Here is a 57,671-nt window from a genome sequence, read left to right on the forward strand (position 1 = left end):
ATCAATAAAACAATTGGTATCAACAAACTTGGCACACTATTGAGTTCTCAAACAACAGACACACCCGGCACCACCACAACACTTCACAGCCGTGGATCGCTCCGGAGCAACTTTTCAAACTTACCCGCTAGCTTCACCCTAGTCAAATCGGTGATCCTGACTCATTCTTGCCTGAGGCATCTGGGTCATCTTCACCGACCAACTCCGGGGAGCAGCGCGGGTATTAACGTTACCACCACTTTGCCCCGGAGACAAAACCCCTCAGCCTGGAGGGCCCGCCGACCAAAAGGAGCCCGGAATCCTCTCGATTCCGGGCTCCCACTGGTTGTCTCGGCAACTGTTCCAGCTCCCGCAGGCGTTCTTTACATCACGATGGCCGGCGGCAAACCTGGCAGGGTGTCGGTAGCCGGCTTGAAGTACGCAACTCCGAGCGGAGGCAGCGTCACTTTCAAGCTCGCGGGCTGCCCGTCGATCCCGGGGCCGGATGATTTCAGTGTGCCCTTGTTCTCCACCCCGGAACCGCCGTAGGCTACCGCGTCCGTGTTGAGAACTTCCTCCCAGACGCCTGCTGACGGAACCCCGAGCACAAAGTCCTGATGCGGGCCGCCGGAGAAGTTCACAGCGACCACCACAGGACTTCCCTTGGTATCCCAGCGGATGAAGGTCAGGACGTTCCGATCAGCGTCACCGCCGTTGATCCATTGGAAGCCGCCGGGTTCGTTGTCCCGTTCGTACAGGGCGGGCGTCGAGCTGTACAACTCGTTGAGGTCCTTAGTCAGGAGCTGAACTCCACGGTGGGCAGGAATGTCAGCAAGCCACCAGTCAAGGCCATGCTGTTCGGACCACTCAGCTTCCTGGCCGAATTCGGTGCCCATGAAAATGAGCTGCTTGCCCGGATGCGCCCACTGGAAACCGAGGAAGGCGCGGAGGTTAGCCAGCTGCTGCCATCGGTCACCGGGCATCTTGCGCAGCATCGACCCCTTGCCGTGTACGACTTCATCGTGGCTGATGGGCAGGAGGAAGTTCTCGGTGAAGGCATAGACAAGGGAGAACGTGACGGTGCCGTGGTGCCACTTACGGTTTACGGGGTTTTCGGAGATGTACTTGAGCGAATCGTGCATCCATCCCATGTTCCATTTCAGCCCGAAGCCCAGCCCGTTGTGGCTGGTGGGGGCGGTAACCCCGGGGAAGGCCGTGGATTCCTCTGCGATCATGACAGCACCGGGGTGGGTCTTGTAGACGGTGGCGTTGGCTTCCTGAAGGAAGGAGATGGCTTCAAGGTTTTCCCGGCCGCCGAACCTGTTGGGTTGCCACTGGCCGTCTTCCCGCGAGTAATCCAGGTAGAGCATTGATGCGACAGCATCCACCCGAAGTCCGTCAATGTGGAACTCATCAAGCCAGTAGAGGGCATTGGAAACCAGGAAGTTGCGCACTTCAGTCCGGCCGAAGTCGAAGATGAGTGTTCCCCAGTCAGGGTGCTCACCCAGGTTGGGGTCCGCGTGCTCGTAGAGTGGCTGACCGTCGAACTGCGCCAGCGCCCATGAATCCTTGGGGAAGTGGGCGGGGACCCAGTCCAGCAGCACACCGATGCCTGCCTGGTGGAGGGCATCGACGAGGTGGCGGAACTCATCGGGGTGCCCGAACCGTGATGTGGGGGCGAAATACGATGTGACCTGATAGCCCCAGGATCCGCCGAACGGGTGCTCGGCAACAGGCATGAACTCGACGTGCGTGAAGCCAAGCCATTTCACGTATTCCACAAGTTCCTTGGCCAATTGGCGGTAGTCCAGTCCTACACGCCAGGAGCCCAAGTGGACTTCGTAGACACTCATGGCCGAGTTGTGCGGATCCCGCTCCGCCCGGGCAGCCATCCATTCTGCGTCCTGGAAGTTGTAGCTGGAGTCAACGACGCGGGACGCCGTCAGCGGCGGGACCTCGGTGCCGAAGGCCAGCGGATCAGCCTTTTCGACCCAATGACCGGCCTTGGTCTTGATTTCGAATTTGTAGCACGCCCCTGCTGCCACGCCGGGGATGAAGAGTTCCCATACACCTGAGGAACCGAGGGAGCGCATCGAGTACTCCCGCCCGTCCCACGCGTTGAAATCACCCTTGACGCGTACAGCCTCTGCGTTCGGTGCCCAGACGGCGAAGGAGACGCCATGGATTTCTCCCAATGAGGAGGCATAGTTCTGAACGTGCGCTCCCAGCACTTCCCAGAGCTTCTCGTGGCGGCCTTCACCGATGAGGTGCAGGTCCACTTCCCCGACAGTTGGAAGGTAGCGGTAGGGATCGTCAGTGGCCTGCGGCAACCGGTCCTCGTAGGTGACCTCCAGGCGGTAGTCCGGAACATGGCCGGGATCAATAGGGTCAAGGACTGCGACCCATATGCCGTGTGCTTCGTGGGACATGGGGAAAGTCCCGGCAGCGGTGACAACGGAGACAGCCTCCGCCAGGTGCTTCACCGTCCTGATGGTGACGTGGCCGTGGTCATCCAGGTGTGCCCCCAGGACCGAGTGGGGAGCGTGGTACTCCCCCGCAGCGACTTTCCCCAGGACATCGGGATTCACGTGTAGAGGTGCCCCGGGCCGTTCGGTGCGTGCTGAGCCTGTCATGTTCTTGTTACCTTCCGCTGCCGCTCCGGCGGATGTGCCGGAGCCTGTACTGCTGAGGAGACGCTGGGATGCGTTCACTGGAATGGCCAGCCAACCCGGCCTGTTCCGCAATTCATAAACGACTTCGTAGAGTGCCTTATCCAGCCACAATGCCACGAACAAGGGTGATTCGCGGTCAATCGTTCCCGGTGTGACCTGCGCATAGCCGGCAAGGAACGCCTCGGCACAGTCATCCACCCAGGAAGCGGGCACTTCGGTTCCTGCTTTTTCCCGGACGGCTGCACCGGCAGCGTAGTCGAAGGACCGCAGCATGCCCACGACGTCCCTGAGAGGGACGTCTGGCTGGTTGCGTTCGGAAATGGGACGCAGCGGTTCACCCTCAAAATCCAAAATCGCCCAGCGGGCGGGATCTTCTCCCGTTCCGGGAACCTGCAGAATCTGCCCCAAGTGAAGGTCCCCGTGGATCCGCTGCAGCGGACCTGCCTCACAACCGTCCAGACGTTTGAGCAGGACTGCCAGTTCGTCGTCGTAAGGTCCGACGACGGTGCCGGCCTCCGCCCAGGACTGCCGCACGCGCTGGGCTACCCCGGGCGCGATGTCCTGGCCCGGGGAGGACTCAGCAGTGAGTCCCAGGGTCTCAGCGAGCCTTCGGTGCACGGTGGCTGTCGCCACGCCAAGATCATGCGCTTCCCTGGAGAAATCCTTACCGCTGGTGGCGGCATCCACCGCAAGGCGCCAGGCATCAAGCCCCCCGGCGAGAAACTCGTGGGCCACGGCCAGTTCGCCATGAACAGGCTCTCCCTGCCCAAAGCGAGTGGCTGCTGTCCCATCCGGTCCTGTCCCCGGCCCCGGAGCTTCCCATTGGCCGCTGACCCAGCCAAGGGTAGCCGGCACTTCGACGGTGCGGGCAGCGGTCAAGGCCGCTCCTACCTCAACCTCCGGGTTGCGTCCTGCCGTGAGGACACGGAAGAACTTGAGGATTGCTGCCGATTCGCCGTCGTCCACGATGACAGAACTGTTGGATTGCTCACCGGAGAGGACCCGGACCTTGCCCTCGGCCGTTGGCAGGCGGAAGCCCGAAGGCACAAGGTGGCCCTCGGCAGTTCCGCCCGGGGCCGTGCTCTCGGTCCGCATGAGGTCCAGCCAGGAAGAAACGAAGTCGCGGTCGTGCACGGCATCGTAAATCCAGCGGTGTCCCAGGTCCGAGAAAACACTTTCGCCTACTAGGGCTGATTCAGCGCCCGGCAAGGGTTGGTCGTGGTAGCTGAGGGGCACTTGAACCACATCCGTGCGGCTGGCACCGTCGGCAGTCGAGTAGGTGACGGCAACCATGAATACTTCGTGGCCACTGCCTTCCCTGCCTGCCAAGGTGAGTCCGCCGACGGGGGCAAGGGAAAAGTCTGAGCCCTTAACCGGGAACCACCGCTGGGACGGAAGCCAGGCCGTGAGGAGGTCGCTGAGGGGCGGGTTGAGTGTCGTTGTCCTCATGTCAGCCCTCGATGGAAAGGATTGGCATCGCCTGGGTGTAGGGGGACGATGGGTTGGACGCCGCCGAACGTACCCGCAGCCAGAAGAAGTCGTGGCTTCCCAGGGTGAGAGTAAGGTTTCCATCGTCGCCGATGGGCGGGAACGTCTGGCCGCCGAAGACGTCGCGGAGCCCGCGGCCGGCCAGATGCGGCACCCGGAGCGTGGTGGCTACGGGATGCTGCGAGAGGTTGAAGGCGCAAAGAATGGTTTCGCCGTCCTCCCCAGCCGAATTCCCCTCAGGGAGTTCACGCAGATACGCAAGTACGACGTCGTGATCCGCTTCAATGTGCCGGAATCCGCCGAGGCCGAAGGCCGGATGGTTCCGGCGGACGCTCAGAATTTGCCGGGTCCACCGCAGCAGCGAGCCCGAGTGTGCAGCCTCAGCCTCCACGTTGGCCATGGAGTAGTTATACACGAGGGACTGGATGACAGGCAGGTACAGCTTGCCCGGATCCGCATGGGAGAAGCCGGCGTTCCGGTCGGGGTTCCACTGCATCGGAGTGCGGACCGCGTCGCGGTCTTCGAGCCAGATGTTGTCCCCCATCCCGATCTCGTCCCCGTAGTACAGGAACGGGCTTCCAGGCAGGGAGAGCAGCAACGCGTTGATGAGCTCAATCTCAGACCGCGAATTGTCCAGGAGCGGGGCAAGCCTGCGCCGGATGCCGATATTCGCCCGCATCCGGGGATCCGGAGCGTACCAGCCCAGCATTGCCGCGCGTTCGTCCGCTGTGACCATCTCGAGGGTGAGTTCATCATGGTTCCGCAGGAATGTTCCCCATTGGGCGCCTTCGGGAATGTCCGGCGTATCCCTCATCGTCTCGATGATAGGTGCCGCCTTCTGGTCCCGAAGCGCGTAATAGAGCCGGGGCATGATGGGGAAATGGAAGGCCATGTGGCACTCCGGCTCTTCCTCCGTACCGAAGTATTCCACCACCTCATTGGGGGGCTGGTTGGCTTCGGCGATGATGACGCGACCCGGATAGTTCTCGTCCACCATTTTCCGGAGCCGGCGCAGGAACTCGTGGGTTGCCGGCAGGTTTTCGCAGTTGGTCCCCTCCTCTTCAAAGAGGTAGGGAATCGCATCGGCACGGAAACCGTCGATGCCCTGATCCAGCCAGAACCTCACCACATCGAACAGGGCGTCAATGACCCGGGGGTTCTCAAAGTTCAGGTCCGGCTGATGGCTGAAGAAGCGGTGCCAGAAAAACTGCCGGCGGATGGGATCGAAGGTCCAGTTGGACTCTTCGGTATCGACGAAGATGATGCGCGCGTCCTGATACTTCTCATCCGTGTCGCTCCAGACATAGAAATCTCCGAAGGGCCCGTCCGGATCCTTCCGCGACTCCTGGAACCACGGGTGCTGATCGGATGTGTGGTTCAGCGGAAGGTCGATGATCACACGGACTCCGCGGGCGTGTGCCTCTGCAACCAGTCGCTTGAAGTCGCTGATGGTGCCGAACTCGTCCAGGACGGAGTTGTAGTCCGAGATGTCGTACCCGCCGTCGCGCAACGGAGACTGGAAGAACGGCGGCAGCCAGAGGCAGTCCACACCAAGCCACTGCAGGTAGTCGAGCTTTTCGATCAGTCCGTGAAAGTCCCCCGAGCCGTCGCCGTTGCCGTCGGCAAACCCACGGACAAGTACCTCGTAGAACACGGCCTTCCGGTACCACATCGGATCATGGGGCAGTCCGGGCGCGTTCAGCTCGAAGCTGCTCTTGGGCGTGAAGTGATGGGTAGGGTTCTGCGGGCTGAAACTCACTAGGCTACCTCCGGATGCTGAAGATGTGGGCAGGTTCGATGTGCGCGTCAAGCCTTACGTAGTTGTACTCCCCCCATTCATAGCTCTCGCCGGAAAGCAGGTCATCCACCCGGAACCCGCCGCCAGGCGTCAGGTTTTCGGTATCGAGCTCCAGCGCGGCCAGGTCCAGCGCGACCGTACTCTCACGGGCGCTGTGCGGATCCACGTTGACCACAATGATCAGAGTGTCCTTGGTGCCGTCGGGGAGGGTTTTGTGCTTGGAGTACACGATGGTGGCTTCATCAGTGCTCTGGTGCAGGGTCAGGTTCTGCAGATCGCCGAGTGCAGGGTGGGTGTGCCTGATCTCGTTGAGCCGGGTGATGTACGGCGCCAGCGTCCGTCCCGAGGCGGCAGCGGCATCCCAGTCGCGGGCCTTGTACTCGAACTTCTCGTTGTCGATGTATTCCTCGGCTCCGGGGCGGGCCACATGCTCATACAGTTCGTAGCCGGCGTACATTCCCCAGATCGGGCTTGCCGTTGCCGCGAGGGTGGCCCTGATCTTGAAAGCGGCCGGACCGCCGTATTGCAGGTACTCCGTCAGGATGTCCGGTGTGTTGACGAAGAAGTTGGGCCGGAAATAGGCCGCGGACTCGTGACTGACTTCCTGGAAATACGTCTCCAGTTCGGTCTTGGTATTTCGCCAGGTGAAGTACGTGTAGGACTGCTGGAAACCTGCGCGCCCCAGCGCGTGCATCATGGCAGGCCGGGTGAAAGCCTCGGCCAGGAAAACAACCTCGGGGTGTTTTTTGTTGACCTTGCGGATCAGCCATTCCCAGAACCAGACCGGCTTGGTGTGCGGGTTATCAACACGGAAAATCTTGACCCCGTGGCTTACCCACAACAGCACAATGCGAAGAATCTCGTTCGACAGCCCTGAGGGGTCATTGTCGAAGTTCAGGGGAAATATGTCCTGGTACTTCTTTGGCGGGTTCTCGGCGTAGGCAATACTGCCGTCCACCCGTGTTGTGAACCATTCCGGATGGGACTGCACCCAGGGGTGGTCCGGGGCTGCCTGCAACGCCAGGTCCAGCGCAACTTCAAGGCCCAGTTCGCCTGCCCGTGCCACAAAAGAGTCGAAATCCTCGAACGTGCCGAGGTCCGGGTGGATGGCGTCATGGCCTCCTTCCTTCGCCCCGATTGCCCAAGGCGAACCGGGGTCGTTGGGCCCGGCGATCAGCGTGTTGTTGGGCCCCTTGCGGTGCTGCACACCAATGGGGTGGATCGGCGGCATGTAGATGATGTCGAATCCCATGGCGGCCACGGCTTCAAGGCGCTTTGCGGCGGTCTGGAAATTGCCCGAGATCCACTCGCCGGTTTCGTGGTTCCGGACCGCACCTTCGGAGCGGGGGAAGAATTCGTACCAGGCGCCGCGGCCTGCGAGGTCACGCTCGACGAGGAGGGGGAACTGCTCTGAGGTAGTAACCATATCCCTGATGGGCTGGCGTTCGACGACGGCGGTTACTTCTGCGCTGAAGCCGCCACCCAGGCGCTCTTCAGGGGACAGCGACGTGTCGGACAGCACCACGACAGCGGTTCGGAGTGTGCGCCGATCGGCAGAGTTCCGGCTGGAGTCCTCGGCAGCTTCGGCAAGGAGTGCAGCACCTTCGGCGAGCATGAGCTCCACGTCAATGCCTGCCTCAACCTTGACTTCGGCGTTGTGGTGCCATGTTCCGTAGCGGTCGTTCCAGGCCTCGATCACAAAAGACCAGTTGCCGGTGGACGTGGGGGTCAGGATGCCTTCCCATAGGTCTGTGCCCTTGCCCCGGTCACCGCGGGGTGGATAGAGCCGCACGCGCTGCCGCTCTTTGCCCTTGGGGTCCAGGAGCACTGCGCTAACGCCCAGCTGATCATGGCCCTCGCGGAAGGCCGTGGCTGCCACCACAAGATCTTCGCCGGGCAGGGCCTTGGCAGGGAACTTCCCGCCCTCGACGACGGGCTTCACATTTGTGATCGGGAAACGGCCGAATTGCAGGCCGTCCGTGATCAGAGCCTTGGGCTTTTGCTTGGATGAGGCACTGGTTCGGGAAGTAGTCACAGGCTCGACGTTATCGAGAAATCCGGTGAAATGCTAAGGAAGCGATCTTTTTTCGGCTCAGCGATTCGTCATTTATACAAATGAAACCTCTACATGTTCCGACGAGTCCGAGTTGTCCGTTAGTGTGGCGCAGGTGAAGGCAATCCGCAGATTTACCGTCCGAACCGTTCTTCCGGAGTCGATCCGGCCGCTTGCACGATTGGCGGGCAATTTGCGCTGGTCGTGGCACCGGCCCACGCGTGAGCTGTTTGAAGGATTGAACCCCAGGATCTGGCGCGAAAGCTCCAACGATCCGGTGACATTCCTTGGGCTGGTGAGCCGCGAGGAACTTCAGCGGCTGGCTGCTGACCAAGATGTTGTCCGCCGGGTCCAGGAGGCAGCTGAGGACCTGGACCGTTACCTCGAACAACCCCGCTGGTACCAGGGCCTTGGCGAAGATGCTCCGGCCTGCATCGCCTACTTCTCCCCCGAATTCGGCATCACCGAAGTGCTTCCGCAGTATTCGGGCGGTCTCGGAATCCTGGCCGGCGACCACCTCAAAGCTGCCTCCGACCTCGGAGTCCCACTGATCGGTGTGGGCCTGCTTTACCAGGCGGGCTACTTCAAGCAGTCCTTGTCCCGTGACGCCTGGCAGGAGGAAACCTACCCCGTCCTGGATCCAGATGGGTTGCCCTTGACGCTCCTTCGGGAAGCATCGCCCGAAGGCAACGGCAAGCCCCTGCAGATCTCGCTTCCGCTCCCCCACGGGCGGCGCCTTCTGGCGCATATCTGGCGTGCCGACGTCGGACGCGTTCCCCTTTTGCTGTTGGATTCAAATGTTCCCGGAAACGACGACGCCGCCCGCAGTATCACGGATCGCCTGTATGGCGGCGGCGGGGACCACAGGCTTCAGCAGGAGCTCCTGCTGGGTATGGGCGGAGTCAAGGCTCTGCGCGCCTACCAGCGGCTCACTGGCATGCCGGCCCCTGAGGTGTTCCACACGAATGAAGGCCACGCCGGATTCCTGGGAATCGAACGCATCCAGGAGCTGATGTCGGCAGACCAGCCGCTCAGCTGGGAGGAGGCCTTGGCAGCCGGGAGGGCGTCCACGGTTTTCACCACCCACACTCCCGTGCCCGCCGGAATCGACCGCTTCGAGGCTTCCCAGATCCAGCACTTCTTCGAAGCCGGCCTGGCCCCGAGCGTCCCCGTCTCGAAGATCCTGGACCTGGGCCGCGAAAACTTCGCCGGAGGCAACGCGTCCGTTTTCAATATGGCAGTCATGGGCCTGCGGCTGGCGCAGCGGGCCAACGGCGTGGCAAAACTCCACGGTGTGGTTTCACGTGGAATGTTCTCGGCTCTCTGGCCGGGCTTTGACCATTCAGAAATTCCCATCACGTCCGTCACCAACGGCGTCCATGTTCCTACCTGGGTTGACGGGCGGGTCTCCAAGCTTGCCAGAGAGCAATTTGGCGCTGAAGCAGAGGCCGCGGGCCGCTGGGATCTGGCCTACAACGTCAGTGACGAGGATGTCTGGGCACTTCGCCGTGAGATGAGGGTGTCCCTGGTGGAGGATGTGCGCCGCAGGCTCCGGGCGTCATGGAAGAAGCGCGGCGCGGCCGACGCTGAGCTCCGGTGGACCGATTCCGTGCTGGATCCGGACGTGTTGACCATCGGTTTTGCCCGGCGTGTTCCCACTTACAAGCGGCTTACTCTGATGCTGCGTGAACCTGACCGGTTGAAGGCGCTGCTGCTCCACAAGACCCATCCCATTCAGCTGGTTATCGCCGGCAAGTCCCATCCTGCCGACGATGCGGGCAAGAAGATGATCCAGGACCTGGTCCGCTTCACCGACGATCCCGAGGTGCGGCATCGGATCGCCTTCCTGCCGAACTACGACATCGCGATGGCCAGGACGCTTTTCCCTGGTTGCGACGTGTGGCTCAACAATCCGCTGCGCCCGCTGGAAGCCTGCGGAACGTCGGGAATGAAAGCTGCCATCAACGGCTCGCTGAACCTCTCGGTGCTGGATGGCTGGTGGGATGAAATGTACGACGGCGAGAACGGCTGGGCCATCCCGACGGCCAACAATGATGCTTCTCCTGAGGAGCGCGACGACATCGAGGCCGCTGCACTCTATGAGCTCCTCGAGACCCAGGTAGCGCCGCGGTTCTATGGCTCTACGGTGTCTGAAGGCGCAGGGGCGGCGGGACCTTCCCAGACCGCGCCCGAGAAAGTTCCAACGCACTGGGTATCGATGATCAAGCACACCATGGCCCACCTGGGGCCAGCCGTCTCGGCAGACCGTATGTTGCAGGACTACGTCAATACCTTGTACAGGCCTGCCGCCGTTGCCGGGCGGGCTGCCACGGCCCACTCGTTTTCACAGGCCAAGGCCCTCGCCGCCTGGACGTCCAAGATCCGGGCTGCTTGGCCCCAAATCCAGGTCGAGCACGTTGACTCCGTCGGTGTATCCGAGGACCCGCAGATCGGCGATACCCTGCAGGTCAACGCGTACGTGGCACTGCATGAGCTGACCCCCGACGACGTGTATGTTGAGGTAGCTTACGGCCGGGCGGAAGAGACGGACGAACTGGCGGACATCACGGTGGTGGAACTCGTTGCCAAGGAAGATCTGGGCAAGGGGCGGCATCTCTTCAGCGGCTCCCTGCTGATCGACCGCTCAGGCTCGTTCGGCTACACCGTTCGCGTACTTCCGAAGCATGAGGCTCTGGCTTCGAAGGCCGAGCTGGGCCTGATCGTCAACGCCTGAGGTGTTAGCTGGAGGGTCCTGAAGGTGAACGGTCCAGCCCGGGGCTACAGGCAGACAGTGATAACGGTCAGGTCCTTGCCTGCGTAACTTTCGGCGTCCTGGAGAGTTTCACAGATAATGCCGAAGAACCGGTCTGTACGGAAAGAGGCCGATACCTGCCAGATAACGGTGACCGGCTTGTTTCCGTTTTCCGCGACGGCGTCGGCGAAATCGTGGAGCGAGTCGTTCAGGTCATCGAGATCCAGGGCGTCGTACTCGGGAAGGTCCAGAGCCTCGCCGAACGTCGCCAGGACAGCTCGCTTGGTGTCAGCCGCAGGGATCACGAGGGAGCGCCGCCCGGCGTCGTCGGCCTGGGCCTTTAATTCATCAATGGTCCAGGTGTCAGCGGAATAGATTTTCACAAAATGCCCTTACGTACGATCAACCAAAGTTAAGCAACCAGGAAGCCCATCCGGCGTCCGGAGGGTCTTAGGTCCGGTAAATACTGATCGTATTCGCTTGGAGTACATCCCGCTCGCCGGAGGACACCATGGCACCTTGGCGGCGGTCGTGGAGTGAGGAAGTAGTGAGGCGCAGCTCGAAGGCGCGCTTTCCTGTGCCCTCCGCATTGAGGACCTCGGGCAGCTTGATCTTGAAGTCCTGATTGCTTCCGTTGATAACTACCAGGCCGTCCACCTGTCCGTCTTCGGAGCCCAACAGGAGCTGCACAACGCGGTGCCGGGGGTCGTTCCAGCGTTCCATGGACATTGGATCGCCGTTCTCGTCGAACCAATGCAGATACGCCTGCTTGTCCCGGGCAGGGTAGTCATGCGGCTGGCTGGCCAGAAATTCCTTACGCAGGCGGATCACACGCTTGGTGGTGCGGAGCATGGCGTGCTTTTCCGGTGTGTTGGTCCAGTCCAGCCAGGTAATGGGGTTGTCCTGGCAATAGGCATTGTTGTTGCCCTGCTGGGTCCGGCCGATTTCGTCGCCCGCAGTCAGCATGGGTACGCCCAACGAGATCATGAGCGTAGCCATGAGGTTCCGGCTGGTCTGGGCACGTTCTGCAAGGATCGCTTCATCCTCGGTGCGGCCTTCGACTCCGTGGTTATAGCTGCGGTTGTCTCCGTGGCCATCACGGTTCTGCTCGCCGTTTGCCTCGTTGTGCTTACGGTCATAGGACACCAGGTCCGCAAGGGTAAAGCCGTCGTGGGCAGTGATGAGATTGACGGAAGCCATCCTGGAGCGTCCCGACGGCTCGAAGAGGCTCGCGGAACCCGAAATGGAATCAGCCAGGCGTGCAACGGACCCGCCATGTCCGCCGGCATTGAGTGCAGCGCGATCTGCAAGCCAGAACGAGCGCAGGGCGTCACGGTAGTGGTCATTCCAGTCCACCCAGCCTGGCGGGAAGCGACCAGTCTGCCAGCCGCCGTAGCCTACGTCCCAAGGTTCGGCGATCAGTTTGGTTTCGGAGAGAACAGGATCTGCCGCTACCGCTACCAGGAACGGATGCCCTGGGTCAAAATCGTTGGCAGCGTTCCTGCAAAGTGTCACGGCCAGGTCGAAGCGGAAACCATCAATATGGAATTCATCCACCCAGTAGCGCAGCGAATCCAGGACGAGCTGCACAACGCGGGGCTCCCCGAAGTTCAAGGTGTTGCCGCAGCCGGTGGTATCGATGTACCTCCCGTTGCCGTCATTTCGGTAGTACTGCATCTCGCCCAGTCCTCGGAAACTCAGGGTCTGCCCATCACGCCCGCCCTCGGCAGTGTGGTTGTAGACGACGTCGAGGATCACCTCGAGCCCGGCAGCGTGGAGAAGCTTTACCATTCCCTTGAACTCGTCCTGGACGGCATGCGGACCGGCCTGTTGGGCAGCTCGGGTGGCGTACCCGGGGTGGGGGGCGAAGAAGGCGGCAGTGTTGTAGCCCCAGTAGTTGGTCAGACCCAGGTTCTGAAGGTGCGGCTCGTCCAGATGGAAATGTACGGGCAGCAACTGGATGGACGTCACGCCGAGGCCAGTCAGGTGCTCGATCATGGCAGGGTGCGCCATCCCTGCGTAGGTCCCGCGCAGCTCCTCCGGGATGTCCGGATGCAGCATGCTTTGCCCGCGGACGTGTGCCTCGTAAAGGATGGTGTTGCGCCACGGTACGCGAGGGCTTCTATCGGATCCCCAGTCGAAGCCGTTGGCCACGCGGACGCTGGTAATCAGCCGTTCCCGTTGGTCCACGGCCCGGCCGTAAGGGTCAAGCAGCAGCGGCTGATCACCGGCGTCGTCAAAATCAATGGCGGGAAGCGAAAGGGGCAGCGCCCGCTCGCCTTCAACCGTCCGGAAGCCATAACGGGACCCCACCGGCATGCCCTCTACAACGCCATGATGAACGCCGTTGGTGAGGTTGGGCAGGGCTGCCAACTGCCATTTTCCACCAGGCGGCTGGAAGGCAACCTCCAAGGCTGATGCGCCGGGAGCGTAAACAGCGACGTTCACGGAGGCATGGTTGTGTCCGTCCATCGCCGGGGAACCCGTGCGATGAACGCTAACACCGAGAGGGAACGCGCGAGAGGCGTCTACGGTTGAAGCTGTGTCCAGTAGCGGCATGACCATCGATTAAAGCTTAGCGGGACGGAACAAATGAACCGTCTTATCAACTTAATTTTGGCTGGCGGCGGCTCCAGAAGCGGAAATCCTCCCCCACCTAATGGTGAGGGAGGATCTCTGCTTTTTGTGCGAAATATGAGGGAGGGTTTCCTTTTTTAGTGCGAAAGGTGAAGGAGCGTCTCCGTTTTTATTGCTAGAGGTGAGGGAGCGTTCCCCTGCTGTGGCTTACTTTGTGGCGCGTTGCCTGGACACTTCATAAAGCGAAATGCCCACTGCCATGGAGGCGTTAAGGGACTCCATGGCCGAGTCGATGGGGATGGACACGATCTGGTCGCAGTTTTCTCGAACCAGGCGGCTGAGGCCCTTGCCTTCAGAGCCGACGACAATGCAGACGGGCTCCGTTGCGAGGGTCAGGTCCGGCAGGGAGACGTCGCCGTCGCCGTCGAGGCCCAGGACGAAGATGCCCATGCTCTTGAACTGCTTCAAAGCGTTGTTCAGGTTGGCGGCACGGGCTACAGGAACCCGTACGGCTGCTCCGGCGCTGGTCTTCCAGGCGGAGGCCGTGACTCCGACGGAGCGGCGTTCCGGGACGATGACGCCGTGGCCGCTGAAGGCAGAGACCGACCTGATGATGGCGCCGAGATTGCGGGGATCCGTGATGCCGTCAAGGGCAACGAAAAGGGGCGCGTTGGATACGTGACCCTTTTTCCAGCGGTCAACAGTCTGCTCCGCGAGATCGTAGGCGTCCTGGTATTCGTACGGCGGAATCTGCAGCACAAGGCCCTGGTGAACCGCGTCTTCGGTCATCCGGTCTAGCTCGGGCTTGCCAGTCTCCAGCAGCGGGATGCCCCGCTCGGCGGCCAACTTCAGGGATTCCTTGACGCGATCGTCCATCTCGATGCGGACGGCCACGTGGAGAGCCTTGGCCGGGATACCGGCGCGGAGTGCTTCGACTACGGAATTGCGGCCGGTGACCACTTCTTCAGTAGCCCTTCCCTTGGGACCGGTCCGCGCGGCCCCTGCGCTCCGGGCGCCGGTTCCACGCTTCGCTGCCGACCTTTCGGAGAGCTGCTTGCTCTTGTGAGCCTTGTGATACGGACGGTCCTCCGCCTTGGGCGTGGGGCCTTTACCCTCGAGGGCTTTTCGGCCGTGACCACCTGTACCGACGGTGGGGCCCTTCTTTGCTTTGACCGACCGGCGACCGTTGTTGGCCATGAGTTCCACCCTTGATTGTGTTGACTAAGTCTGCATACCAGTCTACTGAATCAAGTTAAATCGAGTTCCAGGCCTGTTGGTGCCTACCCGTCAGTCCCGCTGCAGGCTCCAGTTGGCACCGTCAGGCCCGTCTTCAACGATGACGCCCGCGGCCTTGAGAGTGTCCCGGATGGCGTCAGACCTTGCCCAGTCTTTGTTGGCACGGGCCTCAGCCCGGGCCGCGAGTTGCGCTTCCACCAGAACCTCAAGTGCGGTGTTGGCCTGGTTGTCTGCCGGTGGCGTGGCAGCAGCGCTGATACCCAGGACCCGAAGCATGTCCGTGACGCTCACCAACGCTTCCCTGGCCTCATCGAGCTTGCCTTCGGTGAGCGAAGTGTTGCCCGTGCGGACCGTCTCGTGAAGGACTGCGAGGGCCTGGGGAACGTTGAGGTCGTCATCCATAGCAGCGGCGAATGCGTCCGGAACGGTGCCGTAGCTGAAGAACGTGAAGGACTGGCCAGCCGATGACAGGGTCCGGACGGCACGGTTGATGAAACCGTCAATGCGCTCCATCGCCGCAGCAGCCTCCTGAAGGGAGGTGGGGCGGTAATCCAGTATTGAGCGATAGTGTGCCTGGCCCAGGTAGTAGCGGACAACCCTGGGCGATGCCAGTTCCAGCATCTGGCCTGGACTGATGGTGTTGCCGATGGACTTGGACATCTTTTCACCCTCGTAGGTGACCATCCCGTTGTGCATCCAGAAGTTGGCGAAACCCTGGCCTGCCGCCTGCGACTGAGCCATCTCGTTCTCGTGGTGCGGGAAACGGAGGTCCAGGCCACCGCCATGAATATCAAATTCCGTCCCGAGATACTTCGTGGCCATCGCTGAGCATTCCAGGTGCCAGCCCGGGCGGCCGGTTCCCCACGGCGATACCCAGCTCGCCGTCGTGGGCTCCCCAGGCTTGAACCCCTTCCACAGGGCGAAATCCCGGGCATCTTTCTTCCCCCGCGGATCGGCGTCTGCAGCCCCCTGCATGTCATCAATGTTTTGGCGCGTCAGGGAGCCGTATTTGTCCCAGGACCGTACGTCGAAGTAGACGTCACCGGAGCCATCGAGCGCAGGATAGGCATGGCCCCGATCGATCAATTGCTGGATCAGAGCATGCATTTCGGGGATATGGCCCGTGGCCCGCGGTTCGTACGTAGGGCGGGAAACTCCCAAGGTGTCGTAGGCCTTCAGGAATTCCTGCTCGTAACGGTAGGCCAGCGCCCACCACTCCTCGCCGACGATCTCTCCCGGCCCGCCGCTGAAATCGGGCTCAAAAGAGGCAGCCGATTTGGCGAGGATTTTGTCATCGATATCTGTCACGTTGCGGACCACGGTCACGCGGAAGCCGCTGTACTGCAGCCAGCGTGTCAGCTGGTCGAAGGCGATGGCCGAGCGGATGTGCCCTACGTGGGGCATGCCCTGGACCGTGGCACCGCAATAGTACAGGCTCACTTTGCCAGGTACCAGGGGAACGAAGTTCCGGATTTCGGCGGATGCGGTGTCGTAAAAGCGGAGGGTCACCGCTCCAGATTAGCCGATGCGGCTGCAGGCCCTTACTTGCAGACCTCGCCGATCCTGTTGTTCTGCTCCTTGAGCTGCTGCGTCTGTTCAGCGCTCTTGGTGCCCAGTGAAGTGCCCGCCGCCTTTTTCATGATGTCCGCCATTTTTTGGATCGGATCCGCCACTTCGGGAGCCACCTTGTCCGCGACTTCCTGATAGTGCTTGGCCGTCTGGTCGGCCTTCTGCTGCTCGTTTCCGCTGGGCACAAAGGTGTCACCGCTAAGGAACTTGCAGCTTTCCTCCACGCTCATCCTGGGGGAGCCCGAACAGCCAGTCAGCAGTACTGCTGCAGAAAGTACGACGGCGGCCAGCGGCTTGTTCACGGGATGTCTCCTGAAGGGTCTGGAAGCAGGGTCAGTCATTAAGGGTAGGCGAATGTGCTGGGTTAGCCGGTCCGGGGGCCACGTCCGTCCCGTTCAGCTGATGCGGTAGACGAGCGCAGTGGCCATAGCGGAAATACCTTCTCCGCGGCCGGTAAAGCCGAGACCGTCACTGGTGGTGGCACTCACGCTGACGGGCGCTCCGGCCGCACTGCTGAGCACAGCCTGGGACTCCTCACGCCGTGGGCCAAACTTAGGCCGGTTGCCGACGAATTGAATCGCTATATTGCCGATTTCGAAGCCCTCCGCCCGAACGATTCTCGCGGCCTCGGCCAGCAGGGTGACCCCGGAGGCGCCGGCAAGTTCGGGGCGGCCTGTTCCAAAATGGGTCCCGAGATCGCCCACCCCGGCCGCGGAAAAGAGTGCATCAGCTGCGGCATGTGCCACAGGATCGCCGTCCGAATGACCGGCGAGTCCTCGTTCACCTTCCCAATGGAGCCCGCCCAGCCAGAGGTCCCGCGGCTCGTTTTCGGGCGCGAAGGCATGAACGTCTATCCCAATACCTACCCGCGGAACGAATGGAACCATGGGCCCTGCCGCAACCATGTCAGCCCTCCACCCATCGGATACCCAAGGGACCTTCGAGTAACCCCTCGGCCAGGATGAGGTCCAGTGGTGTTGTGATCTTCAGGGACTGGCTGGCTCCGCGGACGGCATGCACCGGGACGCCGAGAAGCTCCACCAGCATGGCGTCGTCAGTAATGGCCGCGGACTGCTGTTCGTCATAGCCCTCTGCAGCCTCGTGGGCCCGAAGCAAGGTGCCCAGCTCGAAGCCCTGAGGTGTCTGCACTGCCCGCAGATCTTCACGGGGAGCTGTGCCGGTGACGATTTCGGGAGCGATCCGCGCGTCGTCGCCATTGGTCACAGCGACTGTCTTGACGGTATCCACCACTGGGATCACGGGAATCACGGCAGTAGCACCAGCTGCCAGCGCGTTGACCACGCGGTGAAATACGGTCTCGGGGGTCAGCGCCCGGGCTGCATCGTGGACCAGGACCGCGTCTGTGCCGCTTTCAACTGCACGAAGGGCGGCCCGGACAGACTCGGCCCGGGTAGCACCGCCGTCGACCATGGTAAGAAGGGGCCCGCCGTCCACGAGTTCGGTGCTGAACTCTTCGCACAATCTGCGCAGTTCCCCGTCACCCTTCGGCAGCGCTATGCAAACCTGCCGTGCGACGCCTGCGGCAACAATGCCTCGCAAGGTATGCATGAGGATGGGCTCGCCGCCAAGCGGGACGCGCGCCTTAGGGATACCGTAACCAAGCCGCTGCCCGGATCCGGCAGCTACAACAATGACAGCGACGGCGGGCGTGGGCGAGGCGACTCCTGCATCCAGTCCTGTTGCCGCAGATTCGTGTGGTGAACTCATGGGGATAACACTACTGGCGCTCCCCCGCCGCACGCCCAACCAGGTAGCATCAGGGTGAATCAGGGCAAAAAGAAACCCCGGCGGCACCTTGCCACCGGGGTTCAATTCTTAGGAAGCCAAGACCTCGTCGAGAACGCTTGCAGCCTTCTCTTCATCGGTCTTTTCAGCCAGTGCCAGTTCTGAAATCAGAATCTGGCGGGCCTTGGCCAGCATGCGCTTCTCGCCTGCGGAAAGGCCGCGGTCGTGATCACGGCGCCACAGGTCACGAACGACCTCTGCTACCTTGATGACGTCCCCGGAAGCAAGCTTCTCCAGGTTTGCCTTATAACGACGTGACCAGTTGGTGGGCTCTTCAGTGAACTCGGCTCGCAGCACATCAAAAACGTGCTCCAAACCTTCTTTGCCCACTACGTCACGGACCCCAACAAGGTCAACGTTCTCTGCTGGAACTTCAATGGTCAGATCACCCTGAGCCACCTTGAGCTTGAGATACATCTTCTCTTCGCCCTTGACAGTGCGCATCTTGATTTCTTCAATTTTGGCTGCACCGTGGTGAGGGTAAACTACTGTCTCGCCGACCTCAAAAACCATGTGGACTTTCCCCTTTCCCGCAGACCAGTTTATCACGATTCAGGCATATGACCGGCACCGAAGGGGCTCCGGAACCGCATGAATACAGGGAAAAGGGGCAGAATCAGGTTCCTGTGACCCCTTGACGGATGCGGATAATAGTGCATGCGACCGGTGCTGCCAAGGATCTCCCGGTTACTGTTGCAGGCCACGAGTCACCTCCTGCGAGGTGCTGAATGGGGCTTATTATGTACAGCCGGAATCCTCGTTTCGCTGTGTTTACGGCTAGGCTATGGCCTGAATAATGTTTCAAACTCTCGAGGAGTACTTGACGTGCGTTTCACTGCGATCATCCGGGGCCAGCGCGGCAGGCTTGTAATGGCTACTGCCGCTCTTGGTGTCAGCCTGCTGTCAGTGACAGGCTGCGGCTACATCAACCCTCAGCAGACCGCCCAGCAGTACTCTGCGTCCGACGGAATCCGCGCCGACGTCGGACCGCTGCAGATCCGCAACCTGATGATCGTCTCCACTGGCGAGGACCAGCCTGGACGGGTGGTCGGTGCTGTCTACAACTCCTCATCGAATGACGTGAAACTCACCCTCAACGGCGCCGATGGGTCACAGACCGAGATTCCCGTAGCCAAAAACTCCTACACCCTGCTGAACGAGACCACAGACCCTGCCATCCTCAGCACCACCGGAGGCATTCCGGGTTCCCTCGTTGAGGTCAGGTTCCGGGAAAGCGGAACTGGCCAGGATGCAGCAGCAAAGGTCCCCGTGCTGGACGCCACGCTCCCTGAATACCAGGAATACCTGCCCGAGGGCAGCGAACCCACGGGCACTGCCTCCCCGGAGTCGACACCGACGCCGACCAGCAGCGCCAGCCACTAACCTTTCCGGCGTCCGCAACCGCCGCGGAAACAGATTTAACGAAAAGGAGCGGCTCCCCAGGGGAGCCGCTCCTTTTCATTTCTGGACTTCTTACGGTTCGAACTTGTAGCCAAGGCCCCGCACTGTTACCAGGTATCGCGGGTTCGACGGGTCTGGCTCAATTTTGCTGCGGAGTCGCTTGACGTGGACATCCAGGGTTTTGGTGTCGCCGACATAGTCGGAGCCCCACACCCGGTCAATGAGCTGCCCACGCGTCAGCACCCGGCCGGAGTTGCGCAGGAGCATCTCCAGCAATTCAAACTCCTTCAGGGGAAGGGACACCTGGGCACCGGACACGCTGACGACGTGCCGCTCTACGTCCATCCTGACCGGCCCGGCCTGCACGGTGTTCGAGATCAGCTCCTCGGGTTCCGCCTGCCGCCGGAGCACCGCCCGAACCCTGGCAACCAGTTCCCGTGATGAGTATGGCTTGGTGACATAGTCATCGGCCCCCAGCTCCAGCCCCACCACCTTGTCGATCTCAGAATCTTTGGCAGTCAGCATAATCACAGGAACGCTGGAGCGCTGGCGGAGTTGGCGGCAGACTTCCGTGCCGGATTGACCCGGCAGCTGAAGGTCCAGCAGCACCAGGTCGGCGCCGTTGCGGTCGAATTCGGTGATGGCGTCCAAGCCGTTATCGACCACCTCCACTTCAAACCCTTCCTTACCCAGCAGGAAGGAAAGGGGGTCGCTGAACGATTCCTCGTCCTCAACAATCAGAATCCGGCTCAAGCACTGGCTCCTTGCTCATGGACGCCTGCGGCGTCGCGTCGTTGTGGTGTCTTTTGGCGGCCGGGCACGGCTGCTTCGGTGGGCTTGGCGGAGTCGCCTGCGTCGCCGTCGTCCTGCCCTTCCATTTCGGGAAGCCGCAAGGTGAACGTGGATCCCTGGCCGGGCTGGGACCAGAGCGTCACTTCGCCTCCGTGATTCGAGACGACATGTTTGACGATGCTAAGACCAAGGCCGGTGCCTCCGGTGTGACGGGAGCGGGCCGCGTCAACGCGGTAGAACCGCTCGAAAACCCGTTCCTGGTCCTCGGGTGTGAGTCCGTCGCCTTGATCGGTCACAGACACCGAGATCAGGCCCTCGCTGGCTTTCACGCCGATGCCCACCCTGGTGTTCTCGGGGGAATAACGGATGGCGTTGTCGATCAGGTTCCGCAGCGCCGTGACCAACAGGTCCTGGTCACCGAAGACCATTGCTTCCACCCGTCCGCCGATCACGATTTCAATGTTCTTACTCTCGGCCGGCAACTGCGATCGGTCCACGGCCTCGGAGATCACCGAATTGACGTCCACCGGATGGCCCTGTTGAGCCACATTCGCGCCCTGCAGCCGGGATAGTTCGATGATGTCCTGCACGAGGGCCGCCAACCGGGCTGATTCCTTATGCATCCTTTGGGCGAAGCGCCGCACAGCCTTCTCGTCATCAGGTGAGGCTTCAAGCGCCTCCGCAAGCAGGGAGATGGCACCGACGGGAGTCTTCAGCTCATGCGAGACGTTTGCGACAAAGTCGTTGCGGATCTCCTCGGTCCTGGTGATTTCAGTGCGGTCGTCGGCGAGCAGCAATATGTACTCTTCGCCGAGCATTGCAGCCCGAAGCTGGACAATGATGGTGCCTTGCCCCAATGGCCCGCGAGGCAGCTCCAGCTGTTCCTCCAGAATCACGCCGTCCCGCCGCACCCTGGCCGTCATATCCAGCAACTGCTTATGCACCACCGTATGGCCGCGGACCAGCCCATAGGCATAGGCAGCCGGACTGGCTCGCACGACGCCGTCAATGGCATCGACCACAAGGAAGGCGCGTCCAAGCACTGCCAGGACTTCGGCGGCTCCATCGGGCAGGGCCGGCTCATCGAAGTCGCCATCGACCAGTTTGCGCTGCTGCTCGCTGAGCCGGAACGCGAGGACGCCAAAAACGCCCAACGACAGCCCGACCAGGCCGGCGATAACACCGATAAGCATAGGATCCACGGCTCCAGCTTATGCGGTGCAACCCGTGGGAAACGGGCAATAGCTGCGATTGAGCCAGCGGTTCAGCTAACGTTCACTTATTGACGCCTAACAGTTCACCGGACGGTGACAGAGTTATCAGTTGGACTGCCGGAACGGTGACACGAAACCTGCCGGTCACGCTGGTGGCTTGCACAGTTTCAAAGGAAAGGACGCCTAGTGCGTAAGGTTTTTCAGGAAGAGCTGACCCAGGTGGGCGAACAGCTCGTCGAAATCTCGAAACTGGTCAGCGAGGCCATAGACAAGGCGACGACTGCCTTTGAAGGCGCCGATGTCGACCTCGCCCAGGATGTCATCGCCGCCGACGCGCGGATCGATTTCCTTCAGAACAGCCTGGACGAGCGTGCCATCGACATCCTTGCTCTCCAGGGGCCGGTAGCCAGCGACCTTCGGATGATCGTGGGCTCCCTCCGCATGAGCGCTTCGCTGGAACGCATGGGCGATCTCGCCAGGCACATTGCCCAGCTTGCCCGGCTTAGGTTCCCGGCCAACGTGATTCCCGATCAGCTGTCCGAGACCTTCAGGCACTTCGCCGAGCAGGACATACTGATCGCGCACAAGCTGACTGAGCTCCTGCAGACTCGCAATCTGGAAGTCGCCCGTGACATCCTCAAGGCCAACAGCATGGTCAACGACCTCCACCTGAGCGTGTTCAAGGCAATCGCCCGGAGTGATTGGAACGAGTCCCCGGCCACTACGGTTGACGTGGCCCTCGCCAGCCGGTACTTCGAGCGGTTCGCTGACCATGGAGTGTCCGTGGCCCAGAAGGTCACTTACCTTGTGACCGGCGCCTGGCAGCCGAACAGCTCAGAAAACGTCTGACTCCGCGCCAGTTGAGGACAAGCAGAGAGTACGACGGCGGGCGGTCCACTGAGTGGGCCGCCCGCCGTCGTTCGTTTAACTATGCGAGGTCAGGGTTCTCGACGAAGCCCTACCGCTTGCCCTGGTTGGCAACCGCCATGATGGACGCAGCTGCGGCCTCGGGGTCAAGGTAAGTGCCGCCCGGGATCAAGGGCTGGAAGTCATCATCCAGCTCGTAAACCAAGGGGATGCCTGTGGGTATGTTGAGGCTTGCGATGTCCTCGTCGCTGATGCCGTCGAGGTGCTTGACCAGGGCCCGGAGCGAGTTGCCATGCGCGGTGACCAGAACGGTCTTGCCCTTCTTGAGATCTTCCTTGATGTCAGATTCCCAGTAGGGCATCAGACGGATCAGGACATCCTTGAGGCATTCCGTGCGGGGCACGGCATCGCCGAGCTCAGCGTACCGGGGGTCTCCAACCTGCGAGAATTTGGCGTCGGCATCCAGGGGCGGCGGCGGGGTGTCGTATGAACGGCGCCACATCATGAACTGCTCTTCGCCGTATTCAGCGAGGGTCTGCGCTTTGTCCTTGCCCTGCAGTGCGCCGTAGTGACGTTCGTTGAGGCGCCAGTCGCGTTTGACGTCGATCCAGCCGCGATCGGCTTTCTCAAGTGCCAGATTGGCTGTGTTGATGGCGCGCTTCAGACGCGAGGTGTAAAGAATGTCCGGGAGAATATCGTTCTCTACCAGGAGCTCCCCGCCGCGAACTGCTTCCTCACGGCCTTGCTCGTTAAGGTCGACGTCCACCCAGCCGGTGAAAAGGTTCTTGGCGTTCCATTCGCTGTGGCCGTGGCGCAGCAGAATCAGCTTGTAAGTCATGGTTTTCATCCTAGCCGAGCAGCTATGCGTGCTGCCGAGCGTTACATACGGTTGCCTGAAGGCCGGATACCCTTGCAGGGTGGTGCAGAAAGCAGAGCGGGTGATTGCACCCTTTGGAACCCGCGAAATAGCAGCTCCCTTGGTGCAGGCAAGTAATCGGCGGGCAGGAAAGCCGGCGCGGGCAGGCAAGCCGATTGGCAATATCACCCGCGGCACCACCAATCCCAACCGCATGCGCCGCCTGGACCGTTGGCTTACCGGCCCACAGGCATGGCGTCTGCGTACCGCCGGGGACCCGCTGGTGGTCGATCTGGGCTACGGCGCAACGCCGACAACCGCCGTCGAACTGTTTGACCGTCTGTCCACCGTCCGCCCCGACGTCCGTGTTTGGGGAATCGAGATTGAACCGGAACGGGTCCGGGCAGCCACGGCCCTTGAACGTCCGGGCCTGGGATTTCTGCTGGGTGGGTTTGAGCTCCCGGTTCAAGGCCGGCCCGTACTGGTGCGCGCCTTCAATGTGCTGCGCCAATATGAAGAAGCCGACGTCGAAGGCATTTGGCAGCTGGTGCAGGGCAGGCTTTCACCCGAAGGGTTGTTCATTGACGGTACCTGCGACGAGATCGGACGGCGTCTCACCTGGATTGCGGTCGGCAGGCAGGGGCCCCTGAGCCTCAGTATTTCCATGCGGTTCGGCAGCTTCGACCTGCCATCAGAGGCGGCGGAACGATTGCCGAAAGCCCTTATTCACCGCAACGTTCCCGGTGAAGCGGTGCATGCTCTGCTCCAGGCTATGGATAAGGCCTGGCTTGATTCGGCACCGTTGCAGCCGTTCGGTAACCGGCAGCGCTGGATATCGATGTGCAGCGCACTCCGCGAGGACGGGTGGCCGGTTCAGGATGGTGCATCGCGCTGGCGCTTGGGGGAAATTACCGTGGACTGGGAAGCCGTGACTCCCGGACGCTGACCTTTACCAGGGACCGTAGGGGCCGGTGTTCCGGCTTCCGCCACGTCCCGCATCCTTGACGGCAGGGCGGACATCAGCCAGGTAAACAGAAGCGGCTGTGACTGCCGCCAGCCCGAACAAGCCAAGAGTTCCAAAAAGGCCGCCCCGGGATCCGGTGAAGACCGACAAGGCACCAATGGCAAAGGCGACGCCCGTCATCCCGAGCCAGAACGACTTGGTCCGCTTTGACACGGCTTCAAAGGCGTTGGCCCTGTGGCGGAGGCAATCGAAGAAAGCCCACGCCTCAATGCCGAAGGCAACAACGGCCAGGAGGAAGTACACTCCGCCTTCGACAAACGTAATCATAAGTTTTCCGTCCACTACCCCAGCCTAACGGTCCAGAGCGTCCAACGCCTGCGCAATGTCAGCCCAAAGGTCCTCAACATCCTCAATCCCCACACTCAACCGGAGCAGGTTATCCGGAACGCTTTCCGGTTCAGCGGCGTGGCGGCGGCGTCGTTCCATCAGGGATTCAACCCCGCCCAGGGACGTGGCCGGCAGCCACAAACCCAAGCCGGCAATGACCCGATCGGCCGCTTCCTCGCCGCTAAGTCCCGTCGACGCCGCCACTTGGACACTGATGATGGAGCCAAAGCCTCTCATCTGGGTCTTGGCCCGCTCGTGACCCGGGTCCGATTCCAGCCCGGGATACCGGATGCTTTCGATGCGCTGATGTTGGCCGAGACGTTGGGCCAGAACGGCCGCCGACGCCTGGGACTTCTCGATCCGCAGGGCAAGAGTGCGCAGTCCCCGCAGTGCCAACCAGGCCTCGAAGGGCCCGGCGATCCCGCCGTGAATGGAACGGTGCTGCAGCAGCGTCTCCCTGAGACCGGCGTCGGACGTCACGAGAGCGCCCAGCACCACGTCCGAGTGTCCGGCGAGGTACTTGGTCACCGAGTGAAGGACGACGTCGGAGCCGAAGGCGAGCGGCTGCTGCACCAAAGGGGTGGAGAAAGTGTTGTCGGTAACCACCAGGGCACCCACAGCATGGGCTGCGTCCGCCAGGACTGCTATTTCGGCGATGCCAAGCATGGGATTCGTGGGGCTTTCCAGCCACAGCATATTGGCTGCCGGGCCCCCGGCGGGTGACAGCTGTTCCTTGACCGCTTCTGTATCCGCTATATCCACAGTGCGCAGTTCAATGAACCCCTTGCCTGCCAACTCCTGGGCCATGGCCAGTGAACCCGAGTAGCTATGGGTCGGCATGACCAGGATGCCTCCGGCCGGGATGAGTGAGAACGCCGAGCTGGCGGCGGCGAGGCCCGAGGAGTAGAGCAGACCCGGGAGCTCAGCGCCCTCCAACTGGCCCAAGGCCTCCTCGAACGGCTCCCAGGTGGGGTTGGAGTAGCGGCCATACCCTCTGTCGCCGGAATCTACCGGGCCGGTGCCAAAGTAGGTGGAGGAGAGTACCACAGGAGGGTTGACCGGTTCATTGCGTTCACGGGGTGGGCGGCCGGCGGCTACAACCACCGTTTCAGCTGAGAGCGCGGCGACCTGCTGTTGGGAGAGAGTCATGGAGAAAGCGTACGTCGCGTGTCCTCTGCAGCTAAATGAACGTTCGTGGCCTGACCAGCACGTGGTCACCTGGCGCTCTTACCAGCCAGTGACCACGTGTGTTTGGGGGGGCGGGATGAGCAGGCACCGTTTGCTGCAATTGCACCACAAGGCGCTGTGGCGTGCACCTAAATGCCAACCGCCCTCGAAGGCAGCCCTGGCATGTCCGGACACCCCGCCCCGGCTTATGTCAGACCCCGATGACCCGGCTCGTCCGGCCAGGAACGCGATCTGTAGTTCTTAGCTCTGATATATATCCGCTGATATACATTTTTATAGCACCAGACCGACCATTCAGACAAGAGTCCACCGGGTTTACCTCGCCTGCCGGAGGCGAACTATGTCGTGGATTATCGGTAGGCTAGTCAAGTGACTACCCAGAGCCCCGGACTGTTCATCGCCTTCGAGGGCGGCGACGGCGCCGGCAAGTCAACCCAGGCGGCTGAGCTGGCCCGCACGCTGGAGGCACGGGGCATGACCGTCTTGCGCACCCGCGAACCAGGCGGCACACCCATTGGCGAAAAGCTCCGTTCCCTTGTCCTCGATCACGGACACGGCCACATTGACGCCCACACTGAAGCCCTCATTTTTGCCGCCTCCCGCGCGTCTCACGCCAGCCAGGTCATTCGGCCCGCCCTGGAGCGGGGTGAAACAGTCCTCACCGACCGGTACATAGATTCCTCCGTGGCGTACCAGGGCGCAGGGCGGTCCCTTGGCGCTGAGGCTGTCCGCAGCCTTAATGAATGGGCAACCTCCGGCCTGCTGCCGGACCTGACCGTACTGCTCGACGTCGATCCCGCCGTCGGACGTCAACGGCGCACAGCGGGGGATGCGGCTGAAGACCGGCTGGAATCCGAAGCAGACGAGTTCCACACGCGAATACGGGAAGCCTTCTTGAATCTTGCGGCTGCCCGTCCCGAACGCTATTTGGTCCTCCCCGCGCATCTGCCGGTCGCGGAACTTGCGGCCAGAATCCTGGCGAGCGTGGACGCCCTGCTGGCAACATCCCAGCGGAGTACCGCATGAGTGTCTGGGATGACCTGCAGGGCCAGAGCGCCGTCGTCGACCAGTTGCGCCAGGCCGCCGAGGGTGACGGTTTGACTCACGCCTGGCTATTCACGGGGCCACCCGGGTCCGGCCGCTCCAATGCCGCCAAGGCGTTCGCGGCCGCGCTGAACTGCGACCAGGAAGATGTCACCAAGCGCGGCTGCGGCACATGTGCGGCCTGCCGCACCATTCTGGGCGAGACGCATTCAGACGTAACGTTCGTCCGCACCGACAAAGTCACCATCACTATCCAGGAATCGCGCGAACTGGTAGCCAAGGCCGGCAACAGGCCATCCTCCGGCCGGTGGCGGGTCATCGTCGTCGAAGACGCAGACCGAATGGCGGAACGCACCACCAACGTGCTCCTCAAGGCCATCGAGGAGCCCACTCCCCGCACCATCTGGATGCTGTGTGCACCCTCCCCCGCTGATGTCCTCGTCACTATCCGCTCCCGTTGCCGTCCCGTAGCGCTGCGCCTCCCGCCGGCAGCGGATGTTGCCGCCCTCCTCGTGAAGCGCGACGGCGTGGAGCCGGCACTCGCTGAGCGGGCGGCTCGCGCGGCCCAGAGCCATGTGGGAATCGCGAGGCGGCTGGCCCGGGATCCAGACGCAAGGGAGCGCCGGCTGGAGACCGTTCGTTTCCCTTTGGGCCTGCGCGGGATAACGGCTGCAATCCTCATGGCCGAGAAACTCGTCAAGATTGCCACGGAGGAGGCCAACAGCTCCAATGAGGAGCGCGATGCCGCGGAAAAAGCCGCCCTCCTGGCGACGCTCGGGGCACCGGAAACCGGGACTCTGCCCCCGGCGATGAGGAGCCAGGTCAAGCAGCTCGAGGACGATCAGAAGCGGCGGGCCAAGCGGTCAATTACTGATTCCCTTGACCGCACGCTCACGGATCTGCTGTCCTTCTACCGGGATGTGCTCATTATCCAGATGGGGAACGCCGTGGAATTGGTGAACGTTGAGTTGAGGAGTGAGCTGGACGAGTTCGCGGCCCGCTCCAGCGCCGAAGCAACCCTCATGAGGATGGAAGCCATCAACAAGGCCCGCAATCGGATCACCACCACCAACGCTGCGCCTCTCCTGGCAGTCGAGTCCATGGCCGCCAGCCTCATCTGATTCAGCCAGGCGTCCGCTGCAGCGGAGCGTACAGTGAGCCTTCCCGGCCGGCACGGCCGATCCGGGCAGGCCGATATTTTGAAGGAGAACCGCATGAAGCCTGCACGACGCCTGCCCGCACCACCCAGATCGGTGGTGACCGCAGTGCGGACTGCCGGCGCGATGGCGCTGGTTCTGCTGCTGGCATCGTGCAGTTTCTTCGGACAGCCCAAGGATCCGAAGCGGGATGATTCAACAGGGCAGGCTGACCCCGCCATCGTAGACGCAGCTCCCGCAGAATTGCGGTCGTTCTATGAGCAGCGTGTCTCGTGGAAATCGTGCGAGGAACAGTTCCAGTGCGCCACGGTCAAGGTGCCTTTGGACTACAACCAGCCCGAAGGCGACAGCATTGAGATCGCTGCACTGCGCCTGCCTGCCAAAGGCAATAAGAAGGGGAGTCTGCTGGTGAACCCCGGCGGCCCCGGCGGTTCCGGCTATGACTTCGTGAAGAACTCCGGGACCACCAACATTTCTGACCGCGTCCGGTCCAACTACGATCTTGTAGGTTTTGACCCCCGCGGTGTGAAACGCTCTGCCCCGGTCACCTGTCTCACTGACCAGGAACGTGATGCCGTCGCACAGCAAAACTACAATCTGGACCTCGACGCCGATCTGCAGGCCTATCTTGAGGCCAACAAGGCAACAATCGCCAAGTGCGTTGAGAAGACCGGCCCGGTCCTGGCCCATATCGACACCGTCAGCGCGGCCAAGGACCTGGATATCCTCCGCGCAGTGGTAAATGACCGCAAGCTCAACTACCTCGGATACTCATACGGCACCTTCCTCGGCTCCACCTACGCCTCCCTTTTCCCCGACAACGTTGGTCGAGTGGTGCTCGACGGCGCACTGGACCCCTCGCTGAGCAATGAGGAACTTACCCGCGGACAGGCACGTGCTTTCGAGAAGGCGATTCGCACCTACGTTTCAAGCTGCCTTCAGCAACAGGGCTGCCCGGTGACAGGAACCGTGGATACCGCGGTGCAGCAGATTCGTGACCTCATCCAGAGCGTTGCCGCCAACCCCCGCCAGGCAAAGGATGGCCGGGTAGTCACTGGCTCGACATTTGTGAGCGGCTTCATCCTGCCCTTCTACAACGACGACAACTGGCCACTGCTGACGAAGGCCCTCGACGACGCCATGAAGGGCGACGCGTCAGGCATGCAGCAGCTCGCGGACTTCGGCGCTGACAGGAGTCCTGACGGCACTTACACCTCGAACAGCGGCTTCGCCTTCACAGCAATCAACTGCCTTGACTACCCCATGGTCACAGACACTGAGGGCATGCGGGCGGAGGAACAGTTGCTGAAGCAGGATTCACCCACGTTGGGCTACTTCTTCGCGTACGGCGGCACCAACTGCAAGGACTGGCCATACAGGAATGTCCGGACGCCCGCACCAGTGGAATACCCCGGTTCCGCTCCCATCGTCGTCATCGGCACCACTGGCGACCCCGCAACGCCGGTTGAATGGGCCGAGGCCCTGCGCAAGCAACTCGGAAATGCCTCACTGGTGACTTGGAAGGGCGAGGGCCACACGGCTTACGGGCGGTCCAACAGCTGCGTCGAGGACGCGGTGGACCTCTATCTCATTGACGGCAAGTCCCCGGTAGACAACACCGTCTGCTGAAACTCTTCACTGAAAACTTCCAAAACCCCCGTCACGTTCCGGCCTGCGGATGCTCTTACTAGTTAGACGGGCTTCAAACCGTCTGCAATGGGAGCTGTTTTGCGGCTGGGGCGGCCTAAACATGGGGGGCCGCTTTAATCGTAGAAGGTCCGGAGCCAGGTAATCAGGCTCCGGACCCGCTTCATTTTGACCCGGAACCTTGAACTCGATTACAGTTGTTTCTTGCATGATCCGGCCGGTTCGTCCGGTTGAGTTCGTGCGGTGCTTCCTTAGCTCAGTCGGTAGAGCGTTTCACTCGTAATGAAAAGGTCATCAGTTCGATTCTGATAGGAAGCTCGAAAAAGAACCCGTCGTTCCAAGGAACCGGCGGGGTTTCTTTTTTGCCTGTTCGACGGGATCGAACCGAATGCCGGAACAATCCATCCTTCTCGGAGGCCAAAAAATCGCGGCTGCAGCCCGGGACGTCCAAGCGTACTGAGAGCTTGGCCAACTCCCTACCGCGGACACCTTTACATCTCCGCTTCTCCTCGCCCACAATGAGTCGCATCAGCCAGCACTGGGCCAGCAGCGCGCTGTCACTCAATACATGCCACATCAAAGGGGCCATGACATGGATGACAACACAGATGTTAAAGAGGCGGACCGGGCGCTGAAGCAAAAGCACCGGGCCATGTGGGCCCAGGGCGACTACCCGGCCTTGGCCAGTGAACTGATTCCGGACCTCGGGGCCATCCTCGTCGACACCTGCGGAATCAAGCCCGGTCAGCGGGTCCTGGACGTTGCCGCGGGCGCAGGCAATGCCGCTATTCCCGCCGCCATGATGGGCGCCCGGGTAGTGGCCAGCGACCTCACACCGGAACTGTTCGACGCCGGCCGCCACTTGGCAGCCGATCGCGGCGTCGAGTTGGAATGGATGGAAGGTGACGCCGAGGCCCTGCCGTTCGAGGACAACGAGTTCGACGTGGTGATGTCCTGCCTGGGTGTCATGTTTGCGCCACACCACCAGGCGGGCGCGGACGAGCTGGTCCGGGTATGCAAGCCCGGCGGGACCATCGGACTGTTGAACTGGACGCCCGAGGGGTTCCTCGGGAGGATGTTGGCAACGATGAAGCCGTTCGCTCCCCCGCCCCCACCAGGCGCCCAACCCCCTCCCCTCTGGGGCAGCGAGGACCACGTTCGGGAGCTCTTCGGCGACAGAATCACAGACGTCCAGGCCCGCAAGCAGACGGTGACCATCCGGACCTTCCACAGGCCGGAGGACTTCCTTCATTACTTCAAGTCCCACTACGGCCCCACAATCTCCGTCTACAAATTCCTGGGGGACGACGCAGAGAAGGTCAACGCATTGGACAAGGCCCTCACAGAGCTGGCCGAGGCTTTCAGCGACACCCACGGCGATTCGCCGACGCAGATGGAGTGGGAATATCTGCTGCTCACCGCCAAGAAAGCCCGCAACGGAATTTAGTCCTGCAGGTCGCTGATCCCGGTGATGTAGGCAACGGTGGCCGGTCCAGGGCTTCTGTCAAGCGAATAAGCGTAGTCGACATACGAGCCTCCGGGATTGGCCCCCCAGCCGCGAACAGATCCGTCATTCAACAGTGCAAACGTACTTACGCCCGCGGTGCTCTTCACTTCCTTCACGTCGGTCAGCTCCAACACCGGCGTGGGCACTGCGACGTCTGTCTCGTCCCCGCCCGTTCCAAGCAGGATCCCGGCGTGGTAGCCCCAGGCCCGGACGGTTCCGTCATTCAGGACCACGAAGGAGTTGTTCCTGTTGCAGGTAATGTCCTTAGCGTTTTTGACACCGATAGGCTCAACCGGCAGCATGCTTTCGGTCGTCGTACCATCACCAAGCCTCCCGGTCCCGTTCCAGCCCCAGGTTCGGACCGTTCCATCGCCCATCAGCGCGCAGCGGCCATCTGAGATTTTCCGTGCCCCGAAAAGTTCCGGGATTTCTGCCGGGGAAGAGCTGCCTTGGGACGACCCGTTGCCAAGAGGCCTGCCGCCCCAACCCATTACCCTTCCGTCCGTAAGAAACGCGTAGGCATTGCCGCCTTCAGTGGAGATCTCCTGAACGCCCGTCAGACCTGGAATTTCCATGGGGGTGGGATGGGGGTAGTACCCTGAGCCCAGCCTTACGCCCCAGGCCTTGACCGTGCCGTCGTTCATCAGGGCATGGACACTGGAGCCACCGACTGCAATCGACTGAACACCGGCCAGCCCAGGAACCTCGGCGGGTATGGACCTCGTGGTTGGGGAGTCAGGGCCTGTGCTGGTGCCATCGCCAAGCTGTCCATACTGGTTTTGACCCCACGCCCACACGGTTCCGTCGTTTCGCACCGCATAGGCGTTGGCCACATCGATTGCAACCTGTTTCACGTTTGTGAGCCCCTTTGCCTGGACCGGCAGGCTGCTGTGGGTGACGGTTCCGTTGCCGAGCACACCGGTTGTGTTGTAGCCCCAGCCCCATACGGTCCCATCCTTGAGTCTCGCCAACTTTGTGCCGGTTCCGGTGACGGAAGCAACACCGGCAAGTCCCTTGACCTTTGTTGGGTAGTCATGGGCGGTGGTAGTTCCGTTGCCAAGCTCGCCGTAAGTATTCCGTCCCCAGGCATAGACCGCATCGATTGGCGTGCCCGCCACAAAGTAGCCGGCTGAGTCCGCGATGAGGTGCACCGGAAAGTGGGAGTTGTTCGTCAGTAAGATGGTGCCGTCGCTCCCCACGAGGGTGTTGACGAGGTTGGGTACGGTCTGGCCCCGTACGAAGTTCAGGTTTGACGTAGCTGGGGCGGTCGTCCCACCGGGGTAGACGGTAATATTCCCGGCAGATTCGGGGCTGGTGACAGTGACATTGAGTGCCATGGCTGCAACGCCGACGGCCGGTATTCCACCCCGGCCGGTGACCTTCACACGAATGGTTCGATGTGCCTCAACGGTGGAATTGTAGCGAGTATCCAATTGCCGGAATGGCGTGCGGGCAGCGAAGGCCCCTGCTTCCGCGGCGGTACCGGCGAGGTAATACCCTGCGGTGTCTGCCAGAAGGTGGACCGTTGAGTTCGAGTTGTTCGTCAGAGCAATAGTCCCGTCTGCTCCGACAGGACTCTGGACGAAGTTGGGTACCGTCTGGCCCGCCACGAAGTTGAGGTTGGAAGTTCCCGGCTGGGACGTACCGCCCGCATAGACAGTGATGTTTCCGGCCGTTCCCGGGTTGGTAACCGTGACGTTTACGGCCACTGCCAACACACCCGAGACAGGGATCCCCCCACGGCCGGTGACTTTGACCCGCATCGTTGCCCAGGGTGCAATCGCATTGTTGTAGCGCGTGTCCAGTTGCCTGAAAGGAGTCTGCGAGGAGAATGCTCCGGGATTCGTGACGGAACCGCCCAGGTAATAGCCTGAACTGTCCGCGATGAGATCCACGTTGGAGTTGGAATTGTTGGTAAGGGCGACGGTGCCGTCCGAGCCAATGGGAGAGATGACGAAGTTAGGGACCGTCTGGCCTGTGTTGAAGTTGAGGTTCGACGTACCTGGCTGTGCGGTGCCGCCGGCGTACACCGTGATGTTGCCCGCTTGCCCCGTGTTGGTGACCGTGACGTTCACTGCAACGGCAGACACCCCGGAGGCAGGAATTCCGCCCTGGCCCGTCACCTTGACCCGGATGGTCCCCCAGGCCGGAACAGGACGGCTGAATCCACCGCGCCCAGTACGCGTGTCCAACTGCCGATAAGGCGTCAGCGAGACAAAGGCCCCTGGTATAGCAGGATCAGGCCTGCCCCCAAGAACAGCAATATTGTCTGAGTCACTGCCATCGGCGTTCGCTGCCCCGGGCACTGCAATGGAGGTGCCGAGCAGAGCCAGAATAACGGCCACCCAAAGAACAAGCCTGAAAACGAATGCACGCACGAAGGTCCCCCCGCCAAGCGACCGCGGAGTGCCGTCGTTATCGCAGAGTATAGCCTGTGAGCGCCAACAATTCCCCCGCTCTGTGTGAGATACAGAGTAAAGCCTGGTTTGATCAGGCGGGAGCTATGCGGGCTGTTCCTCGACCTTTACAGCGGAGATCTCGAATTCCAAGGTGATTTTGTCTGAGATCAGGACTCCGCCGGAGTCCAGCGCAGCGTTCCAGGTGAGGCCGAAGTCCTGCCTGTCAATCCGGCGCGACCCTTCAAATCCCGCGCGGAGGTTGCCCATGGGGTCGCGTTCGACTCCCATGAAGTCCAACGGGATTGCGATGTCCTTGGTCACGCCGCGGATGGTGACGTCACCGCCCACAATAAAGTGGCCGTCGTCGACCTGGTCCACGCGGTTGCTTGAGAACGTGATCTCTGGAAACTGCGGTGCATCAAAGAATTCGTTTGTGCGCAGGTGTTGGTCCCGGTCCGCGTTGCGTGTATCGATGCTGCCCACCTGGATGGTCATGCGTGCGGAGGAACGCTCGGGGTTTTCGCCGTCGACATCGATGACGCCCTCAAAGTCATTGAACGCCCCGCGGACCTTCGTGACCATTGCGTGGCGGGTGGAAAACCCGATGCGGGTGTGGGTGGGGTCAAAGCGCCACGTGCCCGAAAAGTTCGATGAGATTTCAGCCATTGGAATGCCTCCTGTGCAGGCGTGCCGGCACAGGGACTGTGCTGCGGAAAGGTGTAGCAACAGTAACAGACCGCCACCCTCTCATCTGTTGGGGCGACGGCACAGCCGCTAAACGTTACGCCCCGAAGTCCCTGCCCGAAGCCTGGCAGCTGCACACCTCTGAGGCCCGGAAATATCGTGCGGCCCGGACGGGTTGGAGCGTTTGAGTGCACCACCGCCTCAACAGGGAATCGAGACACATGAAGCTGTTTTCACTGCTCAGGGAGGACCTGCTGGCAGCACGGTCCCAGGATCCCGCTGCGACGAGCGCGGTTGAAGTAGGCCTGCTCTACTCAGGGGTGCATGCCTTGTGGATGTACCGGCTGACGCACATCCTCTGGCAAAGGCCCAGGACAAGGGGTGTTGCCCGCCTGCTTTCCCAGGCTACTCGGGCCTTGACGGGCATAGGGATACATCCGGGCGCTTCAGTTGGGCGACGTCTCTTCATCGACCACGGCACTGGAGTCGTGATTGGTGAAACAGCCGTTATCGGCGACGACGTCCTCATCTACCAGGGTGTAACTCTCGGCGGGAAAGCTCTGGACCAGCAGAAGCGCCATCCGACTATTGGCGACAGGGTCATGCTGGGTTCTGGTGCAAAGGTGCTCGGCCCGGTGACGATCGGAAGCGATTCGGCGATCGGCGCAAATGCTGTTGTTGTTACCGATATCCCCGGGGGTGCGATCGCCGTGGGCATACCGGCTCACTGGCGGTTTCGTGATGCAAATGAAGTTGTCCCCCGGGATGTCTTCATTGATCCGGTACTCCTGACCTGATTCGTCACCACTTCGGCCGATCCATTCCATCACCTCCCGATGGGATGGATTAATGGTGCACAATGAACGCATGTGCGGCCGATACGTGATGTCCCGAGCCACCGGCGATCTCCTCGCCTACTTTGATGCCCAGGAGACCGAAGGGCGCCCAGCACCTCCCAGCTGGAATGTGGCGCCGACCAATGACGTCCCCATCATCACTGAAAAACCAGCGGAGGAAGCCCCGAAGCGCCGTCTCCTTATTGCCAAGTGGGGACTGGTGCCGTCCTGGGCCAAGGACACGAAGATCGGCTCCAAGCTCATCAATGCCCGGAGCGAAACCATCCTGGATAAACCTGCGTTCAGGAAGGCTGCCATCAAGCGCAGGGCACTGATTCCCGCCGAGGGGTATTACGAGTGGGAGAAGACAGAGGATGGGAAGAAAATCCCCAACTACCTCTACTCGCAGGACGATGAACTCCTGGCCTTCGCGGGACTCTACGAGTTCTGGCCGGATCCGTCCTTGCCCGAGGACGACCCAAACAGATGGCTGCTCACGTTCACGGTGCTGACCACCACTGCTCAAGATTCCCTTGGCCACGTCCACGATAGATCGCCCGTTATCGTTCCACGGGAGATGTTCGCCGACTGGCTGAACCCGGAACTGAGTGACAAGGAAGAGGTGCAGCAATTGTTGGATTCCATGCCGGAGCCGATCCTCACACCGCGGATTGTGAGCGACCGGGTGAACAGCGTTCGCAACAACGGCCCGGAGCTCATCGAGCCTGCCGAATGAGACGCTTTCTCCGCTGAACGGACCGCTGGTCCTGGCACCCAAACGGCCGGCCTTACGGCGACGGCTGCGGGACCTCACAATTGATCTGAGGGTTAGCGCCGACATAATTCAGTGGACCAGCGACGATAGTCACCGCAATGGTTCCTGCCTCAGCGCACGTAGCAGGTGAGCCGGCGAAATATCCTCGCTGTGCACACGCCGCCACGCCGATTGCCAGCCAGAGTACGAGCAAGATCCCGACAATACGCATGTTGTCCTCCAATGCCGGACGGTACCTCACTTCGAATTATCCTCCCGAATGGAGAAAAGCCCTAGGCATATGCCGAAAACCGGCGCTACTGGCGGGATCGGCCAGCCCTTACCTCCGCGGCTCTGGAATGAACCTATGATGCTCGCATGGGAGAGAAGCAGCTGACGGACCAGCGGCTGGCCGAGATGGCCCAAGAACTCTATGGGCTGCCTCTGGAGGAGTTTGTGGCTGCACGCACTGCGGCCGCCAAATCTGCAGACCGGGAGATGGCGACGATTATTCGCCGCCTTCCGAAACCTTCCGCAGCGGCCTGGGCTGTGAATATGTTCGCGCGGTATGATCCGGATTCTGTCCGCCAGCTCAGCGAATTGGGCCAGTCCATGCGTGCTGCCCAGGACAGTCTTGATGCGGTGGCCATGCGGGAGCTAGGCCAGGAGCGCCGGCGCCTTCTATCCGAGGTCATGAACACTGTCCGTACCGCAGCCGAACAGCGCGGAAGGAAAATAAGTGACGCCGTGGCCACGGAAGTTGAGGAGACTCTGCGGGCAGCCACTGCTGACAGCGGTGCCGCCGCTGCCGTTCGAAGCGGCCAATTGCTGAAGGTGCTGTCATCCGACGGCGTCGACCAGGTGGACCTCGACGGCGCCGTCGCCGTTCCCCAGGTGCTGACCGATACGCTGCAAAATGAGACGCGGAATGATGGCAAGGATCGACGCCGGCCCACACCCGCGGCGACAACCGATGCCGGCCAACGATCGGAAAAGCGAGGCACCAAGAATCGCGCTCAGGAAAGCGCTGAGCGAAAAAAGAAGCAGGCGGATGGACGAGCGGACAAGCCTCGCCTCCAGGCAGTCCAGCCGATGCGTCGGCCCGCCTTGCCTTCCGCCCTTGAGAAAGCCCTCGCTTCCCTTGCCGAGGCCGAAGCTGTGACACGCTCTGCCGCTGAGGACGCCGCAGCAGCTGAAAGCCGCTTGGAGGAGGTGGAGGCGGACCTGGGCCGGCTCGCCGAGCGATCACGGAGGCTCAGGGAAGAACTAAAAAATCTCGACCGCGAGCTGGATAGGGTCCGCAGGGAGCGTGAAACGGCAGCCATCGAAGCCCAGCAGACCAGCCGGGCGGCGGACAAGGGACGGCGAACGGAGGAGTTGGCCCGCCAGCGCGTACTGCGTCTTCGCGACACGCAGAACTGAAATCTCTAAATTGTCGGGGCCCCGCTTCACACTGGATTCATGAACAGGGAACAGATCAACAGCACTGAAGTCAACGGGGCGGAACCGCTGGCTGCCGCAAACGCTGGCCATGCCACGGGCGGGCAGGAGTTCCATGTCACGTTCTACAATTCCCGGCACGGACGCGTCAGCACTGAAATTTTCGACGACGCCGCCAGCGCCGAGCGCTTTGCGGACCGGATGATTTGCGACGAGGACGATTGGGCAATTGTCGATCCAGTGCCGCTGCAGCAGAACCGGATCGCGGCGTAAAAGAAAGGCTTATGCCATCCTGAACATCGCGGCATGAAAAAGTCCCGTGCACGCAGGCACGGGACTCTCTCAGTCAGATGAACTCAGATCCCTGCAAGACCCAGGTCACTAAGGTCTAGGCGAAGTCGGAAACTGCCGGATCCGGGCCGATCCGTCCGCTGCCTTCAGCCGTCCGGTCCAAGGCGCTGATGGCCTGGATGTCTTCAGCATCAAGGGTCACATCCAGGGCAGCATAATTCTCCTGGATCCGGGATTCGGTGACGGACTTGGGAATGACAACGTTCCCAAGTGCCAGATGCCAGGCGATGACAACCTGAGCGGGGCTGGCATTGTGCTTGTCGGCAATCGCGGTGATCACCGGGTGGTCCAGCAGCTCCCCGCCCTGGCCCAGAGGAGACCATGCCTGGGTCAGGATGCCCAGGGACTTATTAAAGGCGCGCAGCTCTGCCTGGTTGAAGAATGGGTGAAGCTCGATCTGATTGATTGCCGGGACAACGCCGGTTTCATCGATCACTCGCTGCAGCCCCTCTTTGGTGAAGTTCGAGACGCCGATGGACTTAACCCGCCCGCGCTTCTGCAGTTCGATGAGCGCCTTCCACGTGTCCACGTACTTATCCTGCTTGGGCTGCTCCCAGTGGATCAGATACAGGTCGAGGGACTCCAGGCCCAGTCGTTCAAGGGAATCCTCAAAGGCCTTCAACGTTGATTCATAGCCCTGATCGGAGTTCCACAGCTTGGTGGTAACAAAAATATCCCCAGCCGTGAGACCGGAACGCTCAATGGCCCTGCCCACGCCAGCCTCGTTGCCGTAAATCTTCGCGGTATCAATGTGGCGGAAGCCGGCTTCAAACGCCTGGACCACTACCTTCTCAGCTACGTCGTCCTCAACCTGCCAAACCCCGTAGCCGAGCTGGGGAATGGTGTTGCCGTCATGAAAGGTCAGTACGGGTGAAGTAGTCATGCGTTTCATCGTCCCAATAAGCCCGCGCCCCGGCCAGCGGACGCGCCCGGATCAGCTACCCGCGTAACCGGGAATAAGCACCCGCCGGGTTAAGACTCGGGATACGACTCCGGCAGGGAATCTGCCAAACGCCGCTCGGCGTCGGCAATCTGCTCGAACACTGCTTCCGCCCGCCGTCGTACGGAGGCCGCTCCGACGGGCACTGGCCCGACGGCAAGGCGCAGCATGGCGGCAGCCTCCGCGGTGGTGGCCAGCGAGTTGCCTGCCTTGGACAGTGAACGGTGCACACCCGCAAGGGCACCCGGAATATCGAGGCCGTCGCTGGGTGAGCGCCGCTGGGCCTCGACGCAGACCAGCCGGACGCGCGGAGAGAGCGCAGCAAGTTCATTGGCAATGTCCACGAGCTCCTCGTAGAGCTGCGGGTCTTCCACGCCTTCCAGGACCTGGTGGTAGCGATCCAGGCCGCGGTGGAAGCGGTCATGGGCGCGACGCCAGAGACCCTTGCCGAGTTCAGCGTCGTCTTTCCGCCCTTGCCGCGCGGAGGTGAAAAAGCCCAAGCGAAGCCCTAAAGGTACTGGCCAGGACCGTGGTCCGGGTCCTCCGGCCTGCCAGGAACGGGAGCGCCCTGACCGGGACGGGCCGCGGGTGCACGTTGGGGCTGGCCATTTTCGCCTATGACGACCCCTGGGGCGATGACAGTACCCGGCGGCAGCTGCCGTAATTGCATCTGGGCCATGGAATGCTCACGGGCAGCGTGCTGGGCGGCAATGGCGGTTTGGATCCCGTGGAAGAGCCCTTCGAGCCAGCCGACCAGCTGCGCCTGGGCAATACGAAGTTCAGCGTCCGAGGGAGTCGCATCATCGGAGAACGGAAGGTTGATCCGCTGCAGTTCCTCAACGAGTTCCGGAGCCAGCCCGTCCTCGAGTTCCTTGATGGAGCGTTCATGGATTGCAGCGAGCCTGCCGCGGGCGGCGTCGTCCAGGGGAGCCGATTTCACTTCATCCAGAAGTTGTTTGATCATGGTGCCGATCCGCATGACCTTGGCGGGCTCATCCACCAGATCCTGGACGGCGTTCCTCGGTTTGGAATCCGGCCCGGCTGCCGTTACCTCCACGGAGGGCTGACTGCCGTCATCGATGGGTGTCCCCTCCACAGGGGTCTCTTCAGCTGACTGAGTGTCTGCGGGATCGCTCATGGGTTCATACTCTCATGACCGGCGGATACGTTACGCCTGTCCGGTGAGGGCTGAACGGCCCGGGCCGTTCATCCTTCACCGGTTACCTCAACAGCATCGTCCTTGCGGATTGTTATCCTGACGGTCGGTCCTGTCGCGCCAGAACTCCCGTTCGCTCAGTGGCGGGCCGTCATGCCCGGACGCCGCGTGGTGTTCCAGGTATTTCCGATAGGCGTCCGCGCCAACCAAGGCGCCAAGGTACTGTGCGAAGCCGCGGAACCCTGCCTTTACTCCGTTCATCAGTGATGTCCGGATCTCTCAAGCCGCTTGTCCGCAGGAAGCTTGTTCCATTCCGCCATCAGCGCGCGTTCTGAAGGGGTTGGAATCAGGCCAGCGGGTGCGTAGACGCGGGATGCGCTCGCCTGATCCTCGTGGTCCTTGTTGGGGATGCCCGAGGCTGCGTTCCTGAAGGCCTTCACAGTAGCCCGCACCGCAGTAATGATGACGATGATGCTCAACGTCACGAAAATCACCGACAGCCAGCCCTGCACGGTGGTGTTTCGCACAACGGCTTCCATTGCTGTCACCGTCTTGGCCGTGCCGAAGGAGGTCTTGCCGTCTTCGAGAGCCTTGGAGAATGCGGCGTTATTCGCGAAATAGCCCACAGCGGGGACCGGCGAGAAGATCTTGTGGAAGCTCGCCGTAATGGTGACAACGGCGGCAAACGCAAGCGGCGCCGCCACAATCCAGATGTACTTGAAGGACCCGCGCTTGGCAGCGATGGCCATACACACAGCCAAGGCAATGGCGGCGAGCAGCTGGTTGGCGATTCCGAACAGCGGGAACAGGGTATTAATGCCCCCGAGCGGATCGGTGACGCCCATCAGCAGAACTGCGCCCCACGCCCCGACCATGACCGCAGTGCACAGCCACGCCCCGGGACGCCATGACGCTTCCTTGAATTTGGGGACAAAGTTTCCGATGGAATCCTGAAGCATGAACCGCGCAACGCGCGTTCCGGCGTCGACCGCTGTGAGAATGAAGAGCGCCTCGAACATAATGGCGAAGTGGTACCAGAACGCCATCATCGAGGTGCCGCCGATGAACTGCTGCATGATGTGGGCGAGGCCTACGGCCAGCGTCGGAGCCCCGCCCGTCCGGGAAACGATGCTTTCTTCGCCGACGTTTGCAGCGGCCTGGGCCAGGAAGTCCGGGGTGAGGTTGACGCCGGACAAACCCAGGCTGTTCACCCAGGCAGCTGCCGTTTCCACCGTTCCACCGGTCAGTGCGGCCGGAGAGTTCATGGCAAAGTACAGGCCGCGGTCGATGGAAATAGCGGCAACGAGGGCCATGATGGCCACGAACGACTCCATCAGCATCCCGCCGTAGCCAATGAGCCGGGTCTGGCGCTCCTTTTCGATGAGCTTTGGCGTGGTACCGGAAGCGATGAGGGCGTGGAACCCCGAGAGCGCCCCACATGCGATGGTGACGAACAGGAACGGGAACAACGCGCCGGAGAATACCGGGCCGTTGTCCCGGCTGGCGAACTCGCTGAAGGCCGGGACGGTAATTTCCGGGCGGACCACAATGATGGCCAGGGCCAGCATCACAATGACACCGATCTTCATGAACGTGGAGAGGTAGTCACGCGGCGCCAGGAGCAACCAAACGGGCAGGATCGCAGCGATGAACCCGTAGACAATGAGTCCCCAGGCGATGGTGACCTTGTCCAGGTGGAAGAAGGCCGCACCCCACTCCGTGCCCGCCACAGCACCGCCGCCGATGATCGCCGCCATCAGCAGCACGAAACCGATGATCGATACTTCCAGCACCTTGCCCGGACGGATAAAGCGCAGGTACACCCCCATAAAAAGGGCAATCGGGATGGTCATGCCCACCGAGAAAACGCCCCAGGGGCTTTCGCCCAGGGCATTCACGACGACGAGCGCCAGGATAGCGACGATGATCACCATAATGAGCAGCGTGGCCACGAGTGCGGCAGTGCCGCCGATCACGCCAAGTTCTTCACGCGCCATCTGGCCCAAAGAACGGCCGCCGCGACGCATGGAAAAGAACAGAACAAGGTAATCCTGGACGGCACCGGCAAGAACGACGCCGATGATGATCCAGATGGTGCCCGGAAGGTATCCCATCTGAGCCGCGATGACAGGGCCTACAAGTGGGCCGGCGCCTGCGATGGCAGCAAAGTGATGACCGAACAGGACGTTGCGGTCAGTGCGGACATAGTCTTTTCCGTCCGCCTTGTATTCAGCTGGTGTGGCGCGGCGGTCATTGGGCCTGGTGATGTAGCGTTCGATCACCTTCGAGTAAAAGCGGTACCCGATCAAGTAAGTGCAGACCGAGGCAAAGACAAACCAGATGGCGTTGACCGTTTCGCCCCTGACAATGGCGAGCATGAACCAGGCCACGCCGCCCAAAAGTGCAATACCTACCCACAGCCCGATCTTGGCCGGGGTCCATTTAGCGTCTTCAGCTTCCCTGGCCTCATTCACCGCGGTAGCGGGAAGGGCCGGATCGCCTTCCAAAAGATCCTCCGACAATGTGTTCGGCGACTCTCCTTCGTACTTTTTTCCCACGTCTCCTCCTCGAGAACCCGGTAGAGCGTTGTGCTCGTTTCCGCCGGGCGGAGCCCCACATCCCCCGACGCAGTGCTCACAGTACTTGACGCCAACGCTCGCTGAAACATCATTACAAAGCCGTCAAATTGCGTGACAACTGAACCGCCTGTGCTTGGCGGTGAATCAGGGAGCAGGCCGGGCAGCCGAGGAACCCCCGCCATTGGTCGGGCTGAGGCCGGTCTGGCCGATGGAGCTCTGCGCGGCGTTTCCGGCCCCGCCGTTGGAGTTCTGGGAGAGTTGGATCATCCGGGCTTCGCAGAGGTCAAGCCACCGGACCTCAGCCTCTGTCTGGAAAATCAGCGAGTCCAGCACAAGCAGCGAGGCGGTATCCACGGTGCGCTGGTTCGCCGCTGTGTCCCTGCGGGCTCTGGTGTATTCCTGGAGCGCAGCCATGGAGGCGGTCCTTTGGACTTGAATGATTGCACCCACGTCTACTCCCGGCAGGGTAACCGCCAGTGCGAGTTTGATGGCAAGTTCACTTCGTGGCGGATTGTCCCGCTCCACCGGCGCGGCGAACCAGCCTTGAACCTGTGCCCGGCCCGCCTCGGTGCTGCTGTAGACGACATGGCCGGCGCCGTCGTCGCCGTCTTTTTTCACGAGACCGTCCCGCTCCAGACGGTCAAGCGTGGTGTAAACCTGGCCAATATTCAGCGGCCAGGTGGCCCCGGTCCGGTCCTGGAATTCCACCCGCAATTGGTAGCCGTAGCGTGGCTGGTCCTGGAGTAGGGCCAGAAGACTGTGACGGACGGACATTCGGCTCCCACTGATAGCCGGACACAGGTACGCACGCGCCCCCAAGCTAGACGCGTGCATACCGCGTATGGAACAACCCTAGCGTTCAGGAACCCAGGGACAAAAACCCCACGCCGATAAGTCGGATTCAGATGACGAGCAGGACTTTGCCCATGTGTTCACCTGAGTCGAAGTACTCGTGGGCCGCGCGCACCTGGTCCAACGGGAAAGTCTTGGCTACCAGAACCTTGATTCTGCCGTCGGAGAGCAAGGGCCAGACTGCTTCCCGGACGGCGTTCATGATGACGGCCTTTTCCTCCGATGGCCGAGGACGCAAGGCGGTTCCGACGATCGCGGCCCGTTTACGCAGCAGTTTCCCGAGGTCCAGTTCGCCTTTGGTTCCGCCCTGTAGCCCAATCACGATCAGCCGTCCATAGTCGGCGAGCGCGTCAACATTTTGCTTCAAGTACTTGGCCCCGACGACGTCGAGAATCACATCCGCGCCGCGCCCGCCATTTTGTGCACGGAGGCTCTCGCCAAAATCTTCCTCAGCGTAGTTGATGGCGATATCTGCTCCGAGGAATGCTGTTGCTGTGCTGACCTTCTCCGCCGTTCCGGCGGTTGTGGCAACTTTGGCCCCGAAGGCCTTCGCCAACTGGACCGCCATGGTGCCGATTCCCCCGGTGGCACCATGGATCAGCACAGTCTCGCCGCGCTGCAGTTGCGCCGTCATGAAGAGGTTGGAGTAGACCGTGGCCGCCACCTCGGGCAGCGCGGCCGCGGTGACCAGATCCACGCCCTCGGGGACCCCCAGGACCTGCCCGGCAGGCACAGCGACCTGCTCCGCGTATCCCCCGCCTGCGAGCAGCGCCACCACCTTGTCCCCCACGCTGAACGGCTTCGCCACGTCCGGCCCAAAGCCGGCGATCCGTCCTGATACCTCCAGCCCGGGAACTTCTGAGGCACCCGGAGGGGGCGGGTAGTAACCCTTCCGCTGCTGGACATCCGCCCTGTTAAGGCCCGCGGCGACGACGTCGATAAGCACCTCACCGGGGCCGGGAACCGGTCTGGGGACGTTGCGGATTTCCAGGGCTTCAGGCCCTCCGGGCTGCGAGATGTAGACGGCCTTCATTGAAAACTCCCGTTACCTAGCTGATTCCTGCGCCCGGGCTCAGGGTCCGGCTGCACTTTTTCCATTGTTACCGAAAGGCTTGCCGGAAGTGTTTCAGCAACGCTGTTTTTGTCGCAGCCAACTGCCTATGAAACACTACTGTTACTGGAAGGTTGTCCGAGCGGCCGAAGGAGCTAGTCTTGAAAACTAGTGTGCGGTAACCCCGTACCAAGAGTTCGAATCTCTTACCTTCCGCGAGCGAGTGCCCCAGGTTCTGAATTTCATCAGAACCTGGGGCACTTTTCGCTTAAGAGCCATTGAAACGGTCGGTGCCCCGGCATAGTGTCTGTCCTGTCGCCGCTGCCCCAACAACCATGCGGTGGTGACCCATCGCTGTTGATGCACTCAACACTGACCTATCTAGGAGCAATCATGCCCACTCCTGACATCCACTCAGGTGACCCCTGCTGGATCGACCTCATGACCTCGGATGCGGAAAAAGCGAAGTCCTTCTATAGCGAACTCTTCGGCTGGACCTTTGAGACCGGCGACCAGGAGATGTACGGCGGCTACATTTCGGCCGCCAAGAACGGCAAGGCAGTAGCCGGCATTATGCCCAAACAGGAAGACCAGGCCGGCATGCCCGACGCGTGGTCCACCTACCTCGCCGCGGAAAACGTCGCGGCGACCGCCACCGCCGTCGCTGACCACGGCGGTCAGGTTTTCATGGAGCCCATGGATGTGCCCGAGCAGGGACAAATGGCATTCTTCGGGGACCCTGCGGGTGCTGCCTTCGGGGTGTGGCAGCGCCGTGAGCACCAGGGGTTCCAAATTGCCGCAGAACCCGGCGCCCCGGTCTGGCACGAACTCCATGCGAAGGACTACCCCGCCGCGGTCAGGTTCTACCAGGACGTTTTTGGCTGGGAGACGGAGGTCATGAGCGATGCTCCGGATTTCAAATACACCACCCTTGGAGCGGGGGATGCAGCCAGGGCAGGAATCATTGACGCTTCACTGTTCCTGCCTGAGCAGATTCCATCCCACTGGCAGGTGTATTTCGGGGTTGAGGACACCGATGCCGCCGTCGACAAGGCTGTTTCCATGGGGGCCTCCGTTCTGGAGCCCGCCCAGGACAGCCCGTTCGGCCGGGTAGCTACCCTCGCGGACCCTACTGGCGCCACGTTCAAGATCATTGAGGCGGTGAGCCAGGGCGCCTAGAGGAGCCAAGGAGGCCTCAAAGGTGTGCAGCTCCACTCCTTGGAGGCCTTTGAACAATTTGCTGTAAAAAGTACCGGCCGGGATCTTCCCTCGAATCTACTGGCCGGTATTCTTTTGGCATGTCACGGATGAAACGTTTCGCTGGGGGACGTTTCATCGAATGCACGCCCAGGTCATCCTGCGTTCATTCAACGCTGTTTTGATGTGCCGGAAACTACTTGACCAGGAGTACAGGCCGGTCCCGGTGTCCGTTGGTACAACCTGGATGCCTTCAATGAGGTCCCTCACCCAGGGACACCCTAATGAGAGTCAGAGCGAATGCACGGTACACCTTGGAAAATCGCGCTGGGCACAGCACTGTCGGCGGGGCTCATCGCCCCGCTGGCAGCTGTCCCGGCCGTGGCGGCGGAGGTCTCACCAGCCGCAGGCAGTTCACCAGTAGTCATCAACGAGGCCTACCTCAGCGGCGGAAGCGCGGGGGCAGCCTATAAAAACAAGTTTGTTGAACTTTACAACGGCTCCGACGCCGCAGTGCCACTGGACGGCTGGTCGCTCCAATACAGGGCGGGCGGCGGTACAGGATTGCCAAACAATGTGTCCCACCTGAGCGGCAGCATCCCTGCCAAGGGCCACTACCTGATTAAGGGCGCCACCAACAGCGCCACATCAACGGCAGCCGAACTGCCCACGGCAGATGTCGTGGCCACTGGCTTCAACCCGTCCGGAACCACCGGAACAATCGTCCTGGCCAGGCAGGCAACCGCCATCGACCCGTTGCCTACAGGCTCAGTGGTTGAAGCGGCGAACATTGCTGACTTGCTGGGATACGGGACTGCAAACACCTTTGAAACCCAGGCAGCCACAGCCCCTGGGGGAAACACAGACGTTAAAAGCCTCAACCGCACGGGTGGGGCGGACAGCAACAGCAATTCAGCCGACTTCACCCTGAGTGCCTCAATCACCCCGACGGCCGCCGGTGGAGCAGGAAATCCGGGTCCGGGAGATCCGGGCCCTGTAGATCCCGGCCCCACCCCGGCGCCCGTTGTGAAAACTATCGCCGAAATTCAAGGCACAGGCTCCACCAGCCCTCTTGCCGGCAGCACGGTCACCACCAGGGGCAAGGTCACTGCTGCCTTCCCTACCGGCGGCTTTGCCGGTTTCTACCTCCAGACAGCAGGCACGGGTGGAGATCTCACTCAGGCCAACCACCCGGCGTCGGACGCTGTTTTTGTCTACTCGCCCTCAGCGGTGGGGTCAGTCCAGATCGGTGACTTCGTGGAGGTGACCGGCTCAGTCAGCGAGTTCTTCGGAATGACTCAGCTGACGGCGCCTGACGCGAGCCAGGTGCGCAAGCTGACTGAACCTGCCGCCGAGGTGAAAGCCACCGGGTTCAGCCTCCCCGCAGAGGAAACCTTCCGGGAATCCCTCGAGGGCATGCTTCTCGCCCCGCAAGGTCCAGTCACCGTCACTGACAACTACTCACTGAACCAGTACGGCGAGATCGGCCTGGCGGGCGGCACTGCCCCGCTGGTCCAGCCAACTGCAGTGGCCCCTTACGGATCCGCTGAGTACACAGCGACCGTCGCCGCCAACGCTGCGCGCGGCATCAAGCTCGATGACGGTGCCACCACAAATTTCCTCAAGGATGCGGCCACCAAAGCACAGGTCCTGCCGTACCTGACTGCCGCTGATCCTGTGCGGGTCGGCGCTCCCGTCACGTTCACCACCAACGTGGTGCTCGGCTACGCCAACAACGCGTGGAAGCTCCAGCCGCTGACAGCATTGACCGCCGGTAACAGTGCCGCTGCCCAGCCCGCAACTTTCGGTGGCACCCGGACAGAGGCTCCCGCCGCTGTCGGAGGAAACCTGAAGATCGCCTCCTTCAATGTGCTGAACTACTTCCCCACCACCGGTGACCAGGTGGCCGGCTGCAATTTCTACACCGACCGAGACGGAAACCCGATCACGGTCAAGGACGGCTGCAACGTCCGCGGGGCGGCCAACGCTGAGAACCTTAAGCGCCAGCAGGACAAGATCGTCGCCGCCATCAGCAAAGCCGGCGCCGACGTCGTTTCGCTTATGGAGGTGGAGAACTCCGCCCGTTTCGGCAAGGACAGGGACGACGCCCTCGCCAAGCTCATCGAGGCCCTCAACGTCGAAACGCCGGGGGTGTGGGATTACGTCCGCAGCCCGGCCAACGCTCCGCCACTGGCGGACGAGGACATGATCAGGACTGCTTTTATTTACAAGAAGGCCACCGCCGTGCCGGTGGGTGAATCCATCATCCACAACGACACCGTTGCCTTCGCGAGCGCCCGCAAGCCGCTGGCTCAGGTTTTCAAACCGGCAGGCGCGGCGGATGACAAGAAATTCATCGCGATCGCCAACCACTTCAAGTCCAAGGGCTCGCCTCCCCCGGCAGATCCCTCGGACACGGACAAGGGTCAGGGCAACGCCAACCTCGCACGTACGGAGCAAGCCAAATCCCTTCTGGCATTCTCCGACGAACTCCAGCGCTCGCAGGGCACTGACAAGGTCTTCCTGATGGGAGATTTCAACGCCTACGCACAGGAGGATCCGCTCAACGTTTTCCGGGCGGCCGGTTATGTCAACCAGGACGAAAAGGCCCGCAACACGGACGGCTCAGCCAAACACTCCTACCTCTTTGGCGGGCTGGTGGGTTCCCTTGACCACGTGCTGGCCTCCCCGGGCGCCAATGCGGTTGTCACCGGCGCTGACATCTGGAACATCAACTCTGTGGAGTCAGTGGCTCTGGAGTACAGCAGGTACAACAACAACGTGACCAACTACTACGCCCCCGATCAATTCCGTGCCAGCGATCACGATCCCGTCGTGGTGGGTCTGGACCTGACTACTGAAACTCCCGCGACCGCAGAGCTGAACTTCCTGGGCATCAATGATTTCCACGGCAGGATCGACAGCAACACGATCCTGTTTGCCGGGACCATCGAGAAACTGCGTGCCGCTGCGCCTGGTCCCACTGCCTTCATCTCGGCGGGCGACAACATCGGTGCCTCACTGTTCGCCTCGGCTGTCGCCAAAGACCAACCCACCATCGATGTCCTCAATGCCCTCGACCTAAGGGCCTCGGCAGTGGGAAACCATGAGTTCGACGGCGGTTTCGCCGATCTCCGGGACCGCGTCATTGCCGGTGGTGCCAACGCCAGGTTCGCGCACCTTGGGGCGAATGTGTACAAGAAGGGAACCACCGAGCCGGCGCTGCCGGAATACACGGTACTGGACATGAGCGGCATCAGGGTTGCTGTGATCGGAACCGTGACGCAGGAAGTTCCGTCGCTGGTCACTCCCGGAGGCATCACCGAACTGGAGTTCGGCGATCCCGTCGACGCCATCAACCGCGTTGCAGCCCGCATCACCGCCGAAAATCTTGCCGACATCATCATCGTCGAGAACCACGACGGCGCCGGGTCGGGTGCCCCCGAAGGCGCCACGTTGGAGCAGGAAGTTGCGGCAGGCGGCCCCTTCGCACGGCTCGTCAATGAAACATCCGCGGAAGTGGATGCCATTTTCAACGGGCACACGCACAAGGAGTACTCCTGGGACGCACCTGTTCCCGGCGTCGAGGGCAAGACACGCCCCATCGTCCAGACCGGCAACTATGGCGAGAACGTCGGTCAAATCCAGCTCACGGTAAATCCAGCCACCATGACCGTGACCGGGTACAAGGCCGGTAACGTCAAACGGTTCGTGCCCACTCCCACTGAAACGGCGGCGAACCTTATCGCCAAATACCCGCGTGTGGCAGCAGTGAAGAGCATCGTGGACAAGGCCATTTCTGATGCCGCGCTGATCGGTAACCAGCCTGTCGGCAAGGTCACTGCGGATATCACCACGGCGTTCAGCCCGGATCCCGCAGGTGGTCCTGCGAAGCGTGATGACCGTGCCAGCGAATCCACTTTGGGTAACCTCGTGGCCGATTCCCTCGCTGCCAGCCTGGGAACGGCGGAACTCGGCGGTGCGGAGATCGGCGTCGTGAATCCCGGCGGCTTGCGGAATGAGCTGTACTTCGCGCCTGACGGAACCATCACCTATGCCGAGGCCAATGCGGTACTGCCGTTCGTGAACAATCTGTGGACGACGTCCCTGACCGGTGCCCAGTTCAAGACGCTGCTGGAGCAGCAGTGGCAGACGAACCCCGACGGTACGGTGCCCAGCCGCGCCTACCAGCAATTGGGGCTCTCCAAGAATGTCAACTACACGTTCGACGCCGCCCGGCCCGCCGGAGACCGCATCACCTCCATCCGTGTGGGCGGGGTCCCCATTGATCCGGCGAAGGCCTACCGGATCGGGACGTTCAGCTTCCTCGCCACGGGAGGGGATAACTTCCGGGTCTTCAAGGAAGGAGCCAACACCAAGGACTCGGGACTCGTGGACAGGGATGCGTGGATCAAGTACCTGCAGGAACACAATCCCGTATCCCCCGATTTCGCGCGGCGCAGCGTGGCCGTAGTGAACACGACGGCCACTGAGGTCAAAGCCGGCGAGCCTGTCTCCCTGGCTGTCTCCAAGCTGGATCTCACCTCACTCGGCAGTCCGGTGAACAGTTCCCTGAAGGCCGTCTTTGTTGACGCTGCCGGTGTGTCCACCGAGCTGGGCAGTATCGGCGTCGCCGGCGGCGCAGCCGCTGTGGACGTCAAGGTACCGGCCGGTGCAGCGGTAGGAACGGCAACGCTTGTCCTCACCGCTGTGGAATCCGGGACAGTGATCAAGACCGATGTCCGTGTAGCGTCCAGCGGCCCCGTTCCGCCTGTCTGCACAGCACCGGTTCCGCCCGCCAAGTGGTACCACGTTGGCGGTTGGATCAGGTACGCCTTCGCTCTCATTGAGTACCGGAAGTGCCTGAAGGGCTGATCTGAACAGACAAAAGGGGCCTTTCTTCCCAGGAACGGGAGGGCGGGCCCCTTTTCCTTGCCCTGAAGCAGCAGGAAGAACGGAAGCCTCTGCCGGGCAGAAAGTCAGAGCCCCAGGATGCCGCGGGCGATCTCGTCGGCGTCCCGCAGGGTCCGTTGCCCGCTCGGGTACACAGGCCCGTGTTGCTGCCTGGCTTCGGCTGCAATCGCAGTACCCCATTGCGCCGCCGATAACTGCAGGCCAAGAACATAGAGGCCGTTCGTGAGGGAGCCGTTCGCGGCCACAGCCCGGTAGGGATGGGGTTGCACATCCAGTCCGGAGGTTTCCACTGGAGTACCCTCCGCTGTCATCATGAGCCGCGGCCTGACGAGCCCGTCGGCCAACAGCTGTTCCAGCAGCGTGGACCTGTTTCTGGCCACCCTGTTCGCCGGGGCCAGCGCTTCAATAAGAATGCTGGTCTTGACGCTTCCGGTCCTGACCCAGGGGGAAGCTGCGGAGAACTGCCGGGACGTCCTGTCGAGGCCGAACTTGGGATCGGGGCCGACAAAACTGACCACTCCCGCACGGGCGAGCGCGGCCAGCTGCTCGGAGCGAATAGCGGGGGGACCGCTGGCCAGCCCTTCGACGAACGACTCGAACCAGCCGCGCAGGCCTCCGACCCAGGACTCATCGGTGATCCCGCCGTCGGCCACTGCCGATTTCAGGACCGCCCGCCCATGATGCAGGGCGCCAATGGCCATTTTGACGGGATCGTCTTCACCTAGAGCTGAGCGGCGGGCGTCGTCCTCCAGATAGTCCACCACGGCGGCGTCGAGATCACTGCGGGATGCGAAGGACCTCCCGGCCAACGGGGCGGCCAGCCCGAGAAGGTCAAGTCTGCCGGAAGGCACCACGTGCGAGGTGACCACCCGCTCCACTTCGTTTTCCCATTTGACGGTGCTGTGCGCGTGGGGACGCAGAACCTCCTCAAGCGCCTCCAGGAACAGAGCCGGTTCGTTCACGGCGACGGGGCTCGTCCTGACCAGCGTTGTGTAGTAGGCCCAGAGGGCATCGCGGTGCAGCAGCGGCCACAAGTCATGGTCGAAGGAGGGGACAATGCCGGCTGAGGCAAACCTGGCCAAGGCTGCGTCCGTCAGGTACCGGAGCTTTACGGCCTGCGGGTAATAGCCTGCCAAGGCTGCCTTGGCCCGGTACGGCGTCCCCCGGCGGGAGGCCGCGATGATCCTTGGCTCCTGGCCCGAGGGCAGGTACTCCAGTGCGTAGCGCCCGGAAGAACCGGGAGCGCCCTGGCTCACGGCTTCCACGTACTTCCCGCCGCGTCCCTCTGTGAGTTGGCCCATCACGTCGAAGAAGTTCAGGCCCATCCCGCGGACCAGCACGGGTTCGCCCGCCGGGACAACGGACCAGTCCACGTCCGCTGGTGCCGCCGGCGGGAGGTAGAGCAGCCCAAACTGGCGGGCACCGGCCTGAAGGGCGCGCTGCTCCGCGTTGAGCCTTGCCTCCAGGTGCCCTAGGGCCAGGACCACTGACTGAACGGCGAGGAAGCCGCCGTCGTCGAGCCCGACGTCGAACGTTCCGTTGCCGGAAGGCCGAACCGAAACGGCTGAGGTTTTGTGGAACTGGACGGTGACGCCGTCGGGAAGACAGCCGAGCAATTCCTCCAGGGTGGTGCTCAGGTACCGGCCGTACAGGGCACGGCTCGGAAAATCTCCGGCTGCGAGGGTGGAGATTTCGGCCCGTTCCTCGGCGGTCAGCGATGGCAGGGGCTGCTGCTGCTGGTCCTGCCGCCACCGATCAAAAGTGCCACCGGCCAAAGGAGGGGCCAGCTGTGGGTCCTCCGGGATCAATGTGGGGTAAAAGGACTGGGTGTTCATGAGGTAGAGCCTGGATTGACCTGGCTGCCACACGTGGCCTGGTCCGGCAGGATAGGGGTCCACAACATCAATGTGGAGGCTTCCAGCATCGGGATGGCCCTTTTCTGAGGCAGGGCGGGCTGCCCAGTTGGCCAGCAGGCGTTCCAACACGCTGGTACCCCTGGGTCCGGCGCCTATCAGTGCCGTCCGGATCCTTTGAGATATGCCCACGGCATCCAGCGTATCCGCATGTGGCGTGCCTGCTTGACTTGCTAGTGGCGTACCGATGTTGCTTGGATGGGCCCATGACCACCACCGAAGCTGACCAACAGCCCACGTCCGGCCACACCTCGGCTCCGGCGACAGCCCCCGAACCCATCGACGAGAACATCTGGCTGGAGAAGATTTACGGCGAGGAGCAACTGGCCTGGGTTCGCGAACAGAACGCTCGTACTGAGGACCTGCTTGAGGACTCCGACTATGCCGAGCTGGAGGAACGGGTCCTCGAAGTCCTTGATTCCACGGACAAGATCCCCATGGTGGGCAAACACGGCAGCTGGTACTACAACTTCTGGAAGGACGGCAAGAACCCCAAAGGCCTGTGGCGGCGCACGTCCTGGGACAGCTACCGCAGCGGGTCCCCAGAGTGGGATGTTCTCCTTGACGTAGATGCGCTCGCTGCCGCGGAAGGCGAGGAATGGGTCTTCCACGGGGCTGACTTCCTGAGGCCGCCTGCAGGCGAACAGCACCGGCTGGTGCTGCTCGCCCTCTCCCCCGACGGTGGCGACGCAAACCGGTACCGGGAGTTCGACGTCGTCAGCCGCACCTTTGTTGACTCCGCTGACGGCGGCTTCGATCTGCCGACGGCGAAGGGCAATGTCTCCTGGCTGGACGCGGACACGCTCCTGGTGGCCACCACAGCGGGAGAGTTGCCGAAAACCGCTTCCTCCTACGCACGAACGGGCGTGATACTGCGGCGGGGCAGCACACTGGGCTCCGCTGAGCGGCTCTTTGAGATCCCCGAGGATCACATGATGGCGCTCATCTCCCACGACTCCACACCCGGGTTCGAGCGCACCTTTGCCGTTGACTGGATCGATTTCTTCAACCGGCAGACATCAGTACTCCGCGATGGCGCCTGGCTGCGGATCGACGTTCCCACGGACGTCAACCTCAGCCTTCACCGTGAATGGTTGCTCTTCCGGCCGCAGGGCGACTGGACAGTCAACGGCACCACGTATCCTGCCGGATCACTGCTGGCCGCCAACTTTGAGAATTATCTGTCAGGCGGACGGGAACTGGTGGTTCTGTTCGCTCCTGACTCAAGCACGTCTCTTCAGTCGTGGAGCTGGACCCGCAACTTTCTCCTGCTGAATCTGCTCCGCGATGTTTCCTCCGAGATCCGTGTCCTTGATCCGTCACGGCCGGCCAGTGAAAGTGGTTCAGCGTGGGCTTCCTCCGTACTGGACGCCTGCCCGCCCCTCCACGATGTCACGGCCTACGCCGTGGACGATGAGGATGAGGACCAGGTCTCCGCGGACGACTTCTGGCTCGTCGCAACCGGCTTCACCACCCCCAGCACCCTTACCCGCGGAACGTTGAAGCGCGAGGGCAATACGGTGGGCAGCACCCATGAGGTGATCAGGTCCTCGCCGTCATTCTTTGACGACTCGGCCTATGAGGTCCAGCAGCACTTCGCCGTATCAGAGGACGGCACCAGGGTGCCGTACTTCCAGGTGGCATCCAGGGATCTGGTCCTTGACGGGCAAAACCCCACCCAGCTTTCAGGTTACGGCGGCTTCGAGATTTCCCGGACCCCCGCCTACAGCGGAACCATCGGACGGGCTTGGCTGGAGCGTCGTACCGTTGGGCCCTCAGGCTCTGAAGGTGCTGAGGGTTCAGACAGCGGAACAGGCCACTCCCGTGGAGGAGTTTTTGTGGTGGCGAATATCCGGGGCGGAGGGGAATATGGCCCTTCGTGGCACCGGGCCGCGCTGAAGGAGAAGAGGCACCGCGCCTATGAAGATTTCGCCGCAGTGGCCAGGCATCTGATCTCCCGGGGTGTGACGTCACGGGAACGCCTGGGCTGTGTGGGCGGTTCTAACGGTGGGCTGCTGGTGGGCAACATGCTCACGCAGTACCCGGAATTGTTTGGCGCTGTGTCCTGCGGGGTGCCCCTCCTTGATATGCGGCGATACACGAAGCTGTCCGCTGGCCACTCCTGGATTGCCGAGTACGGCGACCCCGACAACCCTGAGGACTGGCATTTCATCAGGACGTTTTCGCCGTACCACCTCCTCAGGGACGGCGTCGACTATCCGGAAACGTTCATCTGGACGGCAACCTCCGATGACCGTGTTGGCCCGGTCCAGGCGCGGAAGATGGCGGCCCGTATGCAGGCCATGGGGATTCCCAACATCTGGTACCACGAAGCACTCGAAGGCGGCCATGCAGGTGCATCGGACAACCGCCAGGCCGCAGCCCTCCAAAGCCGCAGCCAGCACTTCCTGTGGCGGGCCCTTGCCGGACGGGCCGGATGATCCAAGGAGGCACGGGCCCGCTGTCCGTCCGGCAGGCCGGACCGAAGGACGCAGAAGAGCTCTCCCTCGTCCACGTCCTATCCTGGAAGGAGACCTACGCGGGCGTCCTCTCGGACGGCTTCCTCGCAGGCTTGAACCCCACGGCCCGGCTCGAAATGTGGAAGAGGATCCTCGAAGGCCCCCGCGTTTCTGACCATTGGGTGGCTTGCGACGCTGACAGAATCGTCGGCTTTGCAGGACGTGAACAGCCCGAACAGCAACACCCGGGACAGCCCGCACTGCTCTGGGGCCTTTATGTGCTGCAGTCCCATCAGTGTCTTGGCCTGGGCCGAAAATTGCTCGAAGCCGCCCTGGGCGATGGGCCTGCCAGCCTCTGGGTTGCCGCTCAAAACGAACGGGCCATCGCGTTCTACCGGCGCTTTGGATTTCAGCCGGATGGAGCGGAGGACGCCATTGCGGAATGGGAAAACCTGAAAACGATCCGGATGGTGCGCTGACTCCCCGACCCCGTCCCTTACTGCGGGCCACGCATTCCCGAACCGTTTTGCACTGGATGGCCGGTTCTGCGTATCCTTGGTGGGCTAGTAATAGCAATTGGAGACGTGCCAGAGCGGCCGAATGGGCTTCACTGCTAATGAAGTGTGGGGCACAACTCCACCGGGGGTTCAAATCCCCCCGTCTCCGCGTTGGGTCCCGGTCATCGACCGGGACCTTTTGCGTAGGACGACAACCTGACGCAGCCCTCCAAAAGACCGTGTGAGGATAAGCGGATGGCAAACAACAGCAGTGTGGCGGCAGCCTCCTGGAGCCCGCGGCTTGCCTTGCTAGTCGCAGCCACCTTCTTTATGGAATTCCTCGACGGCACCGTGCTGGTCACCGCCATTCCGAGCATCGCCAGAGATTTTGACGTTGCGCCGACGGACGTCAACATCACCATGACCGCCTACCTCATGACGGTGGCCATGGGGATTCCCATCAGCGGTTGGCTGGCGGAAAGGCTCGGGGCCCGGAACGTATTCTGTGTCGCCATCGCCACCTTTACTGCTGCTTCCCTGCTCTGCGCCGTCAGCCAGGACCTGACAATGCTGACGTTGAGCCGGATCCTGCAGGGCGCGGGCGGCGCGATGATGGTCCCGGTAGGAACACTGGTGGTGCTCCGCGGGACACCCAAGCAGGACCTGCTGCGCGCCACCGCCTACCTCGTCTGGCCCGGGCTCCTGGCGCCGGTGTTGGCTCCCGTCATCGGCGGGGCGCTGACCAGCTACCTGTCGTGGCAGTGGATCTTCCTGATCAACATTCCCCTGGGGCTTGGCGCCTTCCTGGTTGCGCTGCGGCTGGTTCCGCAAGGGGCCGGCAATCGGGACCGCCGCCTTGACTGGCCCGGGCTGGCCCTCACAACGCTGGGCGTGGGGTCCGTAGTGGTGGGGCTGGAATATGCAGGCCATCATCCCTCCGACGTCCTCCCCTGGGCTGTCGTCGGCCTCGGGTTGGCGCTCCTCGCTGCTGCTGCAGGCTGGATGCGCCACAGCGGACATCCCCTTTTCGATCTGGGGGTCTTTTCCACCAGGTCATTTCGCGCAACGGCCACCGGAGGCTTCATCTACCGGCTCACCATCAGCGCCGTGCCGTTTTTGCTTCCCCTGATGTTCCAGGACGCCTTCGGATGGGACCCTTTGCATGCCGGAGCGATGGTGGCCGCTGTATTCGCGGGGAACATCGGCATCAAGCCAGCCACCACCCCGCTGATCCGGCGTTTCGGCTTCAAACCTGTGCTGGTGTTTGCTTCCTTTGCTTCGGCCATCACCTTCGTTTTTTGCTCAATGCTCGACGCCGGCACTCCCGAAGCACTGATTGCTGTGCTTCTGGTGATCAGTGGAGCTGCCCGCTCCATTGGCTTCTCGGCCTACGCCTCGGTGCAGTATGCGGACATCATCCCGGCGCAACTGCCCTCAGCCAACGTGGTGTCCGCGACCCTGGTGCAACTGGCGGCAGGCTCGGGCATTGCCTTGGGTGCGCTTTTCCTGCGTATTTTTGATAGCACTGGCGCCCTCGGCGGGGACTCCACGGCACCGTACCGGGGGGCCTTCCTGGCGATGGCTGCCCTGATGCTCTTGAGCACCTTGGACAGCCTGTCCCTGCATCGCCACGCTGGCGCCGAAGTGAGCCGCGGGCGGCAGCCCCAGCGGAAGGCAGCGCCTTAGCTGCCTACGCCTAGCCTGCCTGCGCCAGTACCAGCGGCAAAACGGCTCCCGCGCCTGCTCGTCGGAGGGCGCGGGCGGCAACCGTGACGGTCCAGCGGCTGTCGGTGAGGTCGTCCACGAGCATGATGCTTTGCCCGGAGAGTGGTTCCAAAGCGGCAGCGAGTGCCGGTCCCACAGCCAAGCGGTCCCAAACGCCGGCGAGCCGGTAAGCGCTGTTCCCTCCTCTGGCGCCGGTAGGACCTCCGTGCTCGAGCTGAAGCTGGCCCAGATACGGAATGCGGCCTATCCCTGAAATGCCTCGGGCCAGTGACTGCACCAGGACGGGCTTGCTCCTGGAGGGAATACTGACGATTCCGGCAGGCCGGCCCGACCCGCTCCACCCCGGCGCACGATCGCTGCCCGTACCCCATTCCCGAAGAACCTGGACGCAAGCCTGAAGCATGGCCGGGTCGATCTCCCGGTCAGGGGCGCCGGATGCGAAGAGCTCGCGCAGGGAGCCACCCCAGCCAAGGTCTGTGAGCCTTGCAAGAACACGTCCCTCCGCTACATTCTCATCCGCTTTGATTTTGCCCTTCACCTGGACGCCCAGCCGGTCCATCCCAGTGGGCCACTGAAGACGGGCTTCCAGGGCCACACCTGCGCGGCTGAGCGTGGCACCTGCAGCCTCGGTTGCGGAGGAGTTGATGTCGGTAGGGAACCAGCGCCCCGCACAGTTGTCGCAACGGCCGCAAGCCCGCGCCGTCGCATCATCGAGGACCGAGGTGATGTACTCCATCCTGCATCCGGCGGTGTCCTGGTAGATCACCATGGAGTCCTGTTCGTCCACCCGTGCTTCAGCAATACGGCTGTATCTTTCCGAGTCGTAAACCCAAGGCATCCCGGTGGCGCGCCAACCTCCCCCTACCCGTTCCACTGCTCCATCCACGGCCAGAACTTTCAGCAGCAGCTCCAGCGGTGTCCGGCGGAGGTCCACACGTGCTTCCAACGCCACGGTGGACACGGGGCTTCC

44 protein-coding genes and 3 tRNA genes (1 of these 47 running past the window's edge) are annotated in these 57,671 nt (G+C 62.0%); 20 read left to right on the top strand and 27 right to left on the bottom strand.

The genetic code is table 11. The features are described from left to right. Positions 1-362: 362 nt before the first annotated feature. Genes RIN13_RS09120 through RIN13_RS09130 form a run of 3 tightly spaced genes read right to left on the bottom strand, consistent with a single transcriptional unit; the run spans position 363 to position 7,972 of the window. On the bottom strand, positions 363-4,100 hold the full coding sequence (locus RIN13_RS09120; protein ID WP_309107020.1) for a 1,4-alpha-glucan branching enzyme: 3,738 nt from the start codon (positions 4,098-4,100) through the stop codon (positions 363-365). Between the two features lies 1 nt (position 4,101). Next, the gene (gene treS, locus RIN13_RS09125; RefSeq protein ID WP_309107021.1) at positions 4,102-5,898 is read right to left on the bottom strand and encodes a maltose alpha-D-glucosyltransferase; all 1,797 of its coding nucleotides are present in this window, start codon (positions 5,896-5,898) and stop codon (positions 4,102-4,104) included. 4 nt (positions 5,899-5,902) lie between these two features. Next, positions 5,903-7,972: an alpha-1,4-glucan--maltose-1-phosphate maltosyltransferase gene (locus RIN13_RS09130; protein ID WP_309107022.1), complete on the bottom strand. Its 2,070-nt coding sequence runs from the start codon at positions 7,970-7,972 to the stop codon at positions 5,903-5,905. Positions 7,973-8,105: 133 nt separating this feature from the next. Here RIN13_RS09130 and glgP point away from each other — a divergent pair, with 133 nt between their 5' ends. Then, positions 8,106-10,724: an alpha-glucan family phosphorylase gene (gene glgP, locus RIN13_RS09135; protein WP_309107023.1), complete on the top strand. Its 2,619-nt coding sequence runs from the start codon at positions 8,106-8,108 to the stop codon at positions 10,722-10,724. A 44-nt stretch (positions 10,725-10,768) separates the two neighbouring features. Here the strand turns inward: glgP and RIN13_RS09140 are convergent, their stop codons facing one another. From RIN13_RS09140 to RIN13_RS09175, 8 genes are all read right to left on the bottom strand, one after another. Next, positions 10,769-11,125 carry a barstar family protein gene (locus tag RIN13_RS09140; RefSeq protein ID WP_309107024.1) on the bottom strand — a complete coding sequence of 119 codons (357 nt, stop codon included), beginning with the start codon at positions 11,123-11,125 and terminating at the stop codon, positions 10,769-10,771. A 67-nt stretch (positions 11,126-11,192) separates the two neighbouring features. Beyond that, on the bottom strand, positions 11,193-13,307 hold the full coding sequence (gene glgX, locus RIN13_RS09145; protein WP_309107025.1) for a glycogen debranching protein GlgX: 2,115 nt from the start codon (positions 13,305-13,307) through the stop codon (positions 11,193-11,195). A gap of 219 nt (positions 13,308-13,526) precedes the next feature. Beyond that, positions 13,527-14,516, bottom strand: coding sequence for a 23S rRNA (guanosine(2251)-2'-O)-methyltransferase RlmB (rlmB, locus tag RIN13_RS09150; protein WP_309107026.1), 990 nt, complete (start codon positions 14,514-14,516; stop codon positions 13,527-13,529). Positions 14,517-14,606: 90 nt separating this feature from the next. Then, on the bottom strand, positions 14,607-16,064 hold the full coding sequence (gene cysS / locus RIN13_RS09155; protein WP_309107027.1) for a cysteine--tRNA ligase: 1,458 nt from the start codon (positions 16,062-16,064) through the stop codon (positions 14,607-14,609). Positions 16,065-16,096: 32 nt separating this feature from the next. Next, positions 16,097-16,426: a hypothetical protein gene (locus RIN13_RS09160; RefSeq protein WP_309107028.1), complete on the bottom strand. Its 330-nt coding sequence runs from the start codon at positions 16,424-16,426 to the stop codon at positions 16,097-16,099. Between the two features lie 93 nt (positions 16,427-16,519). Further along, positions 16,520-17,029, bottom strand: coding sequence for a 2-C-methyl-D-erythritol 2,4-cyclodiphosphate synthase (gene ispF, locus RIN13_RS09165; RefSeq protein ID WP_309107029.1), 510 nt, complete (start codon positions 17,027-17,029; stop codon positions 16,520-16,522). Position 17,030: 1 nt separating this feature from the next. After that, positions 17,031-17,852, bottom strand: coding sequence for a 2-C-methyl-D-erythritol 4-phosphate cytidylyltransferase (gene ispD, locus RIN13_RS09170; RefSeq protein ID WP_309107030.1), 822 nt, complete (start codon positions 17,850-17,852; stop codon positions 17,031-17,033). Positions 17,853-17,960: 108 nt separating this feature from the next. Beyond that, positions 17,961-18,443 carry a CarD family transcriptional regulator gene (locus tag RIN13_RS09175; protein WP_026266570.1) on the bottom strand — a complete coding sequence of 161 codons (483 nt, stop codon included), beginning with the start codon at positions 18,441-18,443 and terminating at the stop codon, positions 17,961-17,963. A gap of 312 nt (positions 18,444-18,755) precedes the next feature. Between RIN13_RS09175 and RIN13_RS09180 the strand changes: the two genes are divergently transcribed. Then, on the top strand, positions 18,756-19,313 hold the full coding sequence (locus RIN13_RS09180; protein WP_309107031.1) for a hypothetical protein: 558 nt from the start codon (positions 18,756-18,758) through the stop codon (positions 19,311-19,313). A gap of 90 nt (positions 19,314-19,403) precedes the next feature. Here RIN13_RS09180 and RIN13_RS09185 read toward each other — a convergent pair whose 3' ends face one another. Beyond that, positions 19,404-20,084 carry a response regulator transcription factor gene (locus RIN13_RS09185; protein WP_247048839.1) on the bottom strand — a complete coding sequence of 227 codons (681 nt, stop codon included), beginning with the start codon at positions 20,082-20,084 and terminating at the stop codon, positions 19,404-19,406. Further along, positions 20,081-21,316, bottom strand: a complete 1,236-nt coding sequence (locus tag RIN13_RS09190) for an ATP-binding protein (protein ID WP_309107086.1) — start codon at positions 21,314-21,316, stop codon at positions 20,081-20,083. The genes RIN13_RS09185 and RIN13_RS09190 overlap by 4 nt, the downstream gene beginning before the upstream one ends. A 207-nt stretch (positions 21,317-21,523) precedes the next feature. Here RIN13_RS09190 and phoU point away from each other — a divergent pair, with 207 nt between their 5' ends. Continuing rightward, positions 21,524-22,186 (top strand): phosphate signaling complex protein PhoU, encoded by a 663-nt coding sequence (phoU, locus tag RIN13_RS09195; RefSeq protein ID WP_309107032.1) that lies wholly within the window; start codon positions 21,524-21,526, stop codon positions 22,184-22,186. Positions 22,187-22,295: 109 nt separating this feature from the next. On the opposite strand, the gene RIN13_RS09200 is transcribed toward phoU, so the two are convergent. Beyond that, positions 22,296-23,042: a phosphoglyceromutase gene (locus RIN13_RS09200; protein ID WP_309107033.1), complete on the bottom strand. Its 747-nt coding sequence runs from the start codon at positions 23,040-23,042 to the stop codon at positions 22,296-22,298. 79 nt (positions 23,043-23,121) lie between these two features. Here RIN13_RS09200 and RIN13_RS09205 point away from each other — a divergent pair, with 79 nt between their 5' ends. After that, positions 23,122-24,006 (top strand): class I SAM-dependent methyltransferase, encoded by an 885-nt coding sequence (locus tag RIN13_RS09205; protein ID WP_375164754.1) that lies wholly within the window; start codon positions 23,122-23,124, stop codon positions 24,004-24,006. A gap of 3 nt (positions 24,007-24,009) precedes the next feature. Here the strand turns inward: RIN13_RS09205 and RIN13_RS09210 are convergent, their stop codons facing one another. Next, entirely contained in the window at positions 24,010-24,366 is a 357-nt protein-coding gene (locus tag RIN13_RS09210; protein ID WP_309107034.1) for a DUF2516 family protein, read from the bottom strand. A 9-nt stretch (positions 24,367-24,375) separates the two neighbouring features. Then, complete coding sequence (locus RIN13_RS09215; protein WP_309107035.1) at positions 24,376-25,560, bottom strand: PLP-dependent transferase; 1,185 nt, start codon at positions 25,558-25,560, stop codon at positions 24,376-24,378. A 408-nt stretch (positions 25,561-25,968) separates the two neighbouring features. On the opposite strand from RIN13_RS09215, the gene tmk reads away from it, so the two are divergent. From tmk to RIN13_RS09240, 5 genes are all read left to right on the top strand, one after another. Next, on the top strand, positions 25,969-26,625 hold the full coding sequence (tmk, locus tag RIN13_RS09220) for a dTMP kinase (protein ID WP_309107036.1): 657 nt from the start codon (positions 25,969-25,971) through the stop codon (positions 26,623-26,625). Then, complete coding sequence (locus RIN13_RS09225; protein WP_309107037.1) at positions 26,622-27,764, top strand: DNA polymerase III subunit delta'; 1,143 nt, start codon at positions 26,622-26,624, stop codon at positions 27,762-27,764. Before tmk ends, RIN13_RS09225 begins: the two co-directional genes overlap by 4 nt. A gap of 93 nt (positions 27,765-27,857) precedes the next feature. Continuing rightward, a complete protein-coding gene (locus RIN13_RS09230; protein WP_309107038.1) occupies positions 27,858-29,429 on the top strand; it encodes an alpha/beta hydrolase in 1,572 nt (523 codons plus the stop codon). Between the two features lie 263 nt (positions 29,430-29,692). Beyond that, positions 29,693-29,765 (top strand) — tRNA-Thr (locus tag RIN13_RS09235). A 274-nt stretch (positions 29,766-30,039) separates the two neighbouring features. Further along, positions 30,040-30,894 carry a class I SAM-dependent methyltransferase gene (locus tag RIN13_RS09240; protein ID WP_309107039.1) on the top strand — a complete coding sequence of 285 codons (855 nt, stop codon included), beginning with the start codon at positions 30,040-30,042 and terminating at the stop codon, positions 30,892-30,894. Here the strand turns inward: RIN13_RS09240 and RIN13_RS09245 are convergent. Next, complete coding sequence (locus RIN13_RS09245) at positions 30,891-33,332, bottom strand: hypothetical protein (protein WP_309107040.1); 2,442 nt, start codon at positions 33,330-33,332, stop codon at positions 30,891-30,893. The two genes, RIN13_RS09240 and RIN13_RS09245, sit on opposite strands and share 4 nt — an antisense overlap. Before the next feature lie 123 nt (positions 33,333-33,455). After that, the gene (locus RIN13_RS09250; protein ID WP_309107041.1) at positions 33,456-34,019 is read right to left on the bottom strand and encodes a YceI family protein; all 564 of its coding nucleotides are present in this window, start codon (positions 34,017-34,019) and stop codon (positions 33,456-33,458) included. Between the two features lie 239 nt (positions 34,020-34,258). Between RIN13_RS09250 and epsC the strand changes: the two genes are divergently transcribed. From epsC to RIN13_RS09270, 4 genes are all read left to right on the top strand, one after another. Beyond that, positions 34,259-34,834, top strand: a complete 576-nt coding sequence (gene epsC, locus RIN13_RS09255) for a serine O-acetyltransferase EpsC (protein WP_309107042.1) — start codon at positions 34,259-34,261, stop codon at positions 34,832-34,834. A 70-nt stretch (positions 34,835-34,904) separates the two neighbouring features. After that, positions 34,905-35,609: an SOS response-associated peptidase gene (locus tag RIN13_RS09260; protein ID WP_309107043.1), complete on the top strand. Its 705-nt coding sequence runs from the start codon at positions 34,905-34,907 to the stop codon at positions 35,607-35,609. Positions 35,610-36,005: 396 nt separating this feature from the next. After that, a complete protein-coding gene (locus RIN13_RS09265; RefSeq protein ID WP_309107044.1) occupies positions 36,006-37,049 on the top strand; it encodes a hypothetical protein in 1,044 nt (347 codons plus the stop codon). Between the two features lie 39 nt (positions 37,050-37,088). After that, positions 37,089-37,340 carry a hypothetical protein gene (locus RIN13_RS09270; protein WP_309107045.1) on the top strand — a complete coding sequence of 84 codons (252 nt, stop codon included), beginning with the start codon at positions 37,089-37,091 and terminating at the stop codon, positions 37,338-37,340. Between the two features lie 115 nt (positions 37,341-37,455). Here the strand turns inward: RIN13_RS09270 and RIN13_RS09275 are convergent, their stop codons facing one another. The 7 genes from RIN13_RS09275 to RIN13_RS09305 all read right to left on the bottom strand — a co-directional run bounded on the left by RIN13_RS09275 (position 37,456) and on the right by RIN13_RS09305 (position 43,978). Then, positions 37,456-38,301 carry an aldo/keto reductase gene (locus RIN13_RS09275; RefSeq protein WP_309107046.1) on the bottom strand — a complete coding sequence of 282 codons (846 nt, stop codon included), beginning with the start codon at positions 38,299-38,301 and terminating at the stop codon, positions 37,456-37,458. Positions 38,302-38,390: 89 nt separating this feature from the next. Then, entirely contained in the window at positions 38,391-38,858 is a 468-nt protein-coding gene (locus RIN13_RS09280) for a hypothetical protein (RefSeq protein ID WP_309107047.1), read from the bottom strand. 8 nt (positions 38,859-38,866) lie between these two features. Beyond that, complete coding sequence (locus RIN13_RS09285) at positions 38,867-39,496, bottom strand: bacterial proteasome activator family protein (protein WP_309107048.1); 630 nt, start codon at positions 39,494-39,496, stop codon at positions 38,867-38,869. Between the two features lie 87 nt (positions 39,497-39,583). Next, on the bottom strand, positions 39,584-39,775 hold the full coding sequence (locus RIN13_RS09290) for a YbdD/YjiX family protein (RefSeq protein WP_309107049.1): 192 nt from the start codon (positions 39,773-39,775) through the stop codon (positions 39,584-39,586). After that, on the bottom strand, positions 39,775-42,072 hold the full coding sequence (locus RIN13_RS09295) for a carbon starvation CstA family protein (RefSeq protein ID WP_309107050.1): 2,298 nt from the start codon (positions 42,070-42,072) through the stop codon (positions 39,775-39,777). Before RIN13_RS09295 ends, RIN13_RS09290 begins: the two co-directional genes overlap by 1 nt. 165 nt (positions 42,073-42,237) lie before the next feature. Next, the gene (locus RIN13_RS09300; RefSeq protein ID WP_309107051.1) at positions 42,238-42,867 is read right to left on the bottom strand and encodes a PadR family transcriptional regulator; all 630 of its coding nucleotides are present in this window, start codon (positions 42,865-42,867) and stop codon (positions 42,238-42,240) included. 127 nt (positions 42,868-42,994) lie between these two features. Then, positions 42,995-43,978 carry an NAD(P)H-quinone oxidoreductase gene (locus RIN13_RS09305; protein WP_309107052.1) on the bottom strand — a complete coding sequence of 328 codons (984 nt, stop codon included), beginning with the start codon at positions 43,976-43,978 and terminating at the stop codon, positions 42,995-42,997. Between the two features lie 146 nt (positions 43,979-44,124). On the opposite strand from RIN13_RS09305, the gene RIN13_RS09310 reads away from it, so the two are divergent. The 3 genes from RIN13_RS09310 (at position 44,125) to RIN13_RS09320 (ending at position 50,068) form a co-directional block, all read left to right on the top strand. Further along, positions 44,125-44,212 (top strand) — tRNA-Ser (locus tag RIN13_RS09310). 177 nt (positions 44,213-44,389) lie between these two features. Next, positions 44,390-45,175: a VOC family protein gene (locus RIN13_RS09315; protein WP_309107053.1), complete on the top strand. Its 786-nt coding sequence runs from the start codon at positions 44,390-44,392 to the stop codon at positions 45,173-45,175. 318 nt (positions 45,176-45,493) lie between these two features. Then, positions 45,494-50,068 carry an ExeM/NucH family extracellular endonuclease gene (locus tag RIN13_RS09320; protein WP_309107054.1) on the top strand — a complete coding sequence of 1,525 codons (4,575 nt, stop codon included), beginning with the start codon at positions 45,494-45,496 and terminating at the stop codon, positions 50,066-50,068. 104 nt (positions 50,069-50,172) lie between these two features. Here the strand turns inward: RIN13_RS09320 and RIN13_RS09325 are convergent, their stop codons facing one another. Next, a complete protein-coding gene (locus tag RIN13_RS09325; RefSeq protein WP_309107055.1) occupies positions 50,173-52,152 on the bottom strand; it encodes an FAD/NAD(P)-binding protein in 1,980 nt (659 codons plus the stop codon). A 74-nt stretch (positions 52,153-52,226) separates the two neighbouring features. Here RIN13_RS09325 and RIN13_RS09330 point away from each other — a divergent pair, with 74 nt between their 5' ends. The 4 genes from RIN13_RS09330 to RIN13_RS09345 all read left to right on the top strand — a co-directional run bounded on the left by RIN13_RS09330 (position 52,227) and on the right by RIN13_RS09345 (position 56,662). Further along, positions 52,227-54,461 carry a prolyl oligopeptidase family serine peptidase gene (locus RIN13_RS09330; protein WP_309107056.1) on the top strand — a complete coding sequence of 745 codons (2,235 nt, stop codon included), beginning with the start codon at positions 52,227-52,229 and terminating at the stop codon, positions 54,459-54,461. Next, positions 54,458-54,958 carry a GNAT family N-acetyltransferase gene (locus RIN13_RS09335; RefSeq protein WP_309107057.1) on the top strand — a complete coding sequence of 167 codons (501 nt, stop codon included), beginning with the start codon at positions 54,458-54,460 and terminating at the stop codon, positions 54,956-54,958. The genes RIN13_RS09330 and RIN13_RS09335 overlap by 4 nt, the downstream gene beginning before the upstream one ends. Positions 54,959-55,057: 99 nt before the next feature. After that, positions 55,058-55,145: transfer RNA gene (locus tag RIN13_RS09340), tRNA-Ser, on the top strand. An 86-nt stretch (positions 55,146-55,231) separates the two neighbouring features. After that, positions 55,232-56,662, top strand: coding sequence for an MFS transporter (locus RIN13_RS09345; protein WP_309107058.1), 1,431 nt, complete (start codon positions 55,232-55,234; stop codon positions 56,660-56,662). Between the two features lie 10 nt (positions 56,663-56,672). Here RIN13_RS09345 and RIN13_RS09350 read toward each other — a convergent pair whose 3' ends face one another. Next, on the bottom strand, positions 56,673-57,671 hold the end of the coding sequence (locus tag RIN13_RS09350; protein ID WP_309107059.1) for a RecQ family ATP-dependent DNA helicase. 1,227 nt of this gene lie beyond the right edge of the window; the window shows 999 of its 2,226 coding nt (coding positions 1,228-2,226); its start codon lies beyond the right edge, outside the window; the stop codon is at positions 56,673-56,675.

Origin of the sequence: Arthrobacter sp., from assembly GCF_031179985.1 — a bacterium.
Lineage (GTDB): Bacteria > Actinomycetota > Actinomycetes > Actinomycetales > Micrococcaceae > Arthrobacter.

What these genes read in the sequence shown, in the direction of transcription:
- RIN13_RS09290 (WP_309107049.1), bottom strand. Translation starts at nt 39,775, where the DNA reads ATGAACGGAGTAAAGGCAGGGTTCCGCGGCTTCGCACAGTACCTTGGC.
- RIN13_RS09260 (WP_309107043.1), top strand. Translation starts at nt 34,905, where the DNA reads ATGTGCGGCCGATACGTGATGTCCCGAGCCACCGGCGATCTCCTCGCC.
- RIN13_RS09285 (WP_309107048.1), bottom strand. Translation starts at nt 39,496, where the DNA reads ATGAGCGATCCCGCAGACACTCAGTCAGCTGAAGAGACCCCTGTGGAG.
- RIN13_RS09250 (WP_309107041.1), bottom strand. Translation starts at nt 34,019, where the DNA reads ATGGCTGAAATCTCATCGAACTTTTCGGGCACGTGGCGCTTTGACCCC.
- RIN13_RS09270 (WP_309107045.1), top strand. Translation starts at nt 37,089, where the DNA reads ATGAACAGGGAACAGATCAACAGCACTGAAGTCAACGGGGCGGAACCG.
- RIN13_RS09315 (WP_309107053.1), top strand. Translation starts at nt 44,390, where the DNA reads ATGCCCACTCCTGACATCCACTCAGGTGACCCCTGCTGGATCGACCTC.
- RIN13_RS09345 (WP_309107058.1), top strand. Translation starts at nt 55,232, where the DNA reads ATGGCAAACAACAGCAGTGTGGCGGCAGCCTCCTGGAGCCCGCGGCTT.
- ispF (WP_309107029.1), bottom strand. Translation starts at nt 17,029, where the DNA reads ATGGTTGCGGCAGGGCCCATGGTTCCATTCGTTCCGCGGGTAGGTATT.
- RIN13_RS09300 (WP_309107051.1), bottom strand. Translation starts at nt 42,867, where the DNA reads ATGTCCGTCCGTCACAGTCTTCTGGCCCTACTCCAGGACCAGCCACGC.
- RIN13_RS09275 (WP_309107046.1), bottom strand. Translation starts at nt 38,301, where the DNA reads ATGACTACTTCACCCGTACTGACCTTTCATGACGGCAACACCATTCCC.
- RIN13_RS09240 (WP_309107039.1), top strand. Translation starts at nt 30,040, where the DNA reads ATGGATGACAACACAGATGTTAAAGAGGCGGACCGGGCGCTGAAGCAA.
- rlmB (WP_309107026.1), bottom strand. Translation starts at nt 14,516, where the DNA reads ATGGCCAACAACGGTCGCCGGTCGGTCAAAGCAAAGAAGGGCCCCACC.
- RIN13_RS09200 (WP_309107033.1), bottom strand. Translation starts at nt 23,042, where the DNA reads ATGACTTACAAGCTGATTCTGCTGCGCCACGGCCACAGCGAATGGAAC.
- epsC (WP_309107042.1), top strand. Translation starts at nt 34,259, where the DNA reads ATGAAGCTGTTTTCACTGCTCAGGGAGGACCTGCTGGCAGCACGGTCC.
- glgX (WP_309107025.1), bottom strand. Translation starts at nt 13,307, where the DNA reads ATGGTCATGCCGCTACTGGACACAGCTTCAACCGTAGACGCCTCTCGC.
- RIN13_RS09230 (WP_309107038.1), top strand. Translation starts at nt 27,858, where the DNA reads ATGAAGCCTGCACGACGCCTGCCCGCACCACCCAGATCGGTGGTGACC.
- RIN13_RS09120 (WP_309107020.1), bottom strand. Translation starts at nt 4,100, where the DNA reads ATGAGGACAACGACACTCAACCCGCCCCTCAGCGACCTCCTCACGGCC.
- RIN13_RS09305 (WP_309107052.1), bottom strand. Translation starts at nt 43,978, where the DNA reads ATGAAGGCCGTCTACATCTCGCAGCCCGGAGGGCCTGAAGCCCTGGAA.
- RIN13_RS09215 (WP_309107035.1), bottom strand. Translation starts at nt 25,560, where the DNA reads ATGACTCTCTCCCAACAGCAGGTCGCCGCGCTCTCAGCTGAAACGGTG.
- RIN13_RS09175 (WP_026266570.1), bottom strand. Translation starts at nt 18,443, where the DNA reads ATGGTTTTTGAGGTCGGCGAGACAGTAGTTTACCCTCACCACGGTGCA.
- RIN13_RS09330 (WP_309107056.1), top strand. Translation starts at nt 52,227, where the DNA reads ATGACCACCACCGAAGCTGACCAACAGCCCACGTCCGGCCACACCTCG.
- RIN13_RS09320 (WP_309107054.1), top strand. Translation starts at nt 45,494, where the DNA reads ATGCACGGTACACCTTGGAAAATCGCGCTGGGCACAGCACTGTCGGCG.
- RIN13_RS09190 (WP_309107086.1), bottom strand. Translation starts at nt 21,316, where the DNA reads ATGCTTATCGGTGTTATCGCCGGCCTGGTCGGGCTGTCGTTGGGCGTT.
- ispD (WP_309107030.1), bottom strand. Translation starts at nt 17,852, where the DNA reads ATGAGTTCACCACACGAATCTGCGGCAACAGGACTGGATGCAGGAGTC.
- RIN13_RS09335 (WP_309107057.1), top strand. Translation starts at nt 54,458, where the DNA reads ATGATCCAAGGAGGCACGGGCCCGCTGTCCGTCCGGCAGGCCGGACCG.
- RIN13_RS09265 (WP_309107044.1), top strand. Translation starts at nt 36,006, where the DNA reads ATGGGAGAGAAGCAGCTGACGGACCAGCGGCTGGCCGAGATGGCCCAA.
- RIN13_RS09225 (WP_309107037.1), top strand. Translation starts at nt 26,622, where the DNA reads ATGAGTGTCTGGGATGACCTGCAGGGCCAGAGCGCCGTCGTCGACCAG.